Raw genomic sequence first — 56,457 nt, forward strand, 5'->3', positions numbered from 1 at the left:
CAGGGCGGCCGAGGGAGCCGCGAACGCCGTGGCCGGCACCGCGGTCAGGGCGCAGGCTCCGGCGAGGGTCACGCCGAGGACAGTGCGGAATTTGCGCATAGAAACCCCGTGTGAGGAGAGGAAACAGGGAATTGCCGCCTCAGCGTAGGGGGAAGGATCAAGCCCGGCAAGGAGGTACCCGGACTTGATACGGGGGGTGAACCGATCGAGACTTAATGGCGCCTTAATTCCCTCCAGCGGGGGTTGTCCACAGGGCCCCACCACTTTCTCCACAGGTTGTCCACACCCTGGCGGAGCCTCTTGACATCCATACTGAGCAGGCGAGACTGCCCAGATGACCGCCGACGAGCAGGTGCCCGCCCCCCGCGCGCCACAACCTCGGCCCAGGACCCGGATCGTGCTGGCCGAGGTGTCCCGCCCCCACGACCGGACCGATCGCACCCGCGCCGAGCTGGCCCAGCAGACCCGGGTCGGCGACGCGCTGGTGCGCGGGCTCGTCCGGGCCCAGCTCTCCCTGGCGCTGCGGCTCTCCCTGGTGGTGCTGATCGGGCTGGGCGGGCTCCCCTGGCTCTTCGCGATCGCTCCCACGGTCGGGCGGGTCACCGTGCTCGGGGTCAACCTGCCCTGGCTGCTGCTCGGGGTGGTCTCCTTCCCGTTCCTGATCGCGGTGGGTTGGGCGTACGTGCGGCTCGCCGAACGCAACGAGCAGGACTTCACCGACCTGGTCCAGCGGCCGGAGCACTGAGGTGGGCAACGGCTTCGTCGTCCCGGCCATCGTCGCGGTCACCCTGGTCACCCTCGTCATCGGCTTCTACGGGCTGCGGTTGGCCCGGACCACCTCCGACTTCCTGGTCGCCTCCCGGGCGGTCAGCCCGACGTGGAACGCCGCCGCCATCGGCGGCGAGTACCTCTCGGCCGCCAGCTTCCTCGGCATCGCCGGGCTGATCCTCAAGTACGGCGTCGACGTGCTCTGGTACCCGGTCGGCTTCGCCGCCGGGTACCTCGCCCTGCTGCTCTTCGTGGCCGCGCCGCTGCGCCGATCCGGCGCGTTCACCCTGCCCGACTTCTGCGAGTTGCGGCTCGGGTCGCGCCGGCTACGCACCCTGGCCACCGTCTTCGTCATCTTCATCGGCTGGCTCTACCTGGTGCCGCAGCTCCAGGGCGCCGGGCTGACCCTGGCCACGGTGGCCGGCGCGCCGTACCCGGTCGGGGCGCTGCTGGTCGCGGCGGTGGTCACCGCGAACGTGGCGCTGGGCGGGATGCGGGCCGTCACCTTCGTCCAGGCGTTCCAGTACTGGCTGAAACTGACCGCGCTGGCCGTACCCGCGATCTTCCTGATGCTGCAGTGGCAGGCCGACGCCCGCCCGGCGGTGACCCCGCCCGACGGGCCGGCGTTCCGGACCGCGACCACCGTCGTGGTCGAGCAGCGCGCGGCGCTCACCTTCGCCGACGGCACCATCCGGCAGGTACGCCCGGGCGACGAGCTGACCTTCGCCGCCGGTGACCCGGTGCCGGAGGTCTCCGGGGTGGCCGACGGCGCGGACTGGCTGCTGCCCAGCGCCGCCGGGGACGACGACCGGGGCCTGTTCGCCACGTACTCGCTGATCCTGGCCACCTTCCTCGGCACCATGGGGTTGCCGCACGTGCTGGTGCGCTTCTACACCAACCCGGACGGGGCCGCGGCCAGGCGCACGACGCTGGTGGTGCTCGGTCTGGTCGGCGCCTTCTACCTGTTGCCCACCCTCTACGGCGTGCTCGGCCGGATATACACCCCGCAACTGTTGGTCACCGGGCAGACCGACGCGGTGGTGCTGCTGCTGCCCGACGCGGCGCTCGGCGGCGGGACCACCGGCCGGCTGCTCGCCGCGCTGGTCGCGGCCGGCGCGTTCGCGGCCTTTCTCTCCACCTCGTCGGGGCTGCTCACCAGCGTGGCCGGGGTCGTCTCCACGGACGTGCTGGGGCGTGGCTCGGTACGCGGGTTCCGGCTGGCCACGGTGATCGCCGGCGGGGTGCCGGCGGTGCTCGCCCTGAACCTCTCCGGGCTGGACGTCTCCCAGGTGGTGGGGCTGGCCTTCGCGGTCGCCGCGTCCAGCTTCTGCCCGCTGCTGGTGCTCGGCATCTGGTGGCGCGGGCTGACCGATCTGGGCGCGGCGGCGGGTGTGCTTGCCGGCGGCGGGGCGGCGATCGGCGCGGTCCTGGTCACCGTCCTCGGGCCGCCCCTGTCCGGCTGGCCGGCCACGCTCATCGCGCAGCCGGCCGCCTGGACGGTCCCGTTGGCCTTCACCGTGATGGTCGCGGTCTCCATGGCGACCCGGCACCGGATGCCTGCCGACGTGGGGGCCACCATGCTGCGGCTGCACGCCCCTGAGGCGCTGCGGCTGTGAGGGCCCACCCGGCCGAGGGCCGGTCGACCGGCGCGGCAGCCGCGTACGTCGGGGGATGGCCGGAAGGTCATCCCGGGGCCGGACCGTGCGCTGGCACTCCCCGGATACGGTTTCCGCATGACTGCTGAGCACTCCGCGTTCGCGCTGCGCGGCCTGGCCAAGAGGTTCGACGGCAAGGTGGCCGTGGCCGGTGTCGACCTGGACGTCCCGGCCGGCTCGTTCTTCGGTCTGCTCGGCCCCAACGGCGCCGGCAAGACGACCACCCTGTCGATGGCGGTCGGTTTGCTCCGACCGGACCACGGCCGGGCCTGGGTGCTCGGGCACGACGTGTGGGGCGACCCGGTGCGGGCGAAGCGGCTGCTCGGGGTGATGCCGGACGGGGTACGGCTGTTCGACCGGCTCAGCGGGGCGGAGTTGCTGGCGTACCACGGTCTGCTGCGCGGGATGGACCCGGCGGTGGTCGACCAGCGGGCGGCCGAACTGCTCGACGTGCTGGCGCTCGCCGACGCCGGCCGGACCCTGGTGGTCGACTACTCGGCCGGCATGAAGAAGAAGATCGGCCTGGCCTGCGCGCTGTTGCACGGGCCCCGACTGCTGGTGCTGGACGAGCCGTTCGAGGCGGTCGACCCGGTCTCCGCCGCGCTCATCCGCGACATCCTGCACCGGTACGTCGTCGGTGGCGGAACGGTGGTCTTCTCCAGCCACGTCATGGAGGTCGTCGAGCGGCTCTGCTCGCACGTGGCGATCCTCGCCGACGGGGCGATCAGGCGGGTTGGCACGCTCGACGAGGTACGCGGCGAGCGCCGCCTGGAGGAGGTCTTCGTCGAGGCGGTCGGCGGACGGACGGCGACCGGCGAGGAGTTGTCGTGGCTGTCCCGGTGACCGCGCCGGCCGAGCCGGTCCGGCCGGTCTCGGCCCGGCACTTCGTCCGCCTCAAGCTGCGGATGACGGCGAACAACTTCCGCGGCCAGAGTTCACGCGTCGCCCTCTTCCTGGCCGGCGTGTTCGGCGGTCTCTGGTTCGCCGCCGGTGGCTTCCTGCTGCTGGCCGCCCCCGGGTTCGCCGGCGAGCCCCGGTACGCGCTGCTGACCGCGGCGTTCGGCGGCGGGCTGCTGGTGCTCGGCTGGCTGCTGCTGCCGCTGGTCTTCTTCGGGGTGGACGAGACCCTCGATCCGGCCCGGTTCGCGTTGCTGCCGCTGCCCCGGCGCACCCTGGTCGCCGGGATGTTCGCGGCGGCCCTGGCCAGCGTCCCGGCCATGGCGATGTTGGTCGCGACCGCGGGCCTGGTGGTCACCGCCGGGGTGCTGGGCGGCTGGGTCGCCTCGCTGGTCGCCGCCGTCGGTGTGGTCGCCGGGCTGCTGCTCTGCGTCGCGGCCAGCCGTGCGGTGACCAGCGCGTTCGCCACCATGCTCCGGTCCCGCCGGGTCCGTGACCTGGCCGCCGTGCTGCTGGCGGTGGTCGCCGCGCTGCTCGGTCCGTTGCAGCTCATGGTGCTGGCGGCGGTCCGGGAGGCCGACTGGGACCAGCTCGTCGACGTGGCCGCCGTGGTGGGCTGGACGCCGTTCGGGGCACCGTGGACGGTCGGCCTGGACGTGGCCGAGGGGCGGGCCTGGGCGGTGCCGGTGAAGCTGCTCATCACCGGTGCCGCTGTCGGTGTGCTGCTGCTCTGGTGGTCGCGGTCGCTGGAGTCGGCGATGGTCGGCACGGCCGGCGCCGCCCCGACGAGGTCCCGACGCGGCCCGGTGGGTGGGGCGGTCAGGCAGCTCTTCCCCCGGGTGCTCGGTTGGGCCGGGCGGGACCGGTTCGGCGCGCTGGTCGCCCGGGAGTGCCGCTACTGGTGGCGGGACGCCCGGCGGCGGGCCAACCTGATCACCATCGCGGTGGTGGGGGTGTTCGTGCCGGTACTGGTGAACCTGGGCGGCAACGGCTTCGCCGTCTCTCCGGACCAGGGTTTCGAGTTCTCCGGCAACTCGTCGCCGGTGCTGCTCAGCCTGTCGATGCTCTTCGTCGGGGCGCTCGCCTCGGCGACCCTGGCCAACCAGTTCGGTTTCGACGGCAGCGCGTACGCGGTGAACGTGGTGGCCGGCGTGCCGGGTCGGCTGGAGTTGCACGCCCGGATGACGGCCTTCTCGGTGTACGTGGTGCCGATGCTCGGCGTGGTCGCCGTGGTGATCGTGTCGGTGCTGGGCGAGCCGGGCTGGATCGGGGTGGCCGCCGGGGCGCTGCTGGCCGCGTACGGGGTCGGGTTGGCGATCAACGGGCTGGTCTCGGTGCTGGGGGCATACTCGCTGCCGGAGACGAGCAACCCGTTCGCCATGAACAGCGGGGCCGGGATGGCGAAGAGCCTGCTCACCCTGCTGTCCATGCTCGCCTCGACGGCGGCGGCGGTGCCGATGGTGGTGGCCGCCGCGCTGCTCGGCGACGTCTGGCTGTGGCTGGCGTTGCCGCTCGGCGCGGCGTACGGCCTGGGCGCAGCGCTGCTCGGGGCGTACGCCGGCGGGGACGTGCTGGACCGGCGGCAGCCGGAGCTGCTGTCCACCGTCACTCCCCGACGCTGACACCGCCCGCCCGGGCCGGCTCGGTCGGGGGCGGGCGTACGGCGTCCGTTCCGGGTGATTCGGCACCTGGCGTCGGGAACGATCCGGGGTGCGGTCGCGTCAGACCGGCATGACGACTGTTTCCGCCGTACGCGGGGCAGCGGTCCTACCGCTGATCCTGTTGGCGACCGCCTGCGCGCAGCAGGGCGGCCCGACCGGCCCCGCCGCACCCAGGTACCCCGGTGACGCCGTGGTGCTCCGCATCGATCACACGGGCGGCTTCGTGAGCCCCGAGCATCTGGCCACCCGCCTGCCGATCGTCACCGTGTACGGCGACGGCCGGGTGATCATGCAGGGTCCGACCCTGCTCCGCCATCCCGCGCCGGCCCTGCCCAACGTCCAGGTGGTCGCGCTCTCCCCCGCAGAGGTCGACCGGATCGTCGAGCGGGCTCGGGAGGCCGGCGTGGGCACCGCCGGTGACCTGGGCAGACCGTCGGTCACGGACGTCCCCGCGACCCGCTTCTCGCTGCGCGGGCCGACGGGTGTCGAGGAGACCACGGTCGAGGCCCTCGACGTGACCGGTCCGGCCGAGGCCGGGCTCAACGCCGGCCAGCGGGCGGCCCGGGAAAAGCTGCGCACCTTCGCCCAGTCGCTGTCCGACGCGACCGCCGTCGAGGGCGGCGCGCCGGCGGTCGTGGACCCTTCCGCGGTCCCGGGCGGTGTGTCGGCGGTTCCCGGTGGATCCTCCGCAACCCCGGACGGCGCGCCGGCGGGCCGGGGCGGCCCTGCCGCAGCCCCGGGTGGCGTGTCGGCGGGCGGGGGCGGCCCTGCCGCAGCCCCGGGTGGTGCGTCGACGGCACCGCCACAGCCGTACCGGCCGACCGCCGTGGCGGCCGTCGCCCAGCCCTGGGTCGCCGACGCCGAGGCGGGGCGGCAGCCCGAGGTGGCCTGGCCCGGTCCGGCCCTGCCCGGGGCGCCGCTGAGCGCGTCCACCGGCCTGACCTGTGTGACGGTCACCGGCGAGCAGGTCAAGCCGCTGCTCGACGCCGCCGCCACGGCGAACGTGCTGACCCCCTGGGTTTCGGAGGGGAAGAGGTGGCGGGTCACCCTCCGGCCCCTCCTGCCCGACGAGACCGACTGCGCCTCCCTCGCCGGCGCCCGCTGACCCACCCCACCCGCCGGCCACGGTCGGCCCCGGTCTGACCGCTGAGTGCGGCAGGTTGCGGTATCCCGATAGCCGGATGCCGCAACCTGCCGCGGACCGGTGAGCCGGCCGCGCAGACCTCCGGGTCGATCCGGGCCGGCGGGCACCGGGTTGCAGACCGGTAGCCAGTCGCGCAGGGCGAAGGCAAGCCGGGGCACGGGACCGAGGCGGCACAATGTTTCACGTGAATCCGGAGCCGGGAGCAGAGATCCACCACACCGACCCGTTCGCCGTACCGGTCGGGCAGCGCTCACCCGTACGCCGGTTACGGGGGCGGCTCGCCGCGCCGGTGACCCTGTGGACGGCGCCCGGCCCGGCGGGGCTGACGGTGTCGTCCACGCTGGTCGCCGAGGGCGAACCGGACCGGCTGCTCGGGCTGGTCGACCCGGAGTCGGACCTCTGGGCGGCGGTCGAGGAGGCCGGACGGTTCACGGTGTCCCCGTTGGGCCCGCCGCACCGGCAACTCGCCGACCGGTTCGCCGGCCTCTTCCCGTCGCCGGGCGGGCTGTTCGCCACCGGCTCGTGGACCGACACCCCGTACGGTCCGGTCCCGTTCGACGCCGGGGGTTGGGCCGGCTGCCGGCTCGACACCGCCCGGGAGTACGGCTGGGGTCTGCTGGTCGAGGCCACCATCGAGGCGGTCGACCTCGCCGAGGAGACCATGCCGCTGCTGCACTACCGGGGTCGCTACCGCGAGCTGACCTGATCGGCCGGTGGGCGGGACCGCGCGTCGGCACGTCGGCGACCGGGAGCTGCCCCTCGACGTCGTCGATCTCTGCTCCGGTAACGCCGGGCGGTCGACGGTGGGCCCGACGCCGACCAACCGGTTAGCGGAGTGACCTGGGTCACTCGGCGCATCCAGTGGACCGTTCGGCGCAGTCGCCGACCGCGGCCGATCGCCACCTTCCCGGCCGGCGAGCGCGCTCTCTACCGTGCGCGAAACTCCCGACGCCTGTGAAGGTGGTGATCCACCCATGTCCACGGACACACCGTCCGCCCCGGCCGAATCCGCGGCGGAGCGATATCTGGCCGTACAACGGTCCGACGAGTTCGCCGGGTTGCGCCGTGCGCTGCGCGGCTTCGTCTTCCCGATGACCGTCGCGTTCTTCCTGTGGTACGCGCTCTACGTGATCCTCTCCGCGTACGCGCGGGACTTCATGGGCACGAAGCTGTTCGGCAGCAACATCAACGTCGCGCTGGTCTTCGGCCTGCTGCAGTTCGTCTCGACGTTCCTGATCGCCTGGCTCTACTCGCGGTACGCCGACCGGAAGCTCGACCCGATCGCCGACCGGATCCACGCCGAGATCGGGGAGGTGCGGCATGACGACGGTCCTCGCGGCTGAGGCGGGCGGCGGCACCGCCCGCAACCTCACCATCGTTCTCTTCCTGGCCTTCGTGGCGGTGACCCTGGGCATCACCATCTGGGCCAGCCGGCAGACCAAGACGGCCACCGACTTCTACGCCGGCGGTCGTTCCTTCTCCGGCTTCCAGAACGGCATGGCGATCGGCGGCGACTACATGTCGGCCGCCTCGTTCCTCGGCATCGCCGGCATCATCGCCCTCTACGGCTACGACGGCTTCCTCTACTCCATCGGGTTCCTGGTGGCCTGGCTGGTGGCGCTGCTGCTGGTCGCTGAGCTGCTGCGCAACTCGGGCCGGTACACGATGGCCGACGTGCTGGCCTTCCGGATGCGGCAGCGCCCGGTACGCACCGCCGCGGCCGTCTCCACCATCACCGTGTCGATCTTCTACCTGCTGGCTCAGATGGTCGGCGCGGGTGCCCTGGTGGCGCTGCTGCTCGGCATCAAGCCCGGCACCACGTTCCTCGGCATGGACGCCGCCACCGCGAAGGTGGCCACCATCATCCTGGTCGGCGCCCTGATGATCATCTACGTCACGGTCGGCGGGATGAAGGGCACCACGTACGTCCAGATCGTCAAGGCGTTCCTGCTGATGGCCGGCGCCCTGCTGATGACCCTGCTGGTGCTCGCCAAGTACAAGTTCAACCTGTCGTCGCTGCTCGGCGACGCGGCGGCGGCCTCGGGCAAGGGGGCCGCCTTCCTCGAACCGGGCCTGCGCTACGGCAGGGAGGTGGCCGGGGATCCGACACAGACCTTCTACAACAAGATGGACCTGCTCTCGCTCGGCATCGCGCTGGTGCTCGGCACGGCGGGCCTGCCGCACATCCTGATCCGCTTCTACACCGTGCCGACGGCGAAGGCGGCGCGCAAGAGCGTGCTCTGGGCGATCGGCATCATCGGTACCTTCTACCTGCTCACCCTGGCTCTCGGCTTCGGTGCGGCGGCGCTGGTCGGCAGCGAGGCGATCACCGCGCAGGACAAGGCCGGCAACACCGCCGCCCCGCAGCTCGCCGAGGCGCTGGGCATGGACTTCTTCGGCGGCGAGCTGGGTGCGGCGACACTGCTGGCGATCATCGCGGCGGTCGCCTTCGCCACCATCCTGGCGGTGGTCGCCGGCTTGACGCTGGCGTCGTCGTCCAGCCTGGCGCACGACTTCTACGCCAACGTCATCAAGCGCGGCCAGGCCTCGGAGCGGCGGGAGGTGGCCGTCGCCCGGATCTCCGCCCTGATCATCGGCGCGGTGTCGATCGCGCTGTCGATCTACGCGCAGAACCTGAACGTCGCCTTCCTGGTGGCGCTGGCCTTCGCGGTCGCCGCCTCGGGCAACCTGCCGGCGATCCTCTACAGCCTGTTCTGGAAGCGGTTCAACACCTCGGGCGCGGTCTGGGCCATCTACGGCGGTCTGCTCTCCGCAGTGGTGCTGGTGTTCTTCTCGCCGGTGGTCTCCGGCTCGGCGACCGCGATGTTCCCCAACCACGACTGGCAGTGGTTCCCGCTGTCCAACCCGGGCATCATCTCGATCCCGTTCGGCTTCCTCTGCGGCTGGATCGGCACCGTGATCTCCAAGGAACACGACGAGGAGAAGTACGCGGAGCTGGAGGTGCGCGCCCTCACCGGCGCGGGAGCCCACTGACGGTCTCCCCCCTCCCGGCGGGGGTCCGGCGCTCACGCGCCGGCCCCCCGCCGCCGCGTGTGGCTCAGGCCCGACGACTAGGCTGGCCGGCATGAAGGTTGCTCCGCGGTTCGGCGCCGGTCACCGTGTCCTCGTCACCGGCGGCGCCGGTTTCGTGCCGTCCCACCTCGTCGACGCCCTGGTCGGTCGGGGCTGCACGGTGGTGGCGCTCGACAACTTCGTCACCGGCGCCAAGGAGAACGTCGCGCACCTGCTCGACACGCCCACCTTCACGCTGGTCGAGGCGGACATCTCCGACGGGCTGCCGGCCCACCCGGCGCTCGCCGAGCGGTTCGACGCCGTCCTGCACATGGCCTCGCCGGCCAGCCCCACCGACTTCGAGAAGCTGCCGGTGGAGATCCTCCGGGTCGGTTCGGTGGCCACCCTGCACCTGCTGGAGCGCGCGTCGGCCGACGGCGCCCGGTTCCTGATGGCTTCCACCTCCGAGGCGTACGGGGACCCGAAGGAGCACCCGCAGCGCGAGACGTACTGGGGCAACGTCAACCCGGTCGGGGTGCGGGCCGTCTACGACGAGGCCAAGCGTTTCTCCGAGGCGGCCACCATGGCGTACCACCGGAGCCGCGGGTTGGACGCGGCGATCGTCCGGATCTTCAACACGTACGGGCCACGGATGCGCCCCGACGACGGCCGGGCCATCCCCACCTTCATCTCCCAGGCGCTGCGCGGCGAGCCGCTCACCGTGCACGGCACCGGCGACCAGACCCGCTCCATCTGCTACGTCGACGATCTGGTGCGCGGCATCCTGCTGCTGCTCGACTCGACCGAGACCGGCCCGATCAACTGCGGGACGGAGCACGAGATGAGCATGCGGCAGCTGGCCGAGACGATCGTGTCACTGTGTGGAAGCACCTCACAGGTGACGTACATCACGCGCAGCGCTGACGACCCGGAGATGCGCCGGCCGGATCTGACCCTCGCCCGGGAGCTGCTGGGATACGAGCCCAGCGTGTCGCCCGAAGAGGGCCTCCGACGCACGATCGCCCACTTCCGCGGCCGCGTAGGGTAACCCCTCCCGCGCCACGCGGGACACGACCGGCGATTCGCCGTCAGGCATCCCTCGACTCGGCTACGTACGCTGAGGTGCATGTCCGCGACTTCGTCTGCCGGCGTCCCGCTGCCGCACCTGCACCGCAGCTCCGGACGCGCCTCCGTATCCGGCTCCGGCCGTGGTGCCACCGGGCGCGCCCGGCAGCCCGACGCGCAGTGGTATCCGACGCACGACGACGAGCTGCCCGGTCACGGCGGGCCCGCCGGCCCGGGCTCGCCGCCCGGCCGGGGCGGTTCCGGCGGCTCCGGACGGGGCCCGCGACCGCGCTGGCGGCGGATCGGCCTCGTCGCGGGCATCGCGGTGCTGGTGCTGGCCCTGCTCGGCGGCGGCGGCGCCTGGCTCTACACCAACAGTCTCAACAAGGGACTGGCCCGGACGGACCCGTTCGCGGAGCTCACCGGCGGGCGGCCGGCAAAGGCGGTCAACGGCGCGCTGAACATCCTGCTGGTGGGTTCGGACTCGCGTGACCCGGACGCGCCGGTGGACCGGCAGAGCCAGTGGCGGGCAGACACGATCATCGTGATGCACATCCCGGCCGACCACAAGTCGGCCTACCTGGTGTCCATCCCGCGCGACCTGTACGTGCCGATACCGGAGAGCGCGGGCGCGGAGTGCGGCTCCGGCCAACGCGCGAAGATCAACGCGGCCTTCGCGTTCGGCGGCCTGCCCCTGGCGGTGCGCACCGTGGAGTGCTTCACCGACGTGCGGATCGACCACGTGATGGCGATCGACTTCGGCGGTTTCAAGGAGGTCACCGACGCCCTCGGCGGCGTGGACCTGAAGGTGGAGCGGAACATCACCTCGATCCACAAGCCGTACCGGAAGTTCACCAAGGGCACCATGCACATGGACGGCGCGACGGCACTGGACTGGATCCGCCAGCGCAAGCAGTTCCCGGACGGCGACTTCGCCCGGATGCGGCACCAGCAGGAGTTCCTGCGCGCCCTGATGGACAAGGCGGCCAGCACGGGCACCCTCACGAATCCGAAGAAGTTGAACGACTTCCTCCAGTCGGTGACGGCCGCGGTGACCGTGGACAGGGGGTTCTCGCTGACCGACATGGCGTTGCAGTTCCGGAACCTGCGCGGCGACAACCTGACCTTCCTCACCAGCCCGAACGCGGGCAGCGACACCATCAACGGCGAGTCGGTGGTGGTGTCCGACCGGGAGAAGGCGCTGGCGATGTACCGGGCGATGTCGGCGGACACCATGGCCCAGTGGGTCGCGGCGAACGCGAACCCGGACACCGGGGGCAACTGACCGGTGTCCCTCGGCGGCCTTCCCCGGGGCCGCCACCGGGCGGCCCGGTGGCCGTTGTTGCCGGCAGATTTCGACGGTGGTCATCAGAGGTGCCGTTCCTGATGGCTGAACCATCGCCGGCCAACCACCGTGCGTATGCATTGACTCATCCGTTCGGACGAACCGCCGCCGCAACTGTGCGAATAGTTGGGAATTGAGTGTGTGACGTCCTCGCCTTCATGGGAAGCGGTACGTAAAGTGGTCCCGCCCCCCGATCACGCGAGCTGGAGCACGCATGCCGGTTCAGACCAGCCCCCGCCCCACATCGCTGGATTCCGACCCCTACGCCCGGCCGTCGGCGACCATCCCGAAGCAGGGCGGTCGGGGCGGGCAGCGTGCCAGTGGCACGAAGAAGCGCACCAGGCGCAAGGATCCGCTCTGGGCCCGGCTCACCGTGGTCGCCGGGGCGGTGCTGATGATGACCAGCGGCGTCGCGATGGTGGGCAGTAAGGCGCTGATCAGCCAGGCGACCGGCAACATCGCCCAGAAGAACCTGCTCGGCGGGGCGGGCAAGACCGACGCCGAGGGCGGGGCCGACCTGAAGGGCCCGATCGACATGCTGCTGCTGGGTGTGGACGCCCGTGAGCGGTGGGCCGCCGACGACGTCCGCGCCGACAGCATCATCGTGTTGCACATCCCGGCCAGCCACGACCAGGCGTACATGATCTCCATTCCGCGGGACACCGAGGCGCAGATCCCGGCGTTCAAGAAGAGCGGCTACCCGGGTGGCACCGACAAGATCAATGCGGCTTTCCAGGCCGGCGCGCGCAACGGTGGCGGCTGGGAGGGCGGCGCCCAGCTGATGGCGCAGACCATCAAGAACATGACCGGGGTCAGCTTCGACGGCGCCGCGATCATCAACTTCGGTGGCTTCAAGAACGTCATCGACACGCTGGGCACCGTGCGGATCTGCGTCAGCCACGAGGTGAAGTCGATCCACACCGTGATGGTCGACGGCAAGCAGATGTGGAAGGCCGACGCCAAGAAGACCGGCCGGCCGATGACCCCGGTGGTATACAAGAAGGGCTGCCGCCAGATGACCGGCCTGGAGGCGCTGGACTACTCCCGGCAGCGCTACGGCCTGCCGAACAGCGACTACGACCGGCAGCAGAACCAGCAGCAGCTGATCAAGGCGATGGCGAAGAAGGCCACCGACAAGGGCATGCTGACCAACCCGATCAAGGTGAACCAGTTGATCCGGGCGGCCGGCAAGGCCTTCGTCCTGGACACCGGCGGCGTACCGGTCGCCGACCTGATCTTCACCCTGCGCGGCATCAGCGCCAACGAGTTGACCATGCTGCGCACCAACGGCGGCACCTACCACGGCAACGCCAACAACCGCGAGGCGCTCAGCGAGCAGACGCTGGCGATGTTCAAGGCGGTCAAGGACGACAAGCTGGCCGAATTCGTGTACGCGAACCCGAACGTCCTCTCCACCCGGCGGTGACCCGCCCCCGGTCGGCGGAAACCGACCCGACCGGCCCCGGGCAGCCCGTACCGTGACCTGAGGAAGCCTCACGTCACGGTCACGGGGAGGGTGCCACGTCCAGGTCAGCGCAGGCCAGCCGGGGGTGGGACGCGCCGCCGCCCGGCCGCCGAGCCTCCCGCTGGCCACGGATCCTGCTCGGCGCCGGTCTCGTCCTGGTGCTGCTGGCCGTGCTCGCCGTGGTGGGCATGAGGACGCTCGCCCACCGGTACGAGCGCGCTGTCAGCCGGGAGGAACTGCTCGCCCCGGACGCCCGGCAACCCCGTACCGACCTCGACGAAGGACTGAACTACCTGCTCGTCGGCACGGACCGGCAAACCGACTCGTCCCGCCCGGACCAGCGCTCCGACACGATCCTGATCGTGCACGTGCCGCCGGGCAAGCGACAGGCGTACCTGATCTCCATCCCCCGCGACCTGCTGGTGGCCATCCCGCCCGGCAACGGGTACCCGGGCGGCCAGGACAAGATTAACGCGGCGTACGAGCACGGCGGCGGGGGCCACAGCGGCAGCCAACTGCTCTCCACCACCCTGACCCGTCTCACCGGGATCCGCTTCGACGGTGCCGCCCTGGTCGACTTCGCCGGCTTCAAACAGGTCATCGACCTGCTCGGCGGCATCCGGATGTGCGTGGACACCGAGGTCCGCTCGGTCCACACCGGGAACGTCTTCGGCCCCGGCTGCCAGCGGATGAACGGCGCGCAGGCCCTCGACTACGTCCGGCAACGCTACGACCTGCCCGGTGGCGACTACGACCGGCAGCGGCACCAGCAGCAGTTGCTCCGGGCGGTGCTCGACAGGGCCGGGCAGACCGACCTGCGCGGCGACCCGGTCAAGCTCGACCGGGTGCTCCGGGCGGTGGGCGGCTCGCTCACCGTGGACACCAACGGCGTACCTCTTCAGGAGGTGGCCACCGCCCTGCGGTCGCTGCCGGCGGACGCGATGCGCGGGGTGCAGGTGCCGTCGTACCCACAGATGATCGGCACGGTGTCGTACGTGGTGCTCGACAACGGCGGCAGCGGGCTGTTCGACGCCGTCCGGGCCGGGAGCGTGCCAGACTGGGCGACCGCCCACCCCCGCTGGGTCACCCGGCTCTGACCGACGCCGGCGCACCGGCCCCCGGCCGATACCGACCGCCCAGCCGAGGATCTAGGCTTGGTACCCGTGTTCGGACCCCAGGTTCCCAGCGTGCCCGTGACCGAGATCGACGACGAGACCTACCTGCTCGACGTCCGCGAGGACGACGAGTGGGCGGCGGGCCACGCCCCCGGCGCCCACCACCTGCCGATGATGGAACTGCCGGCCCGGCTCGCCGAGGTGCCCACCGACCGGGACGTCGCGGTGATCTGCCGCTCCGGCGGGCGCTCCGCCCAGGTCGTCGGTTACCTGCTGCACAACGGATGGGGGCAGGTGCGCAACGTGGACGGCGGCATGCGGCAGTGGGCCGCCGTCGGCAGGCCGGTGGTCGGCGGGGACGGGCAACCCGGCCAGGTCATCTGAGAGCGGACAGATGGGCGATCCGCTGGTCTTCGCGCATCGTGGCGCGTCGGCCGACCTTCCGGAACACACCCTCGCGGCGTACCTGCGTGCCCTCGACGAGGGCGCCGACGGGCTGGAGTGTGACGTCCGGCTGACCCGTGACGGTCACCTGGTCTGCGTGCACGACCGCCGGCTGGACCGGACCAGCAACGGCCACGGGCTGGTGAGCGCGCGTACCCTCGCCGAGTTGGAGACGCTGGACTTCGGGTCCTGGCATCCCGGTTGCGTACCGGCCGACGGCGACGAGGTGTTGGACGAGACGCACACCCGCCTGCTCACCCTGGAACGACTGCTGGAGGCGGTGCTGGCCGCCGGGCGGCCGGTCCGGCTGCTGGTGGAGACGAAGCACCCGTCCCGCTACCGGGGGGACGTGGAACGCAGGCTGGTCGCCCTGCTGCGCCGCTTCGGCCTCGCCGAGCCCGGCCCGGACGACCCGGTACGGGTCACCGTCATGTCCTTCTCACCGCTGGCCGTACGCCGGATCCGGGAACTCGCCCCGGCCCTGCCCACGGTGCTCCTGCTGGAGGTGCTGCCCCGCTGGCTGCGGCTCGGCCGGCTACCCTTCGGCGCCCGGATCGCCGGCCCCGGCATCGGGCTGGTCCGGGCCCGCCCCCAGCTGGTGCCGGCGCTGCGCGCCGCCGGCAACCAGGTGTACGTCTGGACGGTTAACGAGCCGGAGGACCTGGAACTGGTCCTCGACGCGGGGGTGGACGGGGTGATCACCGACCGGCCGGCCCGCACGCTGGCCCGGCTGGGCCGATGAGGTCGCTGCCCGGGGGTGCCCCGACTCCGGTCGAGGAGGCACACTCGGGGTATGCCGGAGCGTACCGATCTCGCCGCCCTCGTCGCCGGCCACACCGAAGTGATCGAGTTGATCAATTCCGGTGACACGGGGCTGCCCGTCCTCACCCGACTGCTCCAGGTGGCCCGCCCGGCCCTCGGCGCGGACAGCCTGGCCTTCGTCGAGTTCGCCCCGACCGGCGGCCGGGTCATCGCCGCCAGCGGCAGCGCCGAGTGGGCGATCGGCCGCCCCCTGCCAGCCACCGACCCGGCCACCGTCTGCCTGCTCACCGGCCCTCGGGTGCGGCAGGTACGGGTCGACCACCTGCCCGGGTCGCTCGCGGGTGAACTGGCCGCGCGCGGGTTGCGGCGGATGGTGGTGGCCCGGTCCGAGATCGGCGGGCTCACCGTCGGCAGCCTGCACGCGCTCTACACCGATGCCGGGGAGGCCGAGGACCCCACCGGGCACGCGGTGGTCGGCTACCTGGCCGCCTGCGTCGCCCACATGTACGGCGACCACAGCGGGCTGCCGGTGCACGGCGACGGACCGGTCGTGGCGGCCCTCGCCGACGGGCTGGCCGTGGTCGACCGGGACGGCCACGTCCGGCTCTGGAACCCGGCGGCGGCGCAGGTGACCGGCTGCTCGCCCGGCGAGGCGCTGAACCGGCCCCTGCCCTTTCCGCTTCCCCCGTCCGGTCAGGTGCTCGACCACCGGCTGCCGGACGGCCGCTGGCTACGGATCACCTCCGGCGAGCTGGCCGGGCCGGGGACGCTGCGGGTGGTCACCTTCCGTGACATCACCGACCAGCACCGTCGGGAGTCCGACCGTGATCTCTTCGTCGCGGTGACCAGCCACGAGCTGCGTACGCCGGTCACCGTGATCAAGGGGTACGCGGACACCCTGACCGACCACTGGGAGTCGCTGACCGAGGCCGACCGGCGGGCGGCGGCCCGGGTGATCGGTCAACGCGCCAACGAGCTGGCCCGGCTGGTCGACCGGCTGCTCACCTCCGCCACCGACGTACGCTCCGACGGCGACCCGGCCGTCCCGTTCGACCTCGGCGTGGCGCTGCGGGCCATCGTGCCGAATCTTCCGGCCGATCTGCGTCACCGGGTCGTTCTCGATCTTCCCCCCGGTCTGCCCAAGGCGTTCGGCGAGCGGCGCAGCATCGCCACGGTGCTGACCGAGCTGGTCACCAACGCGGGGAAGTACTCGCCGCCGGACTCACCGATCGAGGTCACCGCGGACACGAACGGGCAGACCGTCTCGTTCCGGGTCAGTGACCGGGGGGTCGGCATCCGCCCGGAGCACGTGGAGCGCGCGTTCGACCGGTTCTGGCAGGGCGAGTCCGGTGACCGCCGTGGCTATCCGGGGGCCGGGCTCGGTCTCTATCTCGTCCGCCGGATCGTTGAACAGCAGAATGGATGGGTATCCCTCCGTCCGAGGAGTGGTGGCGGTACGGTCGCAGAGGTGCGGCTGCCACGGGGATGACCCGCCGGCCTGGGCAGGGGTGAGAGGGAGCGAGGGTGTCGACGCAGGGGGTCGAACGTTCGTGGTGCGTGGTGGTGCCCCATCACGCCACCGGCGCGCGGGTGGCCCGGCACCGGCTCGCCGACGAGCTGGCCGAGGCCGTACCCGCGACACTCCTGGCCGATCTGGTGGCGGTCCTGGCCGAGCTGGTGGGTAACGCGGTCCGGCACGCCGACCCGCTGCCCGGCGGGGTGGTCCGGGTGGCCTGGCGGCTGCGTCCCACGCCGGCGGGGCCGAGCGTGTCGATCCGGGTGACCGACGGCGGCGCGGTGGCCCGGCCGCTGATGCGGGTGGCCAGCCCGGACGCGATCGACGGTCGCGGCCTGCACATCGTCTCGGGCCTGTCGAGCCGCTGGGGGGTTGACCGGGACGGCCTGGGGCAGAGCGTCTGGGCCGAGTTCGACCCGGTCACCGCACCCCCGGCCGCCCTGGTCGCCGCCGGCTGATCCGGCTACGGGGGCGGGTCCTGCCCACGCCACCGGGCGGCGGCCTCTAGGCTGTGTCGCCGTGAGCAAGCGTCGAAAGAACCAGCGCGCCGTCGAAGCCACCCCCCGCCGGGAGAAGGTCCGCGACATCTTCGTGCCCCGTCCGTTCGAGGGGCTGGCGGACGAGCCGGAGTGGATCGCCCTGCGCGAGCTCGTGCCGGCCGCCTCGGCACCGCTGCGGCTCACCCCCGAACTGGTCGAGGAGTACGGTGACCGCCCCGTCACCCTGGCCACCGTGCTGCCGATGGCGGCACCGGCGATGACGAAGCCGGACGGGCGGATCTTCGTCGGCCTCCAGCGGCACCAGCAGTCGGGCGACGTCTCCCGGGATCTGGCCGACGCGCTGCTCTGCGCGCTGCGCACCGAGCCGGGCGGTCAGGTCGCCGTGCCGCCGCTGCCCGGCCCCGGCCCGCGCCTGCAGGACATCGTCGTCGACGGCCCGCTGGACATCACCATGCACGACGGTTTCGAGTTCTGGCTCGACCCGGGGGCGATTGACGACCCGACCGTCCAGGCGTCCCTGGAACGGGCGAACGCGGCCGTCTACCCGACGGTGAAGCTCGCCACCGCCCGGGCCGCCTACTGGTGCCAGGTGCCGGAGAAGGCGCACGTGCGCTGGGTGCTGCCGGAGGGCGAGGACGCCGCGCTGGACGCGCTGTCCCGGCTCTCCGCCGCCGGCACGCTGACGCTCGGCGAGGGTACGAGGTTCGCCGGCATGTTCCGGGCGCACGGCCGGCTGGCGCCGGTCTGGGATCTGCCGGAGGACGTCCCGGCCGTCGACTGGGAGGCGCCGGTCGCCGAGTTCGCCAAGCGGTACGCCGAGGCGCTGGCGGAGAAGGAGGCGCTGGACGCCGCCGGACGCCGCGCCCGCCAGGGTCTCCTCGGCCGCCAGCTCACCCTGCGCTGACCACCGTCTCCCGGGCGCGGCAGAGACCGCCGCTCGGGTCTGTCGCTGGCCGGGATGACCCCGCTTGCCGCGATCCGTGTCCGGCGAGCGGAGCGTGGAGCAGGTGGAGCGACCGGCGTCAGCGGGTGGGACGCAGGGGTTCGCGGACCATCGGGCAGGACATGCAGCGGGGGCCGCCCCGACCGGAGCCCAACTCCGAGCCGGCGATCGGGATGACCTCGATGCCGGCCCGTTCGAGCTGCGCGTTGGTCTCCACGTTGCGTTCGTAGCCGACGCAGAGCCGGGGCGCCAGGGCGAGGGTGTTGTTGCCGTCGTCCCACTGCTCGCGTTCGGCGGTCACCGGGTCGAGACCGGTGTCGATCACCCGGAGATGGTCGATGTCCATCGCGTCGGCGGCGGCGCGCAGGAACGGCGCGGGGCCGTCCACCCGCGGCTCGCCGTCCGGCCCCGCGACGACCGTGTACGACGACAGCGTGCTGGCGATGTTCGGGTACATCAGCACGGCGTCGACGTCGACCATGGTGCAGACCGTGTCGAGGTGCATGGTGGCCCGCTCCTGGGCGATCGGCACCACCAGGATGGTGTGCGCCAGGCCGGCGGCGAAGACCTGCCGGGCCAGCCGCTCGGCCCCGGCCGGGGTGGTCCGCTCGCCCACGCCCACGGCGAGCACACCGGGGGCGAGCAGCAGCACGTCGCCGCCTTCCAGGTGCTCCAGCTCGGGGTGGTAGACGAACTCGGTGCCGACGAAGCGTGGGTGGTACCGGTACACCGCGTCGGTGAGCGTGCTTTCCCGCCGCCGCGCCGGCATGGCAAGACTGGTGACCCCGACCCGGTCGCCGATCCACAGTGACGAGTCGCGGGTGAACAGCAGGTTGGGCAGTGGGTCGATGACGAAGTCGTGCCGGTCCATCAACGCCCACACCAGCCCGCCCGGACGTTCGGGGCTGATCCTCACCTCCTCGTGGGCGAGCCCGGCGATGAACACGTCGGCGAGGGCGGCGGGGTCGAGGTAGGCGAGGTGGTCGGCGACCCGGCGGCGCAGCGTGTCGCCGAGCCGGGGCGAGCGGAGCACCTGCTCGGTGAGCTCGGCGCGGGCCTCGGGCACGGCGAGGGTCTCGGCGAGCAGCGTCGCGAGGTAGAGCACCTCCACGCCCCGGTCGCGCAGCGCCGCGGCGAAGGCGTCGTGCTCCTCCTGCGCACGTCCCACCCATGGGATAGCGTCGAAGAGCAACGAGTCGTTGTTGCGAGGGGTGAGCCGGGCGAGTTCGGGCCCCGGTCGGTGCAGCAGCACCGTGCCGAGCCGACCGACCTCGCTGTCCACGTAGTGGGTCACCCTCGCAGCGTAGGACAGATGCGAGCAGTGTCCACGGGAAGAAGAGTGGATGAATATGGCATTCATCCGCACTCATTCCGGCGCTCCAACTTGCCGAACCCCCGGGATGGCAACGTAGGGTAGTGAGGACATAACTTCGAGGGACCTTTTGCCGGAGGTCGCGATGACTGTCTTTCCCGCTCGTCGAGCCGTACCCACCCGGGCACTGCCGCCCGTGACGGTGCCGCAGCCCCGGAAGGAAGCGCCCTCGGCGCTCCAGCCGGCCCGGCCGAGCCCATTGGAGTGGGCCCGTCGCCGTCGGGCCGAGCGGGGCGCCCGCCGGCTGGAAGCGGCCGGCGCACGGGCGCTCGGGCAACTGGACCATCTGGGCCCCTCCTGGCACGTCATCGAGTGGCCGCGCACCGACCCCACGGACGCTCTCCTCGGCCGCGGCCAGGACGACCGCGCCGGCTTCCTCGCCATCGGCCCGAGCGGGCTCTTCGCGGTGACCATCGCCGACCACGGGCGGGCCCGGGTGCTGGTGGCCGGCGACGTGGTCCAGATCAACGGCAAGCGCCCGCCCTACGTGGCCGAGGCGCGGCGGGACGCCAAGCGGGCGAGCAAGGCCCTCTCCGAGGCTGTCGGCCTGCCGATCCCGGTGACGCCGGTGCTGACCTTCGTCGGCTCCGGCGTCATCAGCGTCTACGGCCTGCCGAAGGACTGCCTCATGGCGACCCACCGGGAGCTGGACCGCCTCCTGGTCGCCGGCGGCAACCGGATCAGCCCGGCCACCGCCGAGAAGCTGTCCCGGATCGCCCAGCAGCCGCAGACCTGGCTCAACGGCGCATACCGCCCGGCCGCCGACTACCGGTGGTACGACGAGGGCCGAACGGCCGCTGACAAGCCGGCCGCCCGCCGGTAACGTCACCGGCGACGCCACGCGGCCCTGGCCCGCCGAGGGAACCCGTCGGTCCGCGCCGTCGCCGGCCGTCCGGTCGGTCCGGGTAACCCGATCTCGGTGACGACCGGTGGCCGGAGCGCGAACAAGCGGCCGTCCCGTGGACCGGCTAGCGTGGACAGACCGTCGGTGTACATAGGAGGCGCGGTGGCCCACGTCGAACTCTCGCTCTCGGAAGTGTTCGCGCCGGCCTCGCGGACACCGCCGGAGCAGGAGTCCGGCAACGTCGGCCAGTGGTCCGCCACGGTGAGCCACGCCGACGAGCCCTGCCTGCTGATCGACGCCGAGACCCGGGTGGTGGCCATCTCCGCCGCCGGCTGCCGACTGCTCTGCCTGGGCGACCCGGAGAGTGTGATCGGCCGGCCGCTGCTGGCGGGTGGCCTCCGGCTGCTCGACTTCACCGCGGCTCGCGGCGAGCTGACCGAGCAGGAAACCGACAAGATCCCCCCGTTGCTCGCGCTGCACTCCGGGCGGTTGGCCCGCGGCCTGTTGCGGGTGCAGGCCGCCGGCGGGAACACGCCCGACGCCACCGTGGACGCCATCTCCACCCCCGTGCTGACCGACGGCACGGTGGCCGGCTCACTCACCTTCTTCTCCGAGATCTGACCAGCGCCTCGCCGAGAGCTGACCGCGCCCCCGGGATGGCGGCACCGCGCCTCGGGGGTGCTGCGACAACCGTGGGCGACGTCGTATGGTGCCCCCATGCTCGATCTCGCTCTGCTTCCGGGTGAGTACGCCGTGTGTCGACTGCCCGCCGGCACCCCCCTGCCGGCCGGTCTGCCCGTCGCACCGGACGACACCGAGGTGGTGACCGTGAGCTGGACCGCTCAGGGCATCTCGGTGATCTGCCCGTCCGGCCGGGCCCCGGAGCAGGCGGCCGTGGAGACGGAGTGGCGGTGCCTGCGCCTCGTCGAGCCGGTGGACGGTCCGGTCACCGGCACCCTCGCCGCGCTGGTGTCCCCGCTCGCCGAGGCCCGGGTCAACGTGGTGGCGTTCTCCACGTACGACACCGACCACGTGCTGGTTCCCGCGGTACACCTCGCCGAGGCGACCGCCGCGCTGGAACGCGCCGGGCACCGCGTCCTACCCTCATGACCGAGGAGATCCCGCTCACCGGGGGGAACGTGTCAGCGGGCGTGGTGCGGATCGGAGACACCGTACGGCGGCGGTCCGGTCCCTGGACCCCGGCGGTCCACGCACTGCTCGAACACCTCTGGTCGGTCGGTTTCCGGGGCGCACCCCGACCGCTCGGGATCGACGAGCAGGGGCGGGAGGTGCTCACCTACGTCGGCGGCGAGGTGCCGTGGCCGTTCCACTTCCACCTTCTGGAGCCGCTGGACCGGCTCGCCAAGGTGGGTCGGCTGGTGCGGGAGCTGCACGACGCGCTGTCGACCTTCACCCCACCGCCGGACGCGCGGTGGAACGTCCTGATGCCGGCCGACCGGGACGACCTGATCGTCCACCACGACCTCGCGCCGTGGAACCTCGTGATCGGCGACCGCTGGGCCTTCATCGACTGGGACAACGCGGGGCCGGGATCACGGCTGTGGGACCTCGCCTACGCCGTCCACGGCTTCGTTCCGATGTCGGGTCACCCGGACTGGCAGCGGCCGGACGCGGGTCCACGGCTGCGGGTCTTCGCCGACGCGTACGGGCTGGACGAGCAGCAGCGCCGTGACCTGGTACCGATGCTGACCGCGCGGACCCGGGCGACGCACGCCTTCCTGCGGGATCAGGCCGCGCTCGCGGTGGAGCCCTGGGCGACCCACTGGCGGACCGGGCACGGGACCGCGTGGCGCTCGGACGCCGAGTACACCGAGCGCCACACGGATCGGTGGATGAGGACGCTGCTGGGGTGAGTACGAGGGCGGCGCCGAGTCTGGCGCGGTCCGAGGTTCTCCTTCCCCGACGCCCGCCGGCCCTCCTACGATGGCACCGGCCACCACGGCCACCACGACCCGTCTCGACGCCGACGAGGCTCGACCCCCCCGAGGACCGGTCCGTGCCGCCTGACGCACCGCACCGCACCCCGCCGCACCGGCTGGCCCTCGCCGGTGCGCTGCTCGCCGCCCTGCCGTTGAGCGCCTGCGCCGCCCCACCCACCCGGGGGGCGACCGCCCCGCCGGCCTCACCCGAGCTCCGTACGCCGCCCACCGGCGGTGTGCCCACCGGCGGGCCGGCGACCATCGCGCCGCCCGGCGGCGTACCCACGGCCGGACTGCCGGCGACGGTGATCCCCGGCTACCCGCAGGGCGTGCCGACGGATTCCGCGCCCGGGTTTTCCCCCACTCCCGGCGCACCGGGCAGCCCCACCTCGGCTCCGACGGCCGTCCCGTGCCTGGGCCGGCCCTCCGCCGACCGGGTGGTGCGGCTGCTGCGCGGGCGGGTGCTCCCCCGGAGCGTGGCGGTGCGGGCCACGACCGGGCCGCTCTGCGCCGACGGCTGGCAGTACACCGTCCTCGCGGTGACCGGGCACGAGGAACTCCAGGCGGTCTCCCGGGGCGAACCGGCCGCGCTGCGCCTGGTCACCGCCGGGACGGATGTCTGCTCGATCGAGGTACGCGCCACCGCGCCACCCGCCATCCGGACGTTGGCCTGCGAGGACGCCCTGCCGGGTGCGTAGGCTGGGCGTCATGCCCGGTACACCACCGACCCGTTTCGTCTATCTCGGCCCCGAGGGGACCTTCGCCGAGCAGGCGCTGCGCACCATCCCCGCCGCCGAGCGCGGCAGCCGTACCCCGGCCCGCAGCGTCGGCGAGGCGCTGGACTGTGTGCGGGCCGGGGAGGCCGACGCGGCGCTGGTGCCGTTGGAGAACTCGATCGGCGGAGCGGTCGGGGTGACCCTGGACGAGCTGGCCGAGGGGGCGCCGCTGGTGATCACCCGCGAGGTGATCCTGCCTGTGGAGTTCGTCCTCGCCGCCCGTCCCGGCATCGCTCTGGAGTCCGTACGCGACGTCGCCGCCCACCCGCAGGCCTCCACCCAGTGCCGCAACTGGCTACGCGACCACCTGCCCGACGCGACTGTGGTCGACGTGCTCTCCAACGGCGCGGCGGCGGCCGGTGCGGCGGCCGGCGAGTACGACGCGGCGATCTGCGCCCCGATCGGGGCCACCCGGCACCGGCTGACCGTGCTCGCCGACAAGATCGCCGACCACCAGGACGCGGTGACCCGTTTCGCGCTGCTGTCCCGGCCCGGCCCGCCGCCGCCCCCGACCGGGGACGACGTCACCTCGCTGGCCGTGTACATCGCCCACGACCGGGTGGGGGCCCTTCTGTCGGTGCTGATGGAACTGGCCGTACGCGGGGTCAACCTGACCCGGATCGAGTCCCGGCCCACGGGCGAGGCGCTGGGCCGGTACGTCTTCTTCCTCGACTGCACCGGGCACGTGGCGGACGCCCGGATGGGCGAGGCGTTGCAGGGTCTGCGCCGGGTCTGCGCCGACGTGCGCTTCCTCGGGTCGTACCCCCGGCACCGCTGGGCCGACGGGGCGGGCGAACGGCCGGTCCCCGCACCGGCCGGGCTCTCCGAGGCCGACTACACCGACGCCGCGGCCTGGCTGGCCCGGCTGCGGGCCGGGGAACTGAGCTGACCAGCCGGTGGGGCGCCGGATCGGGCGCCCCACCGGCGGCTCAGCTGAGCAGGCCGCCGAGCAGGCCGCCCTGTTGCTGCTGGTTTCCGCTGCCCGCGATCGGCGGCTCCTCGGACGGCTGGACCACCACGAAGCCCTGGCCGGCGAAGCTCATCGTGAACGCCTCGCCGGTGCTGCGGCCGAGCAACGTGCCCAGGCCGAGTTGCTCGGCCCGGTGGTAGCCGGTCTGGAGGTTGGCCGACCAGCAGACCGCCGCCTGCGGGTCGACGTAGGTGGGGGCGTCGACGTTGAGCACCACCGGGGTGCCCTTGGTGGTGATGGCGATCCGGCCGTGGCCGGTGAAGACGCAGTTGAACAGGCCGGACGACGAGGCCATGCCGGCGCCGCCGACCATCTTGATGTCGTACGACAGGGTGGAGTCGAAGGCCAGCACGCTGGAGCCGTTGATGGAGAGGGCGTCACCCGGCTCCAGGTCGATGATGTGCACGTCCTTGGCCAGGTCGGCGAGGAAGACGTCGCCCTGGCCGGTGAGCTTCATCAACGGCACGCCCTCGCCGGTCAGCCGCTGCTTGATGAACTTGCCGAGGCCGCCGGAACCGAGGGCCTGGAACTGGACGTGGCCCTGGTAGGCCACCATCGAGCCGACGCGGGCCATGGCCTCGCCGTTGAGCTCGATCTTGAGCATCTTGGAGCTCTGGAGCCGCATGCCGGGCTGGGCGGACTCCTTCTCGAGGTTCTCCGCGGAGAAGAGCGCGCTGCGCATGGGATTCCTCCTGGTCGCTGTTGTGCTCCTCCCACGGTAGGCAGTGGGCGCAACGGCGAACACCGGCCGACTGGGCGCTCAGCCCCAGCCCAGTGCGTGTAGCCGCTCGTCGTCGATGCCGAAGTGGTGGGCGATCTCGTGCACCACGGTCACCGCCACCTCGTCGACCACGTCGTCCTCGGTGTCGCAGATCCGCAGGATCGGGTGACGGTAGATGAGGATCCGGTCCGGGAGCACGCCGGAGTAGTCCCAGCCACGCTGGGTGAGGGCGTGCCCCTCGTAGAGGCCGAGCAGGTCCTCACCGGGCGGGGGATCGTCCTCGACCAGGATGACCACGTTGCTCATCAGGCCGAGCAGTTCCTCGGGCACCTCGTCGAGGGCCTCGCCGACCAGTTCCTCGAAGCGCTCACGGCTCATCTCCACCGGCACGCCGCCCATTGTCCCCGACCCCGCCCCGAACGGCAGGGGCCCGCACCCGGCATGGAGCGCTACGCCGCCGCCCGTTGCGGCTCGGGTGGCGCACTCGCCCGGCCGGCCAGGGAGATTGCCGCCCGGTCCACCCAGGTGAGCGGGCCGGGCGGCGCTGAACGGGTCAGGCGGCGAGTCGGGCATCCAGGGTGATCTGGGCCCCCGGGGAGAGCAGCCGCGAGATCGGGCAGTTCTCCTTGGCGGCCTCGGCGAGCTTGGCGAACTGGGCCTCGTCCATGCCCGGCACCCGGCCGACCGTCTCCAGGTCGATCCGGGTCACGGTCATACCGGCGTCGGTCTTGTCGAAGTGCACCTTGGCCGTGGTGTCGACCGAGGTGTCGGTGGCGCCGGCGTCGGCGAGCTGCTTGGACAGCGCCATCGAGAAGCAGCCGGCGTGCGCGGCGCCGACGAGCTCCTCGGGGTTGGTCCCCTCGCCCTCCTCGAAACGCGACTTGAAGGAGTAGTTACCGGTCAGGCCACCCTTGCCGGTGCGGACGGTCCCGGCACCCTCGGTGAGGTTGCCCTGCCAGCTTGCGGAAGCGGTACGGATAGGCATTCCCCGACGCTAACCGAAACGGGGGGCGGGCGGCGAAGGACCCGGCCGTCCACCTGGCGTGTCGTGCCCGGCCGTCGTGGACCGTCCTGCGGGCACCGCACGCCCCGTCGTCGCGGCATCGCCCAACGTACGGATACGGCTACCCCAGGTTGGCACCCGATTCGCCGGGAAGTCATGGTTGCGACCGGTTCCCCGAGGTACGTTTGCTGCCCGCCGTCAACTCCGGTCGAGGCACCGACGACCGAGAACGGCTGGCTGCGACGGCGGCGGGCGAAGGAGGAAACGTGACCCGCCCGGGACTGCCCAAGCTGATCGCCACCGATCTCGACGGGACGCTCGTCCGCAGCGACGAGACCGTCTCCGCGTACACGCACGAGGTGCTCGACCGGGTGCGGGCCGCCGGCATCCCGGTGGTCGGCGCCACCGGTCGTGGTCCCCGGCTGGCGGAGCTGACCCGCAACGACATCCGCGCCGCCGACTTCCTGGTGATGGCCGGGGGCGGTCGCGTGGTGGACCAGACCGACCCGGCCGGCCCGGTGGTGCTCCGGGACGAACGGCTGTCGGGTGAGGTGCTCGCCGCGCTCCTGGCCGACCTGGAGGCCGCGGTGGGCCCGCTGACCGTGATGGTCGAGGCGTCCGACGAGCACGACGCGCCGCTCTGGGGCGACTACCACCCGAGCTGGCCGTACCAGGACCGGTTCGAGGCACGCAGCCGGGCGGAGTGCCTCTCCGGCGACGTGATCAAGGCGTTCGCGCGGACCGCCGACCACCACGTGGACGAGTTGCTCGCGGTGGCCCGCCGGATCGTTCCGCCGGAAGCGGCCACGCTGACCCAGGCCGGCCTGGGTTTCGTCGAGATCAGCCCACCGGGGGTGGACAAGGCCACCGGGCTCAGCGTGGTCGCCGAGCGGCTCGGCGTCGACCCGGCGGAGGTGCTGGTCTTCGGCGACCAGCCGAACGACCTGCCGATGTTCGGCTGGGCCGGCTGGGCGCGGGTGGCGGTGTCGAACGCCCACCCGGACGTCCGGGCCGCCGCCGACGAGATCACCCTGCGCAACGATGACGACGGCGTCGCGGTCTACCTGGACCGACTACTCTCCCGTTGATGGGAGTCCCACCCCGACTCGTCGCCACCGACATCGACGGCACCCTGCTCGCCGACGACCGGACGCTCAGCGCCAGGACCGCCGCCGCGCTGGCGAGGATCTCCGCGCTCGGCACGCCGGTCGTACTGGTCACCGGCCGTCCCATCCGCTGGCTCCAACTCGTGTACGACCAGCTCGCCGCCCCGCTCCCGGCGATCTGCGCCAACGGCGCCGTGGTGTACGACCCGGCCACCGACGAGGTGCTGCGGGCCGACCCGCTCGCCCCGGAACTCCTCGCCGAGGTGGCGCGACGGCTACGCGCGGCGGTGCCCGACGTGAGCTTCGCCGTGGAGATCGTGGACAGCCGGCAGATGCGACACGAGGCGCACTACCCGCTGCGCTGGGACGCCGACCACGACGCCATCCGGGCCGTCGAGTCGCCGGAGGAGCTGCTCGCGACGCCGGCGGTCAAGCTGCTGGCCCGGGCCGGCGACCAGGACCCGGACGCCTTCGTGCAGCTGGTGGCCGCAGCGCTCGGTGGACTGGCCGAGGCGACACACTCGTCGTACAGCGGGCTGGTGGAGATCTCCGCCGCCGGGGTGACCAAGGCGGCCGGGCTCGCGTGGCACGCCGAACGGCTCGGGATACCCGCACGGGAGGTGCTGGCCTTCGGCGACATGCCGAACGACCTACCGATGCTGACCTGGGCGGGCCGGGCGGTCGCGGTGGCGAACGCGCACCCCGCCGTGCTGGCCGTCGCCGACGAGGTCACCGGCGCGAACTCCGCCGACGGTGTGGCGGCGTACCTGGAGAAGGTGTTCGAGCTGGAGTGAACGGGCCGGGGCACCGGCCCGCCGGTGCCCCGGAACCGTCAGAGGTACTGGCCGGTGCTGTGTTCGCCACCCTGCGGCTGGCTCATCCCCGGCATCCCGGCAACCATGCCGCCGGGGCCGCTGGGCAGCGCCTGCCGGCCGGAGCGCATCTGCTCCAACTGCACCCGGGCGGCCATCTGCTGGGCGACCAGCGCCGCCTGGATGCCGTGGAACAGCCCCTCCAGCCAGCCGACGAGCTGCGCGTGGGCGATCCGCAGCTCACCCTCGCTCGGCGCCTTCTCCTCGGTGAAGGGCAGTGAGATCCGCTCCAGCTCCTCGCGCAGCTCGGGGGCGAGCCCCTCCTTGAGCTCGACGATCGACCGTTCGTGGATCTCCCGCATCCGGTGCCGGCTGGCGTCGTCCAGCGGAGCGGCCTTGACCTCCTCCAGCAGCTGCTTGATCATGCTGCCGATCCGCATCACCTTGGCCGGCTGCTCGACCAGGCGGGTCGGATCCTCGCCGGCTGCCTCGTCGGTCTGCACGGTGCCGACCGGCCGGCCGTCCGGCCCGACCACCACCACGGTGCCCGAGTGCCCGGCGTGCTCGCGGCCCGGCTCGTCGTTCTCTCCAACGGAGTGCGCTTCGGTCATGGGACCCATCTTTACCCACCCCCGCGAGCCGCACGAGGTGGGACCGGTCACCCGTCCGCCGCCGGTCGGGCTACCGTCGCCGGCATGCCCGCCGACCCGCGCGCCGTGCTCACCCGTCCGGCCCCGCCACCCGACCTGACGGTTCCCTACGGTGACCACCCCGACCAGGTCGTCGACCTGCGCCAGCCGACCGGCGACGGCCCGCTCCGGCCGCTGGTCGCGATCCTGCACGGCGGCTTCTGGCGGGCCGCGTACGACCGCGCCCACACCGGTCCGCTGGCCGCGGCGCTGGCCGGGCTCGGCTGGCCGGTGGCGCAACTGGAGTACCGGCGCACCGGCCAGCCGGGCGGCGGCTGGCCGGGCACCCTGGCGGACGCGCTGACCGGGGTGGCGGCCCTGCCCGACCTGGCAGCCCGTGCCCTGCCCGGACGGGTCGCGTCCGGGCAGCCGCTGCTGCTCGGCCACTCGGCCGGCGGGCACCTCGCGCTGTACGTCGCCGCGCACGCCCCGGCCGGCGTACGCGGGGTGCTGGCCCTGGCCCCGGTCGCCGACCTGGCCGAGGCGTACCGGCTGGACCTGGACTCGGGCGCGGTGGCGGCGCTGCTCGGCGGTAGCCCGGCCGAGTACCCCGAGCGGTACGCGGTCGCCGATCCACGGACATTGGTACCCCCACCGGCACGCACAGTGATCCTGCATGGTTTGCGGGACCGTCAGGTGCCGGCCGCGCTCAGTCGCGGCTACGCGACCGCCGCTCGGGCGGCCGGTGGTGATGTCACCCTCGTTGAGCTGCCGGAATGTGAGCACTTCGGGCTCATCGATCCGAAATCGGCGGCATGGCCGCAGGTCAGGGATGCGTTGCAGTCCTTGCACAAAGATCATTAGCCATTGACGCAGCGTCGCCGAGCAGGTAGAACGCCGAGGGGCGGTGACGCCCCGCAACACTCCCGGAAGGATTTCGGTGTCCCAGATGAACCGCAGGCGGGCCCTCCAACTCCTGGCCGCGCTCGGTACCACCGGCCTGGTCGCCGGCTGCGGCACCGACGCCGACGACAGCGAGGCGGTTCCGGAGCGCAACCCCATCAAGATCGGTCTCGTCGCGCCGGAGAACGGCGCCGGCAAGGCCGTCGGCCAGGAGATCACCAACGGCTTCGAGCTCTACCTCGCGCTGAACGACCAGCACCTCGGTGGGCACCCGGTGACCCTGGAGAAGCGGGACGAGGGCGACACCGCCAAGAGCGGGCAGGCCGCCGTCAACGGCCTGCTCAAGGAGGGCGTGCTGGCGCTCACCGGGGTGGCCAACCCGGCGGTGATGTCCGGCATCCGGGACATCGTCGAACAGGCCAAGGTGCCGCTGGTCGGGTCGAACGCCTCCCCGGTCAGCCTGCAGAGCGTGGTCTACATCTGGCGCACCTCGTACGTGCTTGACGAGCCGGGCCGGGCTCTCGGGGAGTACCTGAAGGAACGGATGGCCCCCGGTAGCCGCGTCACCGTGATCGCCCCCGAGAGCAGCGCCAGCCTCGACGTGGTGCAGGGCTTCCGGCAGGCATTCGGCACCGATGACCCGCGCATCGCCGACGAGACCGTCTGGACCACGGCCAAACCCAACCCCGGGGACAGCGACTTCGCCCCCTACATCCGGCAGGCGCTCAACCGCGACCCGGACGCGCTGGTCTGCAACTTCGCCGGCCCCGCCGCGATCCAGTTCATCCGGCAGCTGCGGCGCGGCCGGCCGGCCTACCAGGGGCCGCTCTACGCGCCGGGCTTCCTCACCGAGGGCAACGTCCTCAACGAGGTACGCAGCCTGCTGGTCGACGATAACGACAACCTGCTGCCCGGGACGATCCATACCGTTTCGAACTACTCGGCCGACCTGAACAACTCGGCCAACCGGGTCTTCGCCTCGGCGTACCGCAAGACCTACAACAGCTCTCCCACCACGTACGCGATGGCCTCGTACGACGCCGCCCAGGTGCTCGACAAGGCGCTCCGCGTGGCCGGGCCGAACCCGACCCCACAGCAGGTCAACCTCGCCCTCGGCAAGATCGGTCAGATCGACAGCCCGCGCGGGGTGTGGCAGTTCAACCAGCCGCGTACGCCGCAGCAGAAGTGGTACCTGCGCAGCGTCCAACTCAACGGGCGGCTGCTGTCCAACGTCGTGATCAACGAGGTGGCGACGCTCGGCTGAGCCGATCCTCCGGCCACGGGGGTCAGCGGCGCAGCTCGGCGACGCAGCACTTCACGCTGCCGCCACCCTTCTTCAACTCGGTCAGCTCGACCGGGACCGGCTGGTAGCCGGCCGCCTTGAGGTTGCCGGCCAGCCGGCTGGCCTCGCTGTTCAGCACCACGTTGCGGCCGTCGCTGACCAGGTTCAGGCCGAAGGCCAGGGCGTCGGCGTCGTCCGCGAGCACCGCGTCGGGGAAGAGCTGGGCGAGCACCCGCTGGCTGGCCACCGAGAAGGCCCCCGGGTAGTAGGCGATGTTGCCGTCGTCGATCGCGGCGAGCGCCACGTCGAGGTGGTAGAAGCGGGGGTCCACCAGGCGCAGCGAGACCACCGGGCGGGCGAGCGCCTCCTGCGCCTCGGCGTGTGCCGCCAGTTCCGTGCGGAAGCCGTGACCGGCCAGGATGAGGCCGCCGTGTGCCTCCGGCAGGTACGCGAAGTCGCCCTCGCCCTCGTTGGTCTCGCTCGGGGCGATGAACCGCCAGCCCTGCGACTCGTAGAAGGCCCGGTGGGCGGCAGCCTCGGCGGCCCGCTGCCCGTGCTTGAACCGTGCGCCGTAGACCGTCCCGTCCACCACGAAGGCACCGTTGGCCGCGAACACCATGTCCGGCAGTCCGGCCTCGGGGTTGAGCGGGTGCACCTCGTGGCCCAGCCCGAGCAGGGTCTCCCGCAGCCGGTCCCACTGCTTGACCGCCAGTTCCGCGTCGACGGGCGTGGTGAGGTCCATCCACGGGTTGATCGCGTACTCGACGGCGAAGTGCTCGGGCGAGCACATCAGATATGTCCGCTTTCGCGAGACTCGCTGCTGGTTCACGGTGACCAAGAGTAGGTACCCTACAACGTCGGTAACAGCCAGAACCATTGCTTTCCGAAGGCGAAACGTTGCAGATAGACGCGGTCGACCAGCGAATCATTGCACTGCTCGTGGCAGACGCTCGGGCGTCGTACGCCGACATCGGAGCCCGCGTGTCACTCTCCGCTCCGGCGGTCAAGAGGCGGGTCGACCGGCTCCGCGCCACCGGGGTGATCCGGGGCTTCACGGCCGTGGTCGACCCGGCCGCCGTGGGGTGGACCACCGAGGCCTTCGTCGAACTCTTCTGCGCCGGCCGTACCACCCCCGCCCAGATCGGGGTGGCCGCCCGGCGGCACCCGGAGGTGGTCGGCGCGTACACCGTCTCCGGCGAGGCCGACGCCCTCGTCCACCTACGGGCCGCCGACATCTCCCACCTGGAGGAGGCGCTGGAACGCCTGCGCGCCGAGTCGTTCGTGACCTCCACCCGCAGCACCATCGTGCTGTCCCGGCTGGTCGAGTCCCCCGGCGTCGGGCCGTCCACGAGCTGAGCCGCCGACCGCCCGGACCGGCGCGGTCGGCCCGGTCCCCGCAGGCCGTCAGAGGTACATGCCCGTCCGGTGGTCGGACTCCACGGACGGCCGGCCCGGCTTGTCGCCCTCGACGAAGAACCGTTTACCGCCGAACTCGCCGTGCAGCCGGTCGTCCAACTCGTCGGCCAGGCCCGTCATCACCTGCACGGCCAGCATCAGATGGGTGGCCTGGAAGTTGCGGCCGAAGACGGGAATGGACGCCCAGACGGTGTCGTCGGCGCAGTAGAGCCGGCCGATCGGCATCCGGTTGGTCAGCTCGGAGAGCTTCACGTACAGCCGCTCGGTGGGCTCGACCTCGGTCAGCACCGGGGAGAAGACGTCGACCAACGGCGGGTTGTCGCGGACCCGGACGAAGACCATGGCCGAGCCGGCACGGATGTTGATGTCGCCGTCGGAGTCGACCTGGAGTCGGTCGGACTTGGACTTCAACATGGTCGAGACGACCGTGCGCACCCGGTCCTCCAGCGCCATGACGTCGCCGTCGACACCCGCTGGCGCGGCGGCCAGCGCCTCGTCCAGGTCGGCCTCCACGTCGCGGTCCGGGCCGAACTCGCTGCGGGCCGTGCCGAGCGGCTCCACCGGCAGCGGCCGGCCCTCGGCGTCGTGCATCAGGTAGACGAGGAAGGCCGGGTGCGGCGTCCCGTAGACGTCCCGCAGGGTACGGGAGAGCAGCGCGGCCAGCTTCGTCGCGTCGTCGGTCGAGCCCTCCAGGCCGAAGTCCTCCCCGGAGCCCTCCAGCACCCCCGGGGGCGACCAGCCCAGCGCGATCATGTCCGCGACGGCGGCCCGGTCCAGCCGGTAACCCTGCGGCAGAGTGGCGTTGCCGACGGCCCGCGCCACCACCCGCCCCTCGCCGACCTCCACACTGACCGAGTAGACGGCGTCGCCGGTGCCGGACGCGGTCGGGTCGAGCGTCAGTTCGAGGTGCGCCCCTACCGGGAGCGTACGCAGCCGCTCGCCCAGCGCCCGGGCGAACTCCCGCCACGCCTCGGTGACCTTGGCCCGCAGGTCAGCCGTGGTCGGCTCGTCCAGCAGGACCGACTCGTGATGCTCCGGCGCCGCGCCGGTCTGATCACTGGCCGGCATCGAGGGGTGGTCCGCCGTCATGATCGCCTCCGTCCGTCACGGCCACCCTACCCAGGCCGGCCGGAGAACGAATCCACCCCGACCGGGATCGGACAACGCCCGACCGGCCGTGCTCAGCGCGGGCGGTCGCCGCCCAGTTCCACCGGCCAGGCGCCGGCGAGTCCGGTCAGCCGGGCCGCCGCCACCGCCGGGTCCGCGCCCCGCCCCACGGCGACTCCGAGCAGGTACGCGGTGACCGGGGCACCCGGCCGCAGCACCTGGTGCGCGACGTCCCTGGCCAGGTCGAGAACCACCGGTACCGGTACGTCCGCCGGGTCGAGCCCCAACTCCGCGCAGGTAGCCGTGACCCAGTCGTCCAGCACCGTCATCGTGTCCACTCCTCCGCCCGGCGTATGTCGGAGTCAGTGTCGCAGTCGAACCAGGGCGGCGGGCCCCCACTGGACCAGGCCAGGTCGCGGACCGCCAGTTCGGCGAGCAGTTCCCGCACGGCGGCACCGCCGAGGGTGCCGCCCCGGCGGACGGCCAGCCGGTCCAGCGCGGCCCGCAGGGGGCCGGTCCGCCACACTCCGCACAGCGACTGCCGCCGCCCCCGGTCGTCGAGGAGACACACCCCGTCGGGCCCGGCGTCATCCGCCCCGGCCCCGTCCGGGGTCGCCGAACCCTCCGATCCGGGGTCGTCCGCGTTCAGCGCGGCGAGCAGGGCGGCGACGGCGTCCCGGGTGAGCAGGGGAAGATCGGCGGCGAGCAGGGCGACGGTGGCCGTACCGGCGGGCACCAGGGCCAGCCCGGCCGCGGCTGCCGCCACCGGGCCACCGCCCGGGGGTTGTTCCCGGGTCACCAGGACGCCGTCGGGGGCCGGTCCGGCCGGCCCGACCAGGATGCGGGGGGCCGCGTCGGCGACCGCCGCCAGCACCCGTTCCCGCATCGGCCGGCCGCCGACCGGCAACCCGGGCTTGTCCCGCCCGCCCATCCGGCGGGCCGCCCCACCGGCGAGCACCACCGCCGCGTACGCCGTCACCCGCCCACCGTATCCGCGCCCGGCTCCGGCGCGTGTCGTGGCCGAGCTTACCGTGCGACCGCCTGGCCCGGTGGGCGTCGTGCGGGGCGCCGGTCGGGCGGGGCAGGATGGCGGGATGGGACGGGCGACTGACCGGCGCGGTGTACTCCGGATCGACCTCGACGCGGCCGAGGGGCGGGCGGCGCTGCGCCGGCCGGACACCATGGCGGTCGAGGAGCCCCTGGAGATCCGGGTCGGGCCGGCCGGGCCGGGCCGTCGACGCCCGCTGACGGTGACCATGCGCACCCCCGGTGACGACCTGGACCTGACGATCGGGTTCCTGCTCACCGAGGGGCTGATCCGCGCCGACGAGGACGTGCACACCGCGCAGCTCTGCGCCGGGGCGGAAACCCCGAACACCTACAACGTGGTGGACGTGGTGCTCTCGCCGGGTGTCCCGGAGCCGACCACCGATGCGGCGCGCAACTTCTACACCACCAGCTCCTGCGGGGTCTGCGGGAAGGCCAGCATCGACGCGGTACGGACCCGGTCCCGCTTCGCCGTCGCGGACGACCCGCTCGCCGTGCCCGCCACGCTGCTGGCCGAACTGCCCGACCGGCTACGGGCGGCACAGCGCGTCTTCGACCGCACCGGCGGCCTGCACGCGGCCGGGCTGTTCGGCCCGGACGGGGAGCTGGTGGTGCTGCGCGAAGACGTCGGCCGGCACAACGCCGTGGACAAGGTCGTCGGCTGGGCGGTACGGCAGCGGCGGCTACCGCTGGCCGGGCACCTGCTGCTGGTCTCCGGCCGGGCAAGTTTCGAGCTGACGCAGAAGGCCTGGATGGCGGGGATACCCCTGCTCGCGGCGGTCTCCGCCCCCAGCACCCTCGCCGCCGACCTGGCCGAGGAGGCGGGCATGACGCTCGTCGGGTTCCTGCGCGGACGTGCGATGAACGTGTACGCCGGACCACACCGCATCCTCCACTGACCCGATCCGCCTTGTCACCCGCCGGTTGTCGCGTCGGCCCAGACAACTGCGAAGCGTTCGACGTACCGATCCGGGTCGCCGGCGTTCGACGGGGCGGTCGGAAGTGCTTCCAGACCACCAAGAGCGAGGTCGGCCTCGACCGCCACCAAGTACGCCGTACGACGCGGCCAGGCGGGGCGGTGCGGCCCTGGACATCCCCGGATCCGGCTTCCGACCGGAAGCGACATCAGATCTTGCGGCGGCGTCTGCGGCGTACCACCCGGGAGGGCTCGCCCACGGCCGGCCAACCGTCCAGGTCGGACGGGGGCACGCCCCGCCGTAACAGGTCGTCGAGGAGTTGGGCGAGCGTGTAGTCGGGGTGCGCCGCCAGAGCCCGCTCCAACGCGACGGCGGCGAGCGCTCCCTGCCCGGCCCGCCAGGCCGCGAAGGCGAGCAGGCTGGCCGGGGCGCCGATCAGCTCCTCCTCGGCGCGGCGCAGCACGTCACTCCAGAGGGCGATGTCCTCGTCCCGCCCGTCGGTGCGTTCCCAGGCGTGATCGCGGACGGGCAGGTGGGTCAGAAGCAGGGTCAGCCAGGCCACCTCGTCGTCGGTCAGCCGCTCGCCCCGGCGTTGCCGGCGCAGCGCGGCCCGGACCGCGTCGACCCCGGCGGCCCGCACCGCCCGGCCATCCAGCAAATCGGCGGCGGGAGCCTGCTCCAGCAGGGTGAGCAGGCGTCGCTCGGCCCGGACGCCGGCGCGGCGCATCGCCGCCGCGTCGTGCCCGTCGGCGGGCGTCACCCGCGCCGTGAGCGCGGCCCGGTCGGGCAGAGCCACCTGGCCGGCGAAGACCGCCGCCGCGGCGACCTGGCTGGCACCCGGGTCGTACGGGGTGCCGTCGGGCGGGCAGCAGTCCGCCCCGTCGCAGAGGTACGACCAGTACCGCCCGTCGGTGACCCGCAGGGCGTCCAGCACGGCCAGCCCCGTTGCGGTGAGCGCGTCGCGTACCGCGTCGACGGCGGGGGTGACCCGATCGGCGGCGCCGTACCCGAGCACGGCGGCCGTTTCGGCGTCCTGCCGGGTGAGGACCTCACCGAGGTGCCGGGCCGGCAGTCGCGGGTCCGCGCCCCGGGCGGGCAGGTCGGCGCGGGCGGCGAAGACGATGCGCCGGCCCCGCGTCGCCACCACGACCACGCTGTCGGCGGGGTGGAAGCCGAGCAGGTACGGCACGGCGGCGAGGAGGTCGGCGGGTGAGCGGACGGTGAGTCGGGGGCGGTCGGGGGCGGTCATGGAGGCAGCCTGCGACCCGTCGGGCCGTACCGACAGGCCCTGTGGACGACACTCGGGATATCCACAGATACGGACAGTGTTATTGCAGGTCGGCGCGTTTCCCGACCGTCGAGCGCCGACGCGACGGGCCGGGAGCGGTTACCTTGCGCTGATGGACCTGGCGTACCTGCGGGCGCACCCGGAACACCTGCCCACCTTCCTGACCCATCAGCGGATCCGGGAGACGCCGGTCTCCGGCGGCGACATCTGCGCCGCTTCCCGGCTGACCCTCGACGACGGGCACTCGGTCTTCGCCAAGACCTGGCTGGAGCGGGCCGACCGGCCGATGCCGGCGGGCTTCTTCGCCACCGAGGCGGCCGGACTGCGCTGGCTGCGGGCGGCCGGCGCGGTCCCCGTGCCGGAGGTGGTGGTGGCGTTGCCGGAACTGCTGGCCCTGGACTGGATCGAGCCGGGTGAGCCCTCACCGGAGGCGGCCGAACGGTTCGGCCGGGAGTTGGCCGGGATGCACCGGGCCGGGGCGGCGACGTTCGGGGCGGAGTGGACCGGCTTCATCGGCGCGCTGCCGCAGGACAACACCCCCGACCGGGGCCCGTGGTCGGACTGGTTCGCCCGGCGGCGGCTCCTGCCCTACCTGCGCCGCTCGGTGGAGACCGGCGCGTTGGGCCCGGCGGAGGCCGCGCTGGTCGAGCGGGTCGTGGCGCGGATCGGCGAGTTCGGCGGGGACGAGCCGCCGGCCCGGGTCCACGGTGATCTCTGGCCCGGGAACCTGCTCTGGGGCGCCGACGACCGGGTGTGGCTGGTCGACCCGGCGGCACACGGCGGGCACCGGGAGACCGACCTGGCGGCCTTGGCGCTCTTCGGCGGCCCCCCGCACCACGAGCGGATCGTGGACGCCTACCGCGAGGCGTGGCCGCTGGCGGACGGCTGGCGGGAGCGGGTGCCGCTGCACCAACTCCATCTACTGCTGGTGCACACCGCCATGTTCGGGACGGCATACCGCGATGCGGTCACCCGGGCCGCCCGCGCGACGCTGGACGGGCGTGGGCGCGCTACCGTCGACAGGTGACCGCCGCTCCGACGACCGACGGCGTCCTCGTCGACCGGTACGGCCGTGTCGCCCGGGACCTGCGCGTCTCGTTGACCGACAAGTGCAACCTGCGCTGCACCTACTGCATGCCCGCCGAAGGGCTGCCGTGGCTGGCCGGGCCGCAACTGCTCACCCCCGCCGAGATCGTCCGGCTGGTCCGGGTGGCGGTGGAACGGCTCGGCGTGACCGAGGTGCGCTTCACCGGCGGTGAGCCGCTGATCCGCCCCGGGCTGACCGGCATCGTCGCGGAGGTGACGTCGCTCACCCCCCGCCCTCGGGTCTCGCTCACCACCAACGGCATCGGCCTGCACCGGCTCGCGCCCGCCCTGCGCGAGGCCGGGCTGGACCGGGTGAACGTGTCGTTGGACACCCTGGACCGGGAGAGGTTCACCGCGCTGACCCGGCGGGACCGGCTGGCCGACGTGCTCGCCGGGCTGGCCGGCGCGGCCGGGGCCGGCCTGACCCCCGTCAAGATCAACTCAGTGCTGATGCGCGGGGTCAACGACGACGAGGCCCCGGCGCTGCTGCGATTCGCCCTCGACCACGGTTACGAGCTGCGGTTCATCGAGCAGATGCCGCTGGACGCCCAGCACGGTTGGGACCGCGCGACCATGGTCACCGCGCACGAGATCCTCGGCGCGCTGGGGCAGGAGTTCACCCTCACCCCGGACCCGGCCGGGCGCGGTGGCGCCCCCGCCGAGACCTGGCTGGTCGACGGCGGCCCGGCCCGGGTGGGCGTGATCGCCACGGTCACCCGCCCCTTCTGCGGGGACTGTGACCGGACCCGGCTCACCGCCGACGGTCAGGTCCGCAACTGCCTGTTCGCCACGGAGGAGTCCGACCTGCGCGGCGCGCTGCGCGCCGGGGCGGACGACGCCGAACTGGCCCGGCGTTGGCAGGCCGCCATGCGGGTCAAGCGGGCCGGGCACGGCATCGACGACCCCACCTTCCTGCAACCGTCCCGGCCCATGTCGGCGATCGGAGGCTGAGCGGTGCAGGTAACCGTCCGCTACTTCGCCGGAGCCCGGGCCGCCGCCGGACGTACCGAGGAGAACCTGCCCGCGGGCCGGTCGTTGGACGAACTCGTCGGTGAGCTCGGCGACCGCCACGGCCAGCGGATGGCGGCCGTGCTGGCGGCGGCGAGTTTTCTGGTCGACGGCGTGGTCTGTCATGATCGGCAGACGCCGCTGTCGGCCGGGTCCACGATCGACGTGCTGCCGCCCTTCGCGGGCGGCTGAGAAGGGGCTGGCATGCTGGCAACCGTGGCCTTCGTGGCCACCCTCACGCTGATCACCGGCCTGATCCATTTCTACCTGTGGAAGCGGCTGGTCAAGGACACCACCCGGCCGGGCCGGTGGCGCAGGGCCGGCAGCCTCGTCGCGCTCGTCCTCGCCCTGCTCGTACCGATCACGATGATCACGACCCGGCTCCTCGGGACGTCCTGGCTGGCCTGGCCGGGCTACCTCTGGCTCGCGGTGATGTTCTACCTGCTGGTCGTCCTGCTGGTGCTGGAGGTGCCGATGGCGGCGGCGAAGCTGGTGCTGCGCCGCCGGACGGCGGTCGACGCGCCGCCCGCCGCCGCACCGACGCCGGTGTTGGTCGGGGCTGCCGGTTCCGCCGACCCGCCGGCCACCGTCACCGTGGACCAGCCGGACCACGACAAGGCCCGCCGGTTGCTGCTCGCCCGGGGTGCGGCGATCTTCGTGGGTCTCACCGCCACGGGCATCACCGGGTACGGCGTCCGCACCGCCATGGGTCCGCCGCAACTGGACCGGGTGCAGATCCCCCTGGGCAAGCTGCCCCGGAGCATGGACGGGCTGCGCATCGCCACCGTCGCCGACATCCACCTCGGGCCGCTGCGCGGCCGGGAACACACCGAGCGGATCGTCGCGATGATCAACCGGCTCGACGCCGACCTCGTCGCGGTCGTCGGTGACCTCGTCGACGGCTCGGTCGCCGAACTGGGCGAGGCCGCCGCGCCGCTGCGGGACCTCCGCTCCCGGTACGGCAGCTTCTTCGTCACCGGCAACCACGAGTACTACTCCGGAGTCGAGGAGTGGGTACGGGAGGTGGACCGGCTCGGCCTGCGGGTGCTCCAGAACGAACGCCAGGAGATCCGGGCCCGGGGCGGCGTGCTCGACCTGGCCGGCGTCAACGACGTCACCGCCGCCGGCACCGGCCTGGCCGCGCCCGCGGACTACGCCGCCGCGCTCGCCGACCGGGACACCAGCCGGCCGGTGGTGCTGCTCGCCCACCAGCCGGTGGCCGCGCGCGAGGCGGCGAAGTTCGGGGTCGACCTCCAGCTCTCCGGGCACACCCACGGCGGCCAGATGGCCCCCTTCAACCTGGCCGTACGGCTCCAGCAGCCGGTGGTCTCCGGGTTGGGCGAGGTGGACGGCACCAAGGTCTACGTCACCAACGGCGCCGGATTCTGGGGCCCACCGGTCCGCGTCGGCGCCCCGCCGCAGGTGACCCTGGTCGAGCTGCGTGCCCCATAGCGCGCCCAGGGCGCGCAGTCCAGCACCGGATTGCTCAGGTCACGCGTACGCGTGGCGGCGGGCGGGCAGTGGACCACTCGTGACAGGATGCGGCGTGCCTCCGTTCAGCGCCGCACCCCCCGGTGGCCTCCCGCCGTTCGTCGCGGACCTGCACATCCACTCGAAGTACTCGCGCGCGTGCAGCCGCGACCTCACCCTGCCGAACCTCGGCTGGTGGGCCCGGCGCAAGGGCATCGGGGTGCTCGGCACCGGGGACTTCACCCATCCCGCCTGGTACGACCACCTTCGGGAGACCCTGCGTCCCGCCGAGCCCGGCCTGTACCGGCTCGACGCCGAGGCGGAGCGGGACATCGCCCGCCGCCTGCCACCGAGACTGGCGAGCACGGCCGAGGCGGACCCGGTCCGGTTCATGCTCAGCGTGGAGATCTCCACGATCTACAAACGGGACGACCGGACCCGCAAGGTGCACCACCTGATCTACCTGCCGGACCTGGACGCGGTGGGGCGGTTCAACGCGGCGCTGGGCCGGATCGGCAACCTCGGCTCGGACGGCCGGCCGATCCTCGGCCTGGACTCCCGGGACCTGCTGGAGATCACCCTGGAGGCCAGCGGCGACGGCTACCTGGTGCCCGCGCACATCTGGACGCCCTGGTTCTCGGCGCTGGGCTCGAAGTCCGGCTTCGACGCGATCGCCGACTGCTACGCCGACCTCGCCGAGCACGTCTTCGCGGTGGAGACCGGCCTCTCCTCGGATCCCGAGATGAACTGGCGGGTCGGCAGCCTGGACGGCTACCGGCTGGTGTCCAACTCGGACGCGCACTCGCCGCCCGCGCTGGCCCGGGAGGCGACCGTCTTCTCCTCCGCCCGGGACTACTTCGCCATCCGGGAGGCGCTGCGCACCGGTGACGGGCTGGCGGGGACGATCGAGTTCTTCCCCGAGGAGGGGAAGTACCACGCCGACGGGCACCGCCTCTGTCGGGTCAACTGGTCACCGGAGCGCACCCGCGAGGCCGGCGGACGCTGCCCGGAGTGCGGCAAACCGCTGACCGTGGGCGTGCTGAGCCGGGTGGAGGAGTTGGCCGACCGGCCGGCGGGACACCGGCCGGCACAAGCCCGCGAGGTGACCCACCTGGTGCCGCTGGCCGAGATCCTCGGCGAGATCAACAGGGTGGGCGCCCGGTCGAAGAAGGTCGAGGGGAAGCTCAACGAGCTGGTCGCCGCGCTCGGCCCGGAACTGGAGATCCTCACCCGTACCCCGCTGGAGGAGATCGGCCGGGTCGGCGGCGAACTGCTCGCCGAGGGAGTCGGGCGGCTGCGGCGCGGCGACGTCCGCCGGGTGCCCGGCTACGACGGCGAGTACGGCGTGATCACGCTGTTCGACCCCGCCGAGGTGGGTGCGGGCGGTACGCCGACGACCCAGGACACCCTCTTCGACGTACCGGTGCCGGCGCAGCGCACCCCCGTGGAGCCGGCGCCGAAGGCCAGGCGGCCGGCGGCGGCGAAGGCCGAGCCGAAGCGGAAGGCCGCGCCGCCCCCGCCGCCGATCGCGCCGTCGCCCTCGCCGCACGAGCCGTTCGAGCCGATGCTGGCCGGCATGGAGGAGGTCGGCACCGGATTGCTGGACCGGCTGGACGCCATGCAGCGGGTGGCCGCCTCCGCGCCGGGCGGGCCGCTGTTGATCGTGGCCGGGCCGGGCACCGGCAAGACCCGGACGCTGACCCACCGGATCGCGTACCTCTGCGCCGAGCTGAACGTCTTCCCGGAGCAGTGCCTGGCGATCACCTTCACCCGGCGGGCCGCCGAGGAGCTACGGCAGCGCCTCGACAGCCTGCTCGGTCCGGTGGCCGAGGACGTCACCGTCGGCACCTTCCACTCGCTCGGGTTGACCATCCTGCGCGAGAACGCGGCGGCGGCCGGGCTACCGGCCGACTTCCGGATCGCCGACGACGCGGACCGGGCCGCCGCCCGCGCGGAAGCCGGCGACGACGACGCCCGGTACACGGCCCTGTTGCGCAAGCGGGATCTGGTCGACCTGGACGAGCTGCTCACCCTGCCGGTCGCGCTGCTCGGCGGCGACCGGAAGCTGGTCCGGGACTACCGCGAACGCTGGCGGTGGATCTTCGTGGACGAGTACCAGGACGTCGACGCGGTCCAGTACGACCTGCTGCGCCTACTCAGCCCCGCCGACGGCAACCTCTGCGCGATCGGCGACCCGGACCAGGCGATCTACTCGTTCCGGGGTGCCGACGTCGGCTACTTCCTGCGCTTCTCGCAGGACTTCACCGACGCCCGGCTGGTCCGGCTCAACCGCAACTACCGTTCCTCCGCGCCGATCCTGGCCGCCGCGGTGCAGGCGATCGCGCCGTCGTCGCTGGTCCGGGGCCGCAGGCTCGACCCGGCCCGGCTCGACCCCGAGGCCCCGCTGGTCGGCCGCTACCCGGCGGCCTCCGTCGCCGACGAGGCCGACTTCGTGGTACGCACCATCGACGAGCTGGTCGGCGGGCTGTCCCACCGGTCACTGGACTCGGGACGGATCGACGGCCGGTCCACCTCGCTGTCGTTCTCCGACATCGCGGTGCTCTACCGCACCGACTCGCAGGCCGCCCCGATCGTGGACGCCCTGGCCCGGGCGAACATCCCGGTGCAGAAGCGCTCGCACGACCGGCTGCGGGACCGGCCGGGCGTGCCGGCGATCGCCCGCGAGCTGCGGCACGCCGGGCTCGACGGCGCGTTGGTCGCCCGGGTCCGCCTCGCCGGCCAGGTGCTCGCCGAGCGTTTCGCCATCCCCACCCTGGACGGCTCCCACGCGGTACGCCCCGAGGACGTCCGGGTGGCGGTGGACCTGCTCACCCCGCTGGCCCGGCGCTGCGGCGACGACCTGGAGCTGTTCCTGTCCCAGCTGGCCACCGGCGCGGAGGTGGACGCCCTCGACCCCCGCGCCGAGGCGGTCACCCTGCTCACCCTGCACGCGGCGAAGGGCCTGGAGTTTCCGGTGGTGTTCCTGGTCGGGGCGGAGGACGGGCTGCTACCGCTGCGCTGGCCGGGCAGCGAACCGGACGACGACGCGGTCGCCGAGGAGCGGCGGCTCTTCTTCGTCGGGTTGACCCGGGCCCAGGACCGCCTCTATGTCAGTCACGCCGCCCGCCGGGTGCGGCACGGCGCGGAACGCGAGTGCCGGCCGTCGCCGTTCCTCGACGTGATCGACCCGGGCCTCTTCGAACGGTTCGGGGAGGCGGAGCCGCGCCGGCCCAGGGACCGCCAACTGCGCCTGATCTGAGCCCACGACCCGCCCGCACCACACGATCGAGCCTGACCACCCCACCCGCACCCGACCCGGATGGTGGAAGTGGGGCCGGCCCTGGGCCCCGCGTGTCGGCGCAAACGGAGTCGACCAGGCAGGCGGGCGGCGCGGGGCGGGCGAGTGACGGTCAGGTGAGCAGCACGGCGAGCCAGGCGCCGGCGAGCAGCGCCGGGCCGAACGGGAGGGCGGTGTCCCGGCGAACCCGGCGGGCGGCCAGCAGACCGAGCACCACCACTCCGTTGAGCAGGTGCGGCAGCAGCAGGCCGAGCCCGAGGGCCCGCCAGCCGAGCCAGCCGAGCGGCAGCCCGAGGACGGCGGCGAGCTTCACGTCGCCGTAACCGAGTCGCGAGCCGGGCAGGAGGGCCAGCAGCGCGTACCCGGTGAAGGAGAGCACCGCCCCGGCGAGCGCGGCCCACAGCCGGACCGGCGTCCCGGTGGCCACCGCGGCGGCCACCAGGCCGGCGCCGCCGGCCAGGGCGGTGGCCGCGACCAGCGGGTCGGGCAGACGCAGGCAGGCGAGATCGGCCCGGGCCAGCACCAGCCCACCGCCGGCCACCAGCAGGTACCCGGGCAGGGCGGGCTCGGGGCCACGCACGGCGGCCAGCCCACCGAATACCACCGCCCCGACGGCACCCAGCACCGCACCCGCCCGGATCCGTCCCGTAGATCGGCCGGCGCGGCCGGCCATCAGGCCCGCCGCAGCCGATGGCGGCGGCCGGTCGGCGCAGCCGGGCGAATCACCCGAACCGGCAGCAAGCAGGCCCGGCGTGATCGGTGGGCCCGAGCCGGGAAAGCGCCGGGCGAGCACCGGTATGGCCCGGTCGGACAGCACACCGGCGAGAGCGCCGAGCAGCGCGGCGGCGGTCACCAGGCCGACGGACACGGGTCGGGACGTTACCGGCGCGCGAACTTCCCCGCCGCCCCGGCGACCTTCCCGGACGGTTGCCGGGGACGCTCACTGCCTACCACCAGCGCCACCCCCGCCACGATCACCACGCCGCCGGCCAGCACCTGCGCGGTGACCGGCTCGGCGACCAACAGCGCGCCGAGCGCGACCGCCACCACGGGGTTCACGTAGGCGTACGTGGCGACCAGCGAGATCGGCGCGTGGTGCAGCAACCAGACGTACGCGGTGAAGGCGACCAGCGAGCCGGCGACCGTCAGGTACGCCAGCGCGGCCCATGACCGGCCGGTCACGTCGCCCGGCGAGAAGCCGCGCAGCTCGTTTCGGGCCAGAGCGAGCCCGGCCAGCGCGGCGGCCCCCGCGACCATCTCGTACACGGTGGCGGCGAAGGGGTCGGTGGGCATCCGCAGTCGCCCGGAGAGGAACGAGCCGACCGACCAGCAGACCGTTCCCGCGACCACGATGAGCGCCCCGGCCAGCGGCACCGCTGCCGTGTCGTCGGTGGGAAGCACCAGCAGCACCAGGCCGAGGAAACCGACGGTCACCCCGACGATGGTCCATGCGCGGGGCCGGTCGCCGGTGGCCGTACGAAGCAGCGCCACGAGCAGCGGGACGGTGGCGACCAGCAGGGCCGCGATGCCCGACGGCACGGCTGTCGCGGGCGGACCGGACTCGGCGAGCACCACCAGCCCGTTACCGCCCGCCAGCAGCAGCACGCCGACCAGCGCGGCCGAGCCGAGCTGCCGGCGATCCACCCTCAACGCCCCCGGTCCCCGGCGCAGCCGCAGGACGGCGGCGAGCACCAGCGCCGCCACGGCGAAGCGGAGGGCGGCCGAGGTGAATGGCGGCCACGACTCCACGGCGATCCGGATGCCGAGGTAGGTGGAACCCCAGAGGACGTAGACCAGCGCCAGCGCGGTCCAGACCAGAGCTGGTCCGGTCGTCGTACGTGAGAGAGATGAGCCCATCGGTGGGCCACGCTACGGTGACCAGGTGTCGGATTCCGACGAGGGTGACCGAACTTCCTCGGCAGTGGAGTACGCGGGAGGCTGGATGGCGAACTACGAACCCCCCCACGGTGCGCCCCCGCCGTGGGACGGGCGACGCCCCGGCGACGCGTACGACGCCACGCCGGATCCGCCCCGCCGGAGCGGTTGGGGCGAGACGCCCGCCACGCCGGATTGGCAGTCGGGCGCAACGCCCGGCACCCAGGGCTGGCAGGCGGGCGGGCAGACCACCGTCGGGTACCAGCCGCCGACGGTGCCGTACCAGCCGGGCGGCTCGCCGGCGTACCTGGCCGGGCCGACACCGCCGCGCCCGAGGCGCGGGCGTGGCCCGCTGCGGGCGGTGCTGGCCGTGTTGGCGGCCGCCGTGCTCGGGGGCACGGCCGTGCTGTGGTACCGGGCGGGCGCGACGGACGACGGGGTGTCGCCGACCGAGGCCGGGCCGACCACGAACACCGGACCGGACGCCCCGGTGCCGGGGGCGGTGGGGGCGTTGCCCACCGCGCCCGCGCCGGCCTCCTCGGCGGACCCGCGTTTCGTCAAGGTCGGTGAATGCGTCCGCAACACCGGGCCGGTCGGTGGGAAGCCCAAGCTGCTGATCGCCGACTGCGCCCCGCAGACGTACGAGGTGCTGCGCCGGTTCGACGGCCAGACCAGCGGCGAGAAGGACGCCGAGGCGAAGTGTGGGGCGGTGGCGGGCTACACGGACTGGTTCTTCTACGACAGCGAGCTGGACTCGCTGGACTTCGTCCTCTGCCTGAGGCAGCGCTGACCACCTCGGTAGCCGAAACTAGGGCTCTCTAGCGTGGACGCTAGAGAGCCCTAGTTTCAGGTCGAGGGCGGAAGACACGCCGGTAGCTCCCTCTAGCCATCTCTAGGTCCACGGCTAGACGGGTCGATACTGTGCGATGCGTGGATCCGGTCCGCAACCCGTACGCTCCCGGCGCCGGTCAGCGCCCGCCCGAACTCGCCGGGCGGGGGCGGGAACTGGACGTCTTCGACGTCGTCCTGGAACGCATCGCCCGAGGTCGCCCCGAGCGGAGCCTGATGCTCACCGGCCTGCGCGGCGTCGGCAAGACCGTACTGCTCAACACGCTCCGCTCCCAGGCGATCAACCGGCTCTGGGGTACCGGCAAGATCGAGGCCCGGCCGGATCAGTCGCTGCGCCGCCCGATCGCCGCCGCCCTGCACATGGCGGTCCGCGAGCTGGCGCCCCGGCACCGGGCCCCGGACCGCATCGACGCCTTCCTCGGCGTGCTCAAGGCGTTCGCGCAGCGCACCGTGCCGACCGCACGCGGAGCCGCCGCCCCGAAGCTGCGGGACCGCTGGCAGCCCGGCATCGACGTGCCGGCGAGCAGCGGCCGGGCCGACTCCGGCGACATCGAGATCGACCTGGTCGAACTGCTCACCGACGCGGCCGGGGTCGCCGCCGACGTGGGCACCGGGATCGCCGTCTTCATCGACGAGATGCAGGACCTCGGCGCCGAGGACGTCTCCGCGCTCTGCGCCGCCTGCCACGAACTCTCCCAGCTCGGCGCCCCGCTGATCGTGGTCGGCGCCGGCCTGCCGCACCTGCCGGCCGTGCTCAGCGCGGCCAAGTCGTACTCGGAACGGCTCTTCCGCTACCAACGCATCGACCGGCTGGACCGGCTCGCCGCCGACCAGGCACTCTGCGCGCCGGCGGCGCGGGAGGAGGTCGAGTACGAGCAGAAGGCCCTCGACCTGCTCTACGAGAAGTCCGGCGGGTACCCGTACTTCGTCCAGGCGTACGGGAAGGCCACCTGGGACCACGCGCCCCGGTCCCCGGTCACCGAGTCCGACGTCCGGGTCGCCGCTCCCGAGGCGGAGGCCGAACTCGCGGTGGGCTTCTTCGGCTCCCGCTTCGAGCGGGCCACCCCGGCCGAACGCGAGTACATGCGGGCCATGGCGACGCTGTCGCTGGTGCAGGGGGAGGACGACGGCGGTGGCCGGGACGACATGGACGCGGCCGTGCCGACCGCCGAGATCGCCCGCGCGCTGGGGCGCAAGCCGGCCAGCCTCTCCCCGGCCCGGGACGCGCTGATCAAGAAAGGGTTGATCTACTCCGGCGAGCGGGGCACGGTCGCCTTCACCGTCCCGCACTTCGGCCGCTACCTGCGCACCCAACCAACCTGACCGCGGGTCAGACCCGGGACCAGGGAGGCGGGAAGACCACCTCGCCCGACGGCGGCGCCGGTACGCCGCTGACGTCCGGCGGCAGCACCAGCGCCTGCCAGGGTTCACCGAGACCGGACCACGGGCTGGTCAGCCCCAGCCGATCCGCCGGGCCGAACCCGAACCGCCGGTAGTAGGCCGGGTCGCCGAGCACCACCACCAGCCGCTCGCCCAACTCGGTGGCCGCGTCCAGGGCGGCCTGCACCACGGCGCTGCCGTGGCCGATCCGCTGCCGGTGTGGGGCCACCCCGACCGGCCCGAGCGCCAACGCCGGCCACCGGACCGTGTCGGACGTGACGTGGACGCGGCTCAACAGGGCGTACCCGACCACCTCGCCGCCGTACTCGGCCACCATGGCCAGCTCGGGAATCCACGCCCCACTGCCCCGCAACTCCTCGACGAGCGTCGCCTCGCCAGGGGTGGTGCCGTCCGGACGGGCGAACGCGGCGGCCAACACCCGGCGGACCGGAGCGGTGTCGGCCGGGTCCTCGGGGCGCAACCGCAGCGTCGTCACCCGCGCGACGTTACCCGCCCCCGCCGGTCCATCAGCGACGGTCGCTCCGGTCGGCGTGGCGTCCACCTGGGCCGGTCCGGATCGGCGGTTGTCGGGGTGGCCGCCGCCCGGACGGGGTATGACTGATCCATGAAACCCGTGCGCTTCCTCGCCCGCGTCATGTTGAGCGGCGTCTTCGTGGTCAGCGGCGCCCGTAACTTCCAGCACCCCCAGCGCCTCGTCCCGACCGCCAAGCCGATCACCGACCGGGTCGCTCCCCTGATCCAGCGGGCCGCCCCGCAACTGCCCACCGACACCGAGACGCTGGTCCGCGCCAATGCGGCCGTCCAACTCGCCGCCGGTCTGATGTTCGCCACCGGCAGGTTCACCCGCCCCGCCGCCCTCCTGCTCGCCGGCACCCTGGTGCCCACCACGGCCGCCGGCCATCCGTTCTGGGACAACGACGATCCGGCGACCCGGACCAACAACCAGATCCACTTCCTGAAGAACCTCGGCCTCTTCGGCGGGCTGCTGCTGGCCGCCGCCGACACCGAGGGGAAGCCGGGTCTGCGCTGGCGGGCGGGTCATCGCATCGGCCACTCCCGCCGTTCCGTCCGACGCGCCGTCCGTACCGCGCGCCGGGAGGCACGGATCGCCCTCCGGTCGGCCGCCACGGCACGCAAGCTTCCTGGCTGACCTGCGTCAATACGGCCACGACCCCCCGCAAGGCCGCGAATCACCTGAACCACCCGACTGCCGTTAACGCGGTGGAAATGTCAAAAACATGTGTGGGATCGGACACGGTCGTATAACGCGGGAGGCATCAACGTGAGGCGCCGTTCTAGGCTCCGTACCGGACCTGGACGGGTAGGACAACCTTGGTACGGGGGTGGCCACGCCATGCCGACGATCGTCGGTAGAGGGCTGGACCGCCTCGCCCCGGTCCATCGCGCAACGCGTGGCATCGATCGCAGGACAGTCGTACGGGTCGGCATCGTCGCCGCCGCCGCCTACGCCGCATGGCTCGCCATCGGCCTCTTCGGGCGACCGTACAACTTCTTCGACATGAAGATCTACCACGGCGCGGTGGTGTGGTGGGCGAGCGGTCACGAGCTCTACGACTTCATCGCGCCGACCACCACCCTCGGCTTCACCTACCCGCCCTTCGCCGCCCTGGCGATGCTGCCGATGGCGGTCGTGCCGGTCGAGGCCGCCGGCTGGGTCAACGCGGCGGGCAGCATCGCCGCGCTGGCCGTGGTGCTGGCCGCGCTGCTGCGCCCGATCGTCGACCGGCTCGGCTGGTCGCTGTGGTTCACCGTCGGGATCGCCACGTCGATGTCCGTCGCCATCGAACCGGTCCGGGAAACCCTCGGATACGGCCAGGTCAACCTGCTGCTCTTCGCACTGGTGATGGCCGATCTGGTGGGGTTGCGCTGGCGCTCCCGGCGTGGCACCCACGGCCGCCGCACCGACGGGGCCCTGCTGCGCTTCCTCTACAGCGGATCGTGGGCCGGCGTGGGCATCGGCCTGGCCACCGCGGTGAAGCTCACCCCCGCGCTGTTCGTCGTCTACCTGCTGGTCACCCGGCAGTGGCGGGCCGCGGCCACCGCGGTCGGCACCACCATCGGCGTCACCCTCGGCACCTTCGCGCTGGTCGGCCCGGAGTCACGGGCGTACTTCACCGGGGTGCTCTGGCAGACCGAACGGGTCGGCGCCGCCGACATGACCCCCAACCAGTCGCTGGCCGGCCTGCTGGCCCGGCTGTACGACTCCATCGAGACGCCGGGCCTGCTCTGGCTGTCGTTCTCCGTGCTGATCCTGGCGCTCGGGCTGTCCCGGGCCGCCACCGCCCGCGCCGACGGCGACGAACTGACCGCGTTCACTCTCGTCGGGCTGACCGCCAACGTGATCAGTCCGATCTCCTGGACGCACCACCTGGTCTGGGTCATCCCGGCGATCGTCGTGCTCGCCGACGCCGCGGTACGCCGGCACGAGGCGAGCCGGGGCCTGACCCTGCGGGCGTCGCAGTCGTCGGCGTACAAGGGGCCACCGGTCAACGGGCTGCGCCCGCCGATCTGGTACCCGACGCTGACCGGCCTGCGGCACGCCGTCGCGGCCGTCGGCCTCTACCTGCTCTTTTTGGTCTCGCCGATCTGGCCGTACGAGCACCAGCTCCCGGAGGTGTCCCACTACCAGGACGGCCTGTTCGGCGCGCTGATGGAGAACTCGCTGGCGCTGGCGCTCATCGTGCTGGTGGCCGCGCTGCCCTGGCGGCCGGGCGCCGAACCGGCGTTCTACACCGACCGGCTGGCTCGCGTCCCGGCCGTCGCCGGCCGCCGCTGAACCGCGGCCCGGGGTCGGGCCGGCAGCGGCGACCGGGGCCGGGGGGCTCCGGTCAGGGGCAGTTGACCCACTCCTCGGTGCCGTCGGCGAAGACCTGCCGCTTCCAGATCGGCAGTCGCGCCTTGACCTCGTCGACCAGCCGGGCGCAGGCGGCGAAGGCCGCCGCCCGGTGCGCGGTGCTGACCGCCGCGACCAGGGCGGCGTCGCCGATCTCCAGCCGGCCGATCCGGTGCGAAACCGCGACCGCGTAGACGTCGGGATCGGCGGCGACCTCGGCGGCGACCTCGCGGAGCACGGCCTCCGCGCTCGGATGTCCCTCGTACTCCAGCAGGGTGACCGGCCGGCCGTGGTCGTGGTCGCGGACGACGCCCTGGAAGGAGACCACCGCGCCGGCCCGGCGGTCGGCGACCGCCGCTTCGTGCGCGGCCAGGTCCAGCGGCCGGTCGGTCACGGTGAGGACGGTCACGGCCGCGTCGGTGGTCACCACGAGCGCTCGCCCGGCAGCAGCGGCAGCGGCACGACCGGCACCCGCGCGCCGACCTCCCCGGCGCTGCCGGGACGGATCACCGCGAAGCCGTCCGCGCCGGCCAGCCCGCGCAGCATCGCCGAACCGACGTGGCGCACCGGGTGGGCGGTGCCGGCGGCCCGGTCCAGCCGGACCAGCGCCAGATGGGTGTACGCGCCCCGGCCGGGAACCGGCTCGGCGAGCGTGGCGTGCGGCAACGCCGGCGTGGGCCGACCGGTCAGCCCGGCCAGCAACGGCGCGACCAGGGAGACCAGGGCGACGATCGCGGACTGCGGGTTGCCGGGCAACCCGGCCACGAACCGGACCCGGCCGTCGGCGCCGGTCACCCGGGCCAGCAGCATCGGGAAGCCGGGACGGACCGCGACGGTGTTCACCACGTACTCCGCGCCGAGCGCCGCCAACGCCGGATGCAGGTGGTCGACCGGACCATGCATGGTGCCACCGGTGGTGCAGACGAGGTCGGCGGTTTCGAGCGCGCCGCGCAGCGCGGCCACGTGGGCGGGGAGGGTGTCCGCGACTGGACCGACCACGTCGGCGGGACGCACCTCGCAGCCGTAGCGGCGCAGCCAGGCCGGCACCGCCGGGCCGAGCGCGTCACGGACCCGGCCGGCGCCGGGTGGGCCGGCGGTCAGCAGTTCGTCGCCGAAGACCAGCAGCGCGGCCCGGGGCCGGCGGCGCACCCGGAGCTGGTCGTGGCCGCAGGAGGCGGCCAGCCCGATCAACGCCGGGTCGACCGGGGTGCCGGCAGGGAGCAGTTCCTCACCCGCGTACGCCTCCTCGCCCGGCTCCCGCCACTCCGGGTTCGGCCGGGGTGTGCCGGTGACCCGCCCGTCCGACGTACGGCTCGACTCCTCGACCCGCAGCACGGCGGTGGTGCCCTGCGGGACCATCGCCCCGGTGGCGATCTCGACGGTGGTGCCGTCGGCGGTCAACGGCGGCGGAGTGTTTCCGGCCAGCGCCCGCCCCACGACGTCCCACGGGCCGGCACCCCGCACCGCCCAGCCGTCCACGCTGGAGGTGGGGAAGGCGGGCAGGTCGGTCCGAGTGGTCAGTGGCTCGGCGAGCGTGTGCCCGTCGATGTCGGCGAGCGGCCGGGTGACCGCCGGGAGCGCGGCGGCGAGACCGGCCGCGTGCACCCGGGAGCGTGCCTCCTCCCAGCCGGCCGGCGGCGACGTGGTTACCTCCGCCACCGCAGCGGTTTCCGTGCTCACCGGCTGGCCCTCCCTTCCCTGGGTGCGCTCTGTGCTCGTCGTGGCGAGCCTATCGCCGCGACGCGCGGTCCCACGCGTCAGTGGTCGCCACCGCGCAACTGGTCCACGGCGTGGGCCAGGATCGGTCCGAGCACCGCGAGGCCGTCCCTGGCCCCACCGGTCGACCCGGGCAGGTTGACCACCAGCATCCGGCCGACCACCCCGGCGACCCCTCGGGAGAGGGCCGAGGTGGGGACCCGTTCCCGGCTGTACGCGCGGATCGCCTCGGCGATGCCGGGGATCTCGTAGTCGAGCAGCGCCCGGGTCACGTCCGGCGTCCGGTCGGTCGGGGTGATGCCGGTACCGCCACTGGTCAACACCAGGTCGACGCCGTCGGCGAGGGCGGCCCGCAGCGCCTCGCCCACCGGCTCCCCGTCGGGCACCACCACCGGATCGTCGACGACACAACCCCGCTCGCGCAGCCCCGACACCAGCAGTGGTCCGCTGGTGTCGGCGTAGACGCCGGCGGCGGCCCGGTTGGAGGCCACCACCACCCGGGCGCGGATCACGGCCGGTCCACCGGGCGGACCCATTCGCCGGTCTTGCCGCCTTCCTTGCGGAGCACCCGGACGGCCTCCACGCTGGCGGCCGGGTCGACCGCCTTGACCATGTCGACCAGGGCGAGGCCGGCGACCGCCACGGCGGTCAACGCCTCCATCTCCACCCCGGTACGGTCGGCCGTCCGCGCCGTCGCGGTGATCTCGACGGTGTCGGCGGTGGGCTCGAACTCGACCGTGACGCCGTGCAGGGCGATCGGGTGGCAGAGCGGGATCAGGTCGGGGGTGCGCTTGGCGCCCATGATGCCGGCGAGCCTGCCGACCGCGAGAGCGTCGCCCTTGGGCAGGCCGTCGCGGCGCAGCAGGTCGATCACCTCGGCGGTGGTACGCAGCCGGCCGGCGGCGACGGCGAGCCGGCCGGAGACCGGTTTGGCGGAGACGTCGACCATGCGGGCGGCACCGGCCGCGTCGACGTGGGTGAGCTGCCCGGGTTCGGTCACGGCCCCGAGCCTATCGCCCGGTCTGCGCACGGTGATCCGCCCCGGCGAACGGCGCCCGACGATCCGCACCACCGAGCCGACAATGGCCCATATCGCCGAGAATGTGGCGGCACCCGTTCGGCGACCGGCCGGGAATCGGGTCGCGTACCGCGATCATTCGCAATTCCTTGGCCAGGTACAGTCCCGGATCGCCTCGACCGGTATCCGCTCGCCTGATCCGACGGAGGACTCGAACTGAAGTCCGGATGAGAGACGGTCGCCCCGCCGTGACACTGGGACTGCCACTGGGTTTCCTCGCATCGACCGAACACTTGGCGCATCGGCACGGGTACGCAAAAGAAGGACCCTACCGCTCTCCGCACAGACCCGATAAGCGGAAAGTCATGAATAGCCACACAGTTGGCTTATGTTGAATGAACTTACATATACACCTCCTAATTATCGCCATCTTCACTTAGGCTGCCAATCGTCAACGAAGCAGCACATCGCCAGCAAATACGGCGGGTGCCAGGGTGGCGAGGGAGGCAGGACATGCGCGGCAGCGAGTGGGGCTGAGTTTCGGACCTGTGACCTTTGGATCCCGCGCGATAGGCTGCGGCCAGAGGTGAGGTAGTCAGCCGGGAGTGGTGTGACTCTTACCAGGCGACGCGAGAATGAGACCGATCGGCAGCTCCGGCTGCTCGTCGGTCTCGTCGTCGTTCTCGCGACCTGCATGGTCCTCGCCGCGCTCTGGGCCACCGCGGTCTCCGTCCCGCCCCGGTCCATCGACGACGCGGCCGTGCTGCTCGCGCTCGCCCTGATGGTCGCGTTGGGCACCTCGGTCAAGGTCCGCATCCGGATCAGGTCCACCACCCACCTGATCAGCTGGAGCGAGATGGCGATCGTGCTCACCGTGGCCCTCGCCCCCCTGCCCTGGGCCGTGCTCTGCACCGCCGTCGGCGCCGCGCTGGCCTCCTGGCGCCTCCCCGCGATCAAGTTGTTCTTCGGAGTCGGCAAGAACACCATCCTCGCCTCCGTGGCCGGCGCCACGCTGGCCGCCCTGCACTGGGCGCCCACCATGGGCATCGCCCGCCAGGTCGGGTTCCTGGCCATCGCCTATCTGGTCGCCGCCCTGCTGGACGACGTGCTGGCGATACCCGTCATCGCCATCGCCTCGGGCACCCGGATCTCCCGCCAGTTCCGCAGTAACCTGGACCTGCGGATCGGCGGCTTCGTGGTGCGGTTCGTGGTGGCGGCCTGCACCCTGGTCCTCCTCCGGGCCGATGCCCGGCTGCTGCTGGCCGTGCCACCCCTGGTGCTCAGCCTGCACCTCGCCTACTCCACCCGGATCCGCACCCGCACCGAGCAACAGGCCTGGCAGCGGCTGGCCCGCACCACCGACGCGCTCAACGTGGTCGACCTGGACAAGGTCCTCACCACCGCGGTGACCCAGGCCGCCGAACTCTTCTCCGCCGACGAGGTCGAGATCGTGCTCGGCTACGACGGCCGGACGATCCGCGGCGCCGGCGGGGCCATCACGTACGACGGGCCGGCCAGCGAACCCAGCCCGATCGACGGCGCGGTGGTCACCGCCCGCCTCGAGGGGCACGACCGGACCGCCGACGTGGGCACGCTGCGACTGCGCTTCCACGGGCCGGTGCGGCTCTCCGAACGCGAGCAGTACACCCTGCGCACCTTCGCCTCCGCGCTGTGCACCGCCGTCCGCAACGCCCGGGCGTACGCCGAGCTGGCCCGGGTGGCCGCCGAACACGAGCACGCCGCCACCCACGACGCCCTCACCGGCCTCGCCAACCGCCGGCACCTGCTGGAGAGCGGCACCGAACAGCTCGGCACCCGGCACGCCGAAGGAATCACCGCGCTGGTCCTGATCGATCTCAACCACTTCAAGGAGGTCAACGACACGCTCGGGCACGCCGCCGGGGACCAGGTGCTCACCCAGGTCGCCGACCGGCTGCGCGACGCGGCCCGGGACACCGATCTGGTGGCCCGCCTCGGTGGCGACGAGTTCGCCGTGCTGCTGCGCGGCCTGCCGGCGCCCGCGGTCGCCGCGCACCGGGCGGAAACGCTGATCGGTGTCCTGCACGAGCCGTTCGACGTGGACGGGATGCGGATCAGCGTGGAGGCCAGCGGCGGCATCGCCGCCGCCCCGGCCAGCGGCGGCATGCCGGAACTGCTGCGCCGCGCCGACGTGGCGATGTACCAGGCCAAACGGGCCGGGCAGCGGATCGCCACGTACGTCCCGACCCGGGACACCGCAGACCTCGGCCGGCTCGCCCTCGGCGGTGAGTTGCCCCGGGCCGTCGCCGACCAGGAGTTCACCGTCGACTTCCAGCCGATCGTGGAGTTGGGCACCGGCGCGGTGACCGGCGCGGAGGCACTGGCCCGCTGGCACCACCCCGTACACGGCATGATCGACCCGCTGCGTTTCATCGAGGCCGTCGAACGCTCCGGTCTGCTGCCCGCGTTCGCCGAGGCGATCCTCGACCAGGCTCTGCTCGCCGCCGTCACCTGGCGTACCGCCGGTTTCGATCTGCCGGTCTCGGTCAACGTGTCCCCGCGCAGCCTGCTCGACGCCCGTTTCCCCGGCGCGGTCCTGGCCCGGTTGCGGGCACACGACCTGCCGCCGGACCGACTCGTGCTGGAGCTGACCGAGACGCTGACCCTCAGCCAGCTCGACGTCGTCGACCAGGTGCTGAGCCGGTTGCGCGACGCCGGTGTCCGGCTCGCCCTCGACGACTTCGGCACCGGCTACTCCTCCCTGTCCCTGCTGTCCCGCATCCCCGTCCACGAGCTGAAGATCGACCGGAGCTTCGTCACCGCGATGGACGGCTCCCCGGAGGCCGCCGCGGTGATCCGATCCACCCTCGACCTGGGCCGCAGCCTCGCCCTGACCGTGGTGGCCGAGGGCGTGGAGAGCGAGGCGCAGCGTCGCGCCCTCTGGCAACTGGGCTGCACCGCCGGGCAGGGGCACCTCTTCGCCCGCCCGCTGCCCGCCGGCAGCCTCCTCGCCGCCCTGCAACGCGGCCCGGGTGGCCGCCCGGGCGTCCTCGTCCCGCCGCTGCACGACACCGGCGCCGTCATCCGGCTCGCCTCCGGCCGCCGTCCACCCCTGCGGGCCCGCAACCCCGGTCTGCCACACTTGCCGGCGTGACCTCCCCCACCCGAGCCGGCCGTACCTGGCGGGCGGTGGACTCCGCCGCCGGCGGCCTCGCCCTCGACCTCGGTCTGTACGCCGCCTCGGCCGCCTTCGCCGCAGCCACCGCGGTCACCTCCACCCTGCCGCCGCACCGCGCCTGGGGAAGCGTCGCCGCGGTCGGCTACCTGCTCGCCGCCCTGCTGGCCGCCGGTCAGTTCCTCGCCCGCCGGCAGCGCCCGGCCTGGGCCGGCACCGTCGCCCGCTCGGTGGTCACCGGACTGACCTGGCTCACCGCCGCCCTCCTGCCCCTGGTGACGCAGAGCGTGCAGCGGGCGGCCG

Annotated in this window: 57 protein-coding genes and 1 pseudogene (2 of these 58 only partly in view); 40 read left to right on the plus strand and 18 right to left on the minus strand. The window is 73.0% G+C overall.

Annotated features, from left to right (window positions below; all coding sequences use genetic code 11):
• Positions 1-72, minus strand: partial view of a hypothetical protein gene (locus E1165_RS00535; protein ID WP_132386523.1) — the start only. The gene continues 1,275 nt to the left of window position 1, outside the view; only the first 72 of its 1,347 coding nucleotides appear in the window; it begins with the start codon at positions 70-72; its stop codon lies off the left edge, out of view.
• 262 nt (positions 73-334) lie between these two features.
• Between E1165_RS00535 and E1165_RS00540 the strand changes: the two genes are divergently transcribed.
• The 17 genes and pseudogenes from E1165_RS00540 to E1165_RS00620 all read left to right on the plus strand — a co-directional run bounded on the left by E1165_RS00540 (position 335) and on the right by E1165_RS00620 (position 18,253).
• Positions 335-745 carry a hypothetical protein gene (locus E1165_RS00540; protein ID WP_132386525.1) on the plus strand — a complete coding sequence of 137 codons (411 nt, stop codon included), beginning with the start codon at positions 335-337 and terminating at the stop codon, positions 743-745.
• A 1-nt stretch (position 746) separates the two neighbouring features.
• On the plus strand, positions 747-2,384 hold the full coding sequence (locus tag E1165_RS00545) for a cation acetate symporter (RefSeq protein WP_132386527.1): 1,638 nt from the start codon (positions 747-749) through the stop codon (positions 2,382-2,384).
• Positions 2,385-2,501: 117 nt separating this feature from the next.
• Positions 2,502-3,266 (plus strand): ABC transporter ATP-binding protein, encoded by a 765-nt coding sequence (locus E1165_RS00550; RefSeq protein WP_132386529.1) that lies wholly within the window; start codon positions 2,502-2,504, stop codon positions 3,264-3,266.
• On the plus strand, positions 3,251-4,942 hold the full coding sequence (locus E1165_RS00555; RefSeq protein WP_132386531.1) for an ABC transporter permease: 1,692 nt from the start codon (positions 3,251-3,253) through the stop codon (positions 4,940-4,942). The genes E1165_RS00550 and E1165_RS00555 overlap by 16 nt, the downstream gene beginning before the upstream one ends.
• A gap of 109 nt (positions 4,943-5,051) precedes the next feature.
• The gene (locus E1165_RS00560) at positions 5,052-6,086 is read left to right on the plus strand and encodes a hypothetical protein (protein WP_132386533.1); all 1,035 of its coding nucleotides are present in this window, start codon (positions 5,052-5,054) and stop codon (positions 6,084-6,086) included.
• Between the two features lie 193 nt (positions 6,087-6,279).
• A pseudogene (locus E1165_RS00565) lies at positions 6,280-6,831 on the plus strand (flavin reductase family protein); the annotation flags it as partial.
• Between the two features lie 268 nt (positions 6,832-7,099).
• The gene (locus tag E1165_RS00570; RefSeq protein ID WP_132386537.1) at positions 7,100-7,468 is read left to right on the plus strand and encodes a DUF485 domain-containing protein; all 369 of its coding nucleotides are present in this window, start codon (positions 7,100-7,102) and stop codon (positions 7,466-7,468) included.
• Entirely contained in the window at positions 7,446-9,119 is a 1,674-nt protein-coding gene (locus tag E1165_RS00575; RefSeq protein WP_132386539.1) for a cation acetate symporter, read from the plus strand. Before E1165_RS00570 ends, E1165_RS00575 begins: the two co-directional genes overlap by 23 nt.
• A gap of 91 nt (positions 9,120-9,210) precedes the next feature.
• Positions 9,211-10,185 carry an NAD-dependent epimerase/dehydratase family protein gene (locus E1165_RS00580; RefSeq protein WP_132386541.1) on the plus strand — a complete coding sequence of 325 codons (975 nt, stop codon included), beginning with the start codon at positions 9,211-9,213 and terminating at the stop codon, positions 10,183-10,185.
• Between the two features lie 78 nt (positions 10,186-10,263).
• Entirely contained in the window at positions 10,264-11,487 is a 1,224-nt protein-coding gene (locus E1165_RS00585; protein WP_132386543.1) for an LCP family protein, read from the plus strand.
• A gap of 274 nt (positions 11,488-11,761) precedes the next feature.
• Positions 11,762-12,973 carry an LCP family protein gene (locus tag E1165_RS00590; protein WP_132386545.1) on the plus strand — a complete coding sequence of 404 codons (1,212 nt, stop codon included), beginning with the start codon at positions 11,762-11,764 and terminating at the stop codon, positions 12,971-12,973.
• A 197-nt stretch (positions 12,974-13,170) separates the two neighbouring features.
• Entirely contained in the window at positions 13,171-14,109 is a 939-nt protein-coding gene (locus tag E1165_RS00595) for an LCP family protein (RefSeq protein WP_207916352.1), read from the plus strand.
• 66 nt (positions 14,110-14,175) lie between these two features.
• Positions 14,176-14,511: a rhodanese-like domain-containing protein gene (locus E1165_RS00600; RefSeq protein WP_132386547.1), complete on the plus strand. Its 336-nt coding sequence runs from the start codon at positions 14,176-14,178 to the stop codon at positions 14,509-14,511.
• 10 nt (positions 14,512-14,521) lie between these two features.
• Positions 14,522-15,313, plus strand: coding sequence for a glycerophosphodiester phosphodiesterase family protein (locus E1165_RS00605; RefSeq protein WP_132386549.1), 792 nt, complete (start codon positions 14,522-14,524; stop codon positions 15,311-15,313).
• A gap of 51 nt (positions 15,314-15,364) precedes the next feature.
• Positions 15,365-16,822 (plus strand): cell wall metabolism sensor histidine kinase WalK, encoded by a 1,458-nt coding sequence (locus E1165_RS00610; RefSeq protein ID WP_132386551.1) that lies wholly within the window; start codon positions 15,365-15,367, stop codon positions 16,820-16,822.
• 68 nt (positions 16,823-16,890) lie between these two features.
• Positions 16,891-17,307 carry an ATP-binding protein gene (locus tag E1165_RS00615; RefSeq protein ID WP_207916360.1) on the plus strand — a complete coding sequence of 139 codons (417 nt, stop codon included), beginning with the start codon at positions 16,891-16,893 and terminating at the stop codon, positions 17,305-17,307.
• Between the two features lie 61 nt (positions 17,308-17,368).
• Complete coding sequence (locus E1165_RS00620; protein WP_132386555.1) at positions 17,369-18,253, plus strand: DUF5926 family protein; 885 nt, start codon at positions 17,369-17,371, stop codon at positions 18,251-18,253.
• 118 nt (positions 18,254-18,371) lie between these two features.
• Here E1165_RS00620 and E1165_RS00625 read toward each other — a convergent pair whose 3' ends face one another.
• Positions 18,372-19,586, minus strand: a complete 1,215-nt coding sequence (locus E1165_RS00625; RefSeq protein ID WP_132386557.1) for an arginine deiminase — start codon at positions 19,584-19,586, stop codon at positions 18,372-18,374.
• A 163-nt stretch (positions 19,587-19,749) separates the two neighbouring features.
• On the opposite strand from E1165_RS00625, the gene E1165_RS00630 reads away from it, so the two are divergent.
• The 6 genes from E1165_RS00630 (at position 19,750) to pheA (ending at position 24,113) form a co-directional block, all read left to right on the plus strand.
• Positions 19,750-20,487, plus strand: a complete 738-nt coding sequence (locus E1165_RS00630; protein ID WP_132386559.1) for a hypothetical protein — start codon at positions 19,750-19,752, stop codon at positions 20,485-20,487.
• 183 nt (positions 20,488-20,670) lie between these two features.
• Entirely contained in the window at positions 20,671-21,129 is a 459-nt protein-coding gene (locus tag E1165_RS00635) for a PAS domain-containing protein (protein ID WP_132386561.1), read from the plus strand.
• Between the two features lie 96 nt (positions 21,130-21,225).
• Entirely contained in the window at positions 21,226-21,618 is a 393-nt protein-coding gene (locus tag E1165_RS00640; RefSeq protein ID WP_132386563.1) for an ACT domain-containing protein, read from the plus strand.
• Positions 21,615-22,382 carry an aminoglycoside phosphotransferase family protein gene (locus tag E1165_RS00645; protein ID WP_132386565.1) on the plus strand — a complete coding sequence of 256 codons (768 nt, stop codon included), beginning with the start codon at positions 21,615-21,617 and terminating at the stop codon, positions 22,380-22,382. Before E1165_RS00640 ends, E1165_RS00645 begins: the two co-directional genes overlap by 4 nt.
• A gap of 182 nt (positions 22,383-22,564) precedes the next feature.
• On the plus strand, positions 22,565-23,146 hold the full coding sequence (locus tag E1165_RS00650; protein WP_371687285.1) for a hypothetical protein: 582 nt from the start codon (positions 22,565-22,567) through the stop codon (positions 23,144-23,146).
• Between the two features lie 10 nt (positions 23,147-23,156).
• Positions 23,157-24,113 carry a prephenate dehydratase gene (gene pheA / locus E1165_RS00655; RefSeq protein WP_132386569.1) on the plus strand — a complete coding sequence of 319 codons (957 nt, stop codon included), beginning with the start codon at positions 23,157-23,159 and terminating at the stop codon, positions 24,111-24,113.
• A 40-nt stretch (positions 24,114-24,153) separates the two neighbouring features.
• Here the strand turns inward: pheA and E1165_RS00660 are convergent, their stop codons facing one another.
• From E1165_RS00660 to E1165_RS00670, 3 genes are all read right to left on the minus strand, one after another.
• Positions 24,154-24,876, minus strand: coding sequence for an AIM24 family protein (locus tag E1165_RS00660; RefSeq protein WP_132386571.1), 723 nt, complete (start codon positions 24,874-24,876; stop codon positions 24,154-24,156).
• A 78-nt stretch (positions 24,877-24,954) separates the two neighbouring features.
• Positions 24,955-25,299 carry a metallopeptidase family protein gene (locus tag E1165_RS00665; RefSeq protein WP_207916364.1) on the minus strand — a complete coding sequence of 115 codons (345 nt, stop codon included), beginning with the start codon at positions 25,297-25,299 and terminating at the stop codon, positions 24,955-24,957.
• 169 nt (positions 25,300-25,468) lie between these two features.
• Positions 25,469-25,900: an OsmC family protein gene (locus tag E1165_RS00670; RefSeq protein WP_132386573.1), complete on the minus strand. Its 432-nt coding sequence runs from the start codon at positions 25,898-25,900 to the stop codon at positions 25,469-25,471.
• A gap of 284 nt (positions 25,901-26,184) precedes the next feature.
• Here E1165_RS00670 and E1165_RS00675 point away from each other — a divergent pair, with 284 nt between their 5' ends.
• Both E1165_RS00675 and E1165_RS00680 read left to right on the plus strand, forming a co-directional pair.
• Entirely contained in the window at positions 26,185-27,006 is an 822-nt protein-coding gene (locus E1165_RS00675; RefSeq protein WP_132386575.1) for an HAD family hydrolase, read from the plus strand.
• Positions 27,006-27,818 carry an HAD family hydrolase gene (locus E1165_RS00680; protein WP_132386577.1) on the plus strand — a complete coding sequence of 271 codons (813 nt, stop codon included), beginning with the start codon at positions 27,006-27,008 and terminating at the stop codon, positions 27,816-27,818. Before E1165_RS00675 ends, E1165_RS00680 begins: the two co-directional genes overlap by 1 nt.
• A gap of 38 nt (positions 27,819-27,856) precedes the next feature.
• Here the strand turns inward: E1165_RS00680 and E1165_RS00685 are convergent, their stop codons facing one another.
• Positions 27,857-28,456 carry a bacterial proteasome activator family protein gene (locus E1165_RS00685; RefSeq protein WP_132386579.1) on the minus strand — a complete coding sequence of 200 codons (600 nt, stop codon included), beginning with the start codon at positions 28,454-28,456 and terminating at the stop codon, positions 27,857-27,859.
• Between the two features lie 75 nt (positions 28,457-28,531).
• On the opposite strand from E1165_RS00685, the gene E1165_RS00690 reads away from it, so the two are divergent.
• Both E1165_RS00690 and E1165_RS00695 read left to right on the plus strand, forming a co-directional pair.
• A complete protein-coding gene (locus E1165_RS00690; RefSeq protein WP_132386581.1) occupies positions 28,532-29,329 on the plus strand; it encodes a S9 family peptidase in 798 nt (265 codons plus the stop codon).
• A gap of 76 nt (positions 29,330-29,405) precedes the next feature.
• Positions 29,406-30,632: an ABC transporter substrate-binding protein gene (locus E1165_RS00695; RefSeq protein WP_132386583.1), complete on the plus strand. Its 1,227-nt coding sequence runs from the start codon at positions 29,406-29,408 to the stop codon at positions 30,630-30,632.
• A 22-nt stretch (positions 30,633-30,654) separates the two neighbouring features.
• On the opposite strand, the gene ddaH is transcribed toward E1165_RS00695, so the two are convergent.
• Positions 30,655-31,488 (minus strand): dimethylargininase, encoded by an 834-nt coding sequence (gene ddaH, locus E1165_RS00700; protein ID WP_371687283.1) that lies wholly within the window; start codon positions 31,486-31,488, stop codon positions 30,655-30,657.
• 59 nt (positions 31,489-31,547) lie between these two features.
• Here ddaH and E1165_RS00705 point away from each other — a divergent pair, with 59 nt between their 5' ends.
• Positions 31,548-32,006, plus strand: a complete 459-nt coding sequence (locus tag E1165_RS00705) for an Lrp/AsnC family transcriptional regulator (RefSeq protein WP_132386585.1) — start codon at positions 31,548-31,550, stop codon at positions 32,004-32,006.
• Between the two features lie 48 nt (positions 32,007-32,054).
• Here E1165_RS00705 and E1165_RS00710 read toward each other — a convergent pair whose 3' ends face one another.
• The 3 genes from E1165_RS00710 to E1165_RS00720 all read right to left on the minus strand — a co-directional run bounded on the left by E1165_RS00710 (position 32,055) and on the right by E1165_RS00720 (position 34,356).
• A complete protein-coding gene (locus tag E1165_RS00710) occupies positions 32,055-33,155 on the minus strand; it encodes a hypothetical protein (protein WP_132386587.1) in 1,101 nt (366 codons plus the stop codon).
• 92 nt (positions 33,156-33,247) lie between these two features.
• Positions 33,248-33,502 (minus strand): DUF6457 domain-containing protein, encoded by a 255-nt coding sequence (locus E1165_RS00715; RefSeq protein WP_132386589.1) that lies wholly within the window; start codon positions 33,500-33,502, stop codon positions 33,248-33,250.
• The gene (locus E1165_RS00720; RefSeq protein ID WP_132386591.1) at positions 33,499-34,356 is read right to left on the minus strand and encodes an NTP transferase domain-containing protein; all 858 of its coding nucleotides are present in this window, start codon (positions 34,354-34,356) and stop codon (positions 33,499-33,501) included. Before E1165_RS00720 ends, E1165_RS00715 begins: the two co-directional genes overlap by 4 nt.
• Between E1165_RS00720 and fdhD the strand changes: the two genes are divergently transcribed.
• Positions 34,268-35,119 carry a formate dehydrogenase accessory sulfurtransferase FdhD gene (gene fdhD, locus E1165_RS00725; RefSeq protein WP_132386593.1) on the plus strand — a complete coding sequence of 284 codons (852 nt, stop codon included), beginning with the start codon at positions 34,268-34,270 and terminating at the stop codon, positions 35,117-35,119. The two genes, E1165_RS00720 and fdhD, sit on opposite strands and share 89 nt — an antisense overlap.
• Positions 35,120-35,345: 226 nt before the next feature.
• Here the strand turns inward: fdhD and E1165_RS00730 are convergent, their stop codons facing one another.
• Positions 35,346-36,386, minus strand: coding sequence for a DUF4192 domain-containing protein (locus E1165_RS00730; RefSeq protein ID WP_132386595.1), 1,041 nt, complete (start codon positions 36,384-36,386; stop codon positions 35,346-35,348).
• 151 nt (positions 36,387-36,537) lie between these two features.
• Here E1165_RS00730 and E1165_RS00735 point away from each other — a divergent pair, with 151 nt between their 5' ends.
• From E1165_RS00735 to E1165_RS00755, 5 genes are all read left to right on the plus strand, one after another.
• Entirely contained in the window at positions 36,538-37,452 is a 915-nt protein-coding gene (locus tag E1165_RS00735; protein WP_132386597.1) for a fructosamine kinase family protein, read from the plus strand.
• Positions 37,449-38,462 (plus strand): GTP 3',8-cyclase MoaA, encoded by a 1,014-nt coding sequence (moaA, locus tag E1165_RS00740; protein ID WP_132386599.1) that lies wholly within the window; start codon positions 37,449-37,451, stop codon positions 38,460-38,462. Before E1165_RS00735 ends, moaA begins: the two co-directional genes overlap by 4 nt.
• 3 nt (positions 38,463-38,465) lie before the next feature.
• Complete coding sequence (locus tag E1165_RS00745) at positions 38,466-38,711, plus strand: MoaD/ThiS family protein (protein WP_132386601.1); 246 nt, start codon at positions 38,466-38,468, stop codon at positions 38,709-38,711.
• A 12-nt stretch (positions 38,712-38,723) separates the two neighbouring features.
• The gene (locus E1165_RS00750) at positions 38,724-39,971 is read left to right on the plus strand and encodes a metallophosphoesterase (RefSeq protein WP_132386603.1); all 1,248 of its coding nucleotides are present in this window, start codon (positions 38,724-38,726) and stop codon (positions 39,969-39,971) included.
• Between the two features lie 94 nt (positions 39,972-40,065).
• Complete coding sequence (locus E1165_RS00755) at positions 40,066-43,248, plus strand: UvrD-helicase domain-containing protein (protein ID WP_132386605.1); 3,183 nt, start codon at positions 40,066-40,068, stop codon at positions 43,246-43,248.
• A gap of 151 nt (positions 43,249-43,399) precedes the next feature.
• On the opposite strand, the gene E1165_RS00760 is transcribed toward E1165_RS00755, so the two are convergent.
• Both E1165_RS00760 and E1165_RS00765 read right to left on the minus strand, forming a co-directional pair.
• Positions 43,400-44,155, minus strand: a complete 756-nt coding sequence (locus tag E1165_RS00760; protein WP_243704516.1) for an A24 family peptidase — start codon at positions 44,153-44,155, stop codon at positions 43,400-43,402.
• An 11-nt stretch (positions 44,156-44,166) separates the two neighbouring features.
• On the minus strand, positions 44,167-45,144 hold the full coding sequence (locus tag E1165_RS00765; protein WP_132386607.1) for an EamA family transporter: 978 nt from the start codon (positions 45,142-45,144) through the stop codon (positions 44,167-44,169).
• Between the two features lie 292 nt (positions 45,145-45,436).
• Here E1165_RS00765 and E1165_RS00770 point away from each other — a divergent pair, with 292 nt between their 5' ends.
• Both E1165_RS00770 and E1165_RS00775 read left to right on the plus strand, forming a co-directional pair.
• The gene (locus E1165_RS00770; protein WP_132386659.1) at positions 45,437-45,952 is read left to right on the plus strand and encodes a hypothetical protein; all 516 of its coding nucleotides are present in this window, start codon (positions 45,437-45,439) and stop codon (positions 45,950-45,952) included.
• A 140-nt stretch (positions 45,953-46,092) separates the two neighbouring features.
• Positions 46,093-47,334 (plus strand): ATP-binding protein, encoded by a 1,242-nt coding sequence (locus tag E1165_RS00775; RefSeq protein ID WP_132386609.1) that lies wholly within the window; start codon positions 46,093-46,095, stop codon positions 47,332-47,334.
• Between the two features lie 7 nt (positions 47,335-47,341).
• On the opposite strand, the gene E1165_RS00780 is transcribed toward E1165_RS00775, so the two are convergent.
• Positions 47,342-47,887 (minus strand): GNAT family N-acetyltransferase, encoded by a 546-nt coding sequence (locus E1165_RS00780; protein ID WP_132386611.1) that lies wholly within the window; start codon positions 47,885-47,887, stop codon positions 47,342-47,344.
• Positions 47,888-48,016: 129 nt separating this feature from the next.
• Between E1165_RS00780 and E1165_RS00785 the strand changes: the two genes are divergently transcribed.
• On the plus strand, positions 48,017-48,562 hold the full coding sequence (locus tag E1165_RS00785; protein ID WP_132386613.1) for a DoxX family protein: 546 nt from the start codon (positions 48,017-48,019) through the stop codon (positions 48,560-48,562).
• A 204-nt stretch (positions 48,563-48,766) separates the two neighbouring features.
• Positions 48,767-50,209 carry a glycosyltransferase 87 family protein gene (locus E1165_RS00790; RefSeq protein WP_132386615.1) on the plus strand — a complete coding sequence of 481 codons (1,443 nt, stop codon included), beginning with the start codon at positions 48,767-48,769 and terminating at the stop codon, positions 50,207-50,209.
• Between the two features lie 52 nt (positions 50,210-50,261).
• Here E1165_RS00790 and E1165_RS00795 read toward each other — a convergent pair whose 3' ends face one another.
• From E1165_RS00795 to moaC, 4 genes are all read right to left on the minus strand, one after another.
• Positions 50,262-50,693 (minus strand): molybdenum cofactor biosynthesis protein MoaE, encoded by a 432-nt coding sequence (locus E1165_RS00795; protein ID WP_305792139.1) that lies wholly within the window; start codon positions 50,691-50,693, stop codon positions 50,262-50,264.
• Positions 50,690-51,946, minus strand: coding sequence for a molybdopterin molybdotransferase MoeA (locus E1165_RS00800; RefSeq protein ID WP_132386619.1), 1,257 nt, complete (start codon positions 51,944-51,946; stop codon positions 50,690-50,692). The genes E1165_RS00795 and E1165_RS00800 overlap by 4 nt, the downstream gene beginning before the upstream one ends.
• A 77-nt stretch (positions 51,947-52,023) precedes the next feature.
• Entirely contained in the window at positions 52,024-52,518 is a 495-nt protein-coding gene (locus tag E1165_RS00805; RefSeq protein WP_207916355.1) for a molybdenum cofactor biosynthesis protein B, read from the minus strand.
• Positions 52,491-52,982 (minus strand): cyclic pyranopterin monophosphate synthase MoaC, encoded by a 492-nt coding sequence (moaC, locus tag E1165_RS00810; protein ID WP_132386623.1) that lies wholly within the window; start codon positions 52,980-52,982, stop codon positions 52,491-52,493. The genes E1165_RS00805 and moaC overlap by 28 nt, the downstream gene beginning before the upstream one ends.
• A 712-nt stretch (positions 52,983-53,694) precedes the next feature.
• Between moaC and E1165_RS00815 the strand changes: the two genes are divergently transcribed.
• Together E1165_RS00815 and E1165_RS00820 are read left to right on the plus strand one after the other, a co-directional pair.
• On the plus strand, positions 53,695-56,133 hold the full coding sequence (locus E1165_RS00815) for a bifunctional diguanylate cyclase/phosphodiesterase (protein WP_132386661.1): 2,439 nt from the start codon (positions 53,695-53,697) through the stop codon (positions 56,131-56,133).
• Positions 56,130-56,457, plus strand: the beginning of a protein-coding gene (locus E1165_RS00820; RefSeq protein WP_132386625.1) for a glycosyltransferase 87 family protein. 974 nt of this gene lie beyond the right edge of the window; the window shows 328 of its 1,302 coding nt (coding positions 1-328); it begins with the start codon at positions 56,130-56,132; its stop codon lies off the right edge, out of view. Before E1165_RS00815 ends, E1165_RS00820 begins: the two co-directional genes overlap by 4 nt.

This window comes from Micromonospora sp. KC723 (assembly GCF_004348595.1).
Taxonomy (GTDB): Bacteria; Actinomycetota; Actinomycetes; order Mycobacteriales; family Micromonosporaceae; genus Micromonospora.

What these genes read in the sequence shown, in the direction of transcription:
- E1165_RS00540 (WP_132386525.1), top strand. Translation starts at nt 335, where the DNA reads ATGACCGCCGACGAGCAGGTGCCCGCCCCCCGCGCGCCACAACCTCGG.
- E1165_RS00550 (WP_132386529.1), top strand. Translation starts at nt 2,502, where the DNA reads ATGACTGCTGAGCACTCCGCGTTCGCGCTGCGCGGCCTGGCCAAGAGG.
- E1165_RS00560 (WP_132386533.1), top strand. Translation starts at nt 5,052, where the DNA reads ATGACGACTGTTTCCGCCGTACGCGGGGCAGCGGTCCTACCGCTGATC.
- E1165_RS00570 (WP_132386537.1), top strand. Translation starts at nt 7,100, where the DNA reads ATGTCCACGGACACACCGTCCGCCCCGGCCGAATCCGCGGCGGAGCGA.
- E1165_RS00575 (WP_132386539.1), top strand. Translation starts at nt 7,446, where the DNA reads ATGACGACGGTCCTCGCGGCTGAGGCGGGCGGCGGCACCGCCCGCAAC.
- E1165_RS00580 (WP_132386541.1), top strand. Translation starts at nt 9,211, where the DNA reads ATGAAGGTTGCTCCGCGGTTCGGCGCCGGTCACCGTGTCCTCGTCACC.
- E1165_RS00585 (WP_132386543.1), top strand. Translation starts at nt 10,264, where the DNA reads ATGTCCGCGACTTCGTCTGCCGGCGTCCCGCTGCCGCACCTGCACCGC.
- E1165_RS00590 (WP_132386545.1), top strand. Translation starts at nt 11,762, where the DNA reads ATGCCGGTTCAGACCAGCCCCCGCCCCACATCGCTGGATTCCGACCCC.
- E1165_RS00605 (WP_132386549.1), top strand. Translation starts at nt 14,522, where the DNA reads ATGGGCGATCCGCTGGTCTTCGCGCATCGTGGCGCGTCGGCCGACCTT.
- E1165_RS00610 (WP_132386551.1), top strand. Translation starts at nt 15,365, where the DNA reads ATGCCGGAGCGTACCGATCTCGCCGCCCTCGTCGCCGGCCACACCGAA.
- E1165_RS00630 (WP_132386559.1), top strand. Translation starts at nt 19,750, where the DNA reads ATGACTGTCTTTCCCGCTCGTCGAGCCGTACCCACCCGGGCACTGCCG.
- E1165_RS00640 (WP_132386563.1), top strand. Translation starts at nt 21,226, where the DNA reads ATGCTCGATCTCGCTCTGCTTCCGGGTGAGTACGCCGTGTGTCGACTG.
- E1165_RS00645 (WP_132386565.1), top strand. Translation starts at nt 21,615, where the DNA reads ATGACCGAGGAGATCCCGCTCACCGGGGGGAACGTGTCAGCGGGCGTG.
- pheA (WP_132386569.1), top strand. Translation starts at nt 23,157, where the DNA reads ATGCCCGGTACACCACCGACCCGTTTCGTCTATCTCGGCCCCGAGGGG.
- E1165_RS00660 (WP_132386571.1), bottom strand. Translation starts at nt 24,876, where the DNA reads ATGCGCAGCGCGCTCTTCTCCGCGGAGAACCTCGAGAAGGAGTCCGCC.
- E1165_RS00670 (WP_132386573.1), bottom strand. Translation starts at nt 25,900, where the DNA reads ATGCCTATCCGTACCGCTTCCGCAAGCTGGCAGGGCAACCTCACCGAG.
- E1165_RS00680 (WP_132386577.1), top strand. Translation starts at nt 27,006, where the DNA reads ATGGGAGTCCCACCCCGACTCGTCGCCACCGACATCGACGGCACCCTG.
- E1165_RS00685 (WP_132386579.1), bottom strand. Translation starts at nt 28,456, where the DNA reads ATGGGTCCCATGACCGAAGCGCACTCCGTTGGAGAGAACGACGAGCCG.
- E1165_RS00690 (WP_132386581.1), top strand. Translation starts at nt 28,532, where the DNA reads ATGCCCGCCGACCCGCGCGCCGTGCTCACCCGTCCGGCCCCGCCACCC.
- E1165_RS00710 (WP_132386587.1), bottom strand. Translation starts at nt 33,155, where the DNA reads ATGACGGCGGACCACCCCTCGATGCCGGCCAGTGATCAGACCGGCGCG.
- E1165_RS00715 (WP_132386589.1), bottom strand. Translation starts at nt 33,502, where the DNA reads ATGACGGTGCTGGACGACTGGGTCACGGCTACCTGCGCGGAGTTGGGG.
- fdhD (WP_132386593.1), top strand. Translation starts at nt 34,268, where the DNA reads ATGGGACGGGCGACTGACCGGCGCGGTGTACTCCGGATCGACCTCGAC.
- E1165_RS00720 (WP_132386591.1), bottom strand. Translation starts at nt 34,356, where the DNA reads ATGGTGTCCGGCCGGCGCAGCGCCGCCCGCCCCTCGGCCGCGTCGAGG.
- E1165_RS00730 (WP_132386595.1), bottom strand. Translation starts at nt 36,386, where the DNA reads ATGACCGCCCCCGACCGCCCCCGACTCACCGTCCGCTCACCCGCCGAC.
- E1165_RS00735 (WP_132386597.1), top strand. Translation starts at nt 36,538, where the DNA reads ATGGACCTGGCGTACCTGCGGGCGCACCCGGAACACCTGCCCACCTTC.
- E1165_RS00750 (WP_132386603.1), top strand. Translation starts at nt 38,724, where the DNA reads ATGCTGGCAACCGTGGCCTTCGTGGCCACCCTCACGCTGATCACCGGC.
- E1165_RS00765 (WP_132386607.1), bottom strand. Translation starts at nt 45,144, where the DNA reads ATGGGCTCATCTCTCTCACGTACGACGACCGGACCAGCTCTGGTCTGG.
- E1165_RS00785 (WP_132386613.1), top strand. Translation starts at nt 48,017, where the DNA reads ATGAAACCCGTGCGCTTCCTCGCCCGCGTCATGTTGAGCGGCGTCTTC.
- E1165_RS00790 (WP_132386615.1), top strand. Translation starts at nt 48,767, where the DNA reads ATGCCGACGATCGTCGGTAGAGGGCTGGACCGCCTCGCCCCGGTCCAT.
- E1165_RS00805 (WP_207916355.1), bottom strand. Translation starts at nt 52,518, where the DNA reads ATGGGTCCGCCCGGTGGACCGGCCGTGATCCGCGCCCGGGTGGTGGTG.
- E1165_RS00815 (WP_132386661.1), top strand. Translation starts at nt 53,695, where the DNA reads ATGGTCCTCGCCGCGCTCTGGGCCACCGCGGTCTCCGTCCCGCCCCGG.